This window comes from Yoonia ponticola (genome assembly GCF_014199395.1).
Classification (GTDB): Bacteria; Pseudomonadota; Alphaproteobacteria; order Rhodobacterales; family Rhodobacteraceae; genus Yoonia; species Yoonia ponticola.
Window position 1 is genome coordinate 282,032 of sequence record NZ_JACIJM010000005.1, and the last position, 55,719, is coordinate 337,750.

Below are 55,719 nucleotides of genomic sequence, written 5' to 3' on the forward strand. Positions count from 1 at the left end.
TCTGGGCGCTTGTTCCGCCGTGGTTTATTGGTGAAAAACGGCACCGCGATTGAACGCATGGCCGAAGTCGACACGGTGGTTTTCGACAAAACCGGCACCTTGACCCAAGGCGTCGCACGGATCGACACGGATGTGCTGACGCCGGACCAAATGTCAGTTTTGGCCGCCTTGTGCGCGGGATCAAGTCATCCGGTATCGCGAGCAATTGTCGCGGCGATGCCTGCCGATGTAATCGCAGCGCCTGTTGTTGATATCCGCGAAGCTGCAGGTCTAGGCGTCGAAGGCGTGTGGAACGGTAAAATCGTCCGTGTTGGCCGCGCAGAGTGGGTTGGCGCAGAACGATCACCAGCGCTGTCCATCGGTCACAATAATCCAGTGACGCTGAATTTCGTCGAGACCTTGCGCGATGGGGCGGTGGACGCGGTGACGCGGCTTAAGGCGGCTGGATATAACGTCGCGGTGTTCACCGGAGATACGGCAAATGCCGCCCAGAAACTTGCCACGCAGCTCAACATCACCGATGTGCGCTCTGATATGCGTCCCGAAGAAAAGCTGGCTGCGATCACTGACATGACGCGCGACGGCAAACACGTGTTGATGGTCGGGGACGGCTTGAACGACACGGCGGCCTTGGCGGCGGCCCATGCATCAATGTCGCCCGCGTCTGCGTTGGATGCGTCACGCGCTGCATCAGATATCGTGCTATTGGGCCGTTCTTTGGCTGAAATCCCTGATGCGGTGGCGACTGGCAAATCCGCCCGCGCCCGCGTCATCGAGAATTTTGCAATTGCTGCGGGCTACAATATGATTGCGATCCCGATTGCGGTTGCAGGCTTTGCGACCCCCTTGGCGGCGGCCGTTGCGATGTCGGTCTCGTCCATTACTGTGCTTCTCAATGCGTTAAGATTAAGGTGATCTGATGAATGTGCTTATTGTCCTCGTCCCCGTTTCGTTGGTCCTCGCAATCACGGGTTTGCTGACCTTCTTGTGGACGCTAAAGAGCGAACAATACGACGATCTGGACGGGGATGCGTGGCGGATATTGGTCGAGGACGAGACTATTTCGCCACCGGACACAACCACAACGGACCAGTCGGACGCAGCGTGATACCGGGGTCAACGGCTGGTGTTTGGCCTGTTGGGTGCAGGCGGAACTGGGCATAGACGTGTGCGATCACCTCTGACGCAATTGCACGGGCCATGTGCAGGCCAACGCAACGATGCTGACCTAATCCAAACGGGATATAAGCATGGCGATGGCGGTCGGTTTCCACCGCATGACGCGCTGGATCAAACCTGTCGGGATCGGTCCAGAAATCAGGATGGCGGTGGATAAGATACGGCGAAATCAAAACACTAGATCCACGTGGGATGTCAAATCCACCGATGGTATCCGCCGCGATTGCACGGCGTTCAACGATCCAGATCGACGGATATAGCCGGACGGCCTCTGCGAAGATATGCGCGGGATCTTGTGTCTCAATGCCTGCATCGGGGCTCTGCGCCACGGCGTGAAACGCCCACGCCAGCGCATTTGCCGTTGTTTCGTGTCCGCCAAGCAGTAATGTCACAGCCGCATCGCGCAACTCTTTGTCGTTCAACTGCGCATCGCCGTCAGCCTCGTGCGCCGCAAGCAGGCGGGACAGCAGATCGTCGGGTGCATCGATCTGTCTACGGCGCGTCGCGATTAACTCGAAAATAACGTCGCCAATGGTTTGCACCGCGTCTTTGAATGCGCGCTTGTGAAAAGCAGGCGAGATCATCGATGGGTCCAGCGGGGCTTGCAGTCTGCGCCACGTATCTTCGAGGATCACAGCAAGTGCGGCCTCGACCCGAGCGGCATCCACGCTTGACGAAAACAAAATGCGGGCAGAAATCGCGATGACGAGGTGCATCATTTCGCTCGCGACATCGATCTTGTCGGCAGTCCGCCAGCGATCCAGCATCGGTCCCATTTCGTCGCTGACGATCGCAGATATATCCGTAAACATCTTGGGCTGGAAAATCGGTTGAATAAGCCGACGGTGCCGCGCCCAAGCATCTGCATTCGCTGACAGCAGGCTATCACCGCAAGTCGCGCGGATGCGTTCAACGCTGCGGGTGTTCTTGTCGTAGCGATCCGCATGGCGCGACAGGACATGCGTTATATGATCGGGGTGGTTCACGAGGTGCGCAGTGATCGGGCCAAAGCGCAGGCGCACAACGTCGCCATGATCGCGCGTCGCTTGCCACAACAGCCCAAGCGCGTCGGACGTGAAATCGGCAAGCGATCCCCAGAAAAGGCTGCCTTTCGGGCCGGGTGCGCGCGTCATTTTGGATAACCCCACGTGTCGAAACTACGCGACCAGCGGTCTGCGACAATGGCCTTGGTTTCGGCATCAAGGGTCGAAAAGCTGTTCTTCTTATATCCGGAAATGCTGTCGACATAGGCTTGCGCTTTGGGCCGGTAGTCATCGAAACCCTCCAGCGACAACTGATCGTATACACGGGCCAGTGTGGCCATTGGGTCGGCTTCGACATCATCAAAAGCCACGTCGCAGATGCGGTCCTGCGGGATCAACGCCAAGTCATCAAAATAGGCATCGTACATGACTTCGTGCCGCGTCAGGATATCGTCGTCGATCACGCTCAGGTCGGGGCGCTGCATGTACATATGCCAGCAAGCCGTGTCGAAAAAGTGCCGTTGCGATTGAAATACCCGATACGGATCGCGGTGAATATGGACGAAACGGGCATCAGGAAACATCTCAAGGATCGTTCTGATCCGCGCGGTGTGCGGTGGTGATTTCAACAGCAAAGCACGCGGATCGCTGATCGTCAGCTTTTTGCAGAACGTCACAAAGGCCGACTTCCATGCGTTCACCTTGGCGGGGTCAACATCGTGAAACGTCAGTTCTTTTTCGTAATGCTGGCCCGTTTGCGGAAACGACATTGCCAAATACAATGACCGCTGCGCCATGATCAGCGGGGCAAATTCATCTTCTTGCGGGGATTGAAACGTTAACGGCATGTTATCCATGAACCGCTTTTTAGGGAGTATCCACGCAAAGAGTTTCGACAACAGCTTTTCAGTGGTCAAAAATGTCAGCGGACTGCTGACTTGATACGTGTTCGGGGCGTGGAATTGCGTGTCGTCTTGGGACAGTAAGTCGTGCAAGTGCGTCGTGCCGCTACGCCAATGCCCGAGAATAAACAGTGGCGGTTGCGTGATTTCGGTGGCCTCAATCGCATCGCCGAAACGGCGCTGTTCGATAAACGCATTCAGCGAATTGATCGGACTAACAAGCGTCACAGCAATGGCGCGGTGCAGATATACAGGCGAAATACGGAATTTGTTTTCGGCCAAAACCCGCATCCAATCACCGAACCTGAGCCCCATCAGAAAGTTCTGCTGCAGGCTCCATCGGTGTTTCAGTTTAGGCTTCATACGACGCACCATGTTGATTTTATCGCGGTGAGTGTGGACCAGTTAGGGGCGCTTCGCCAGCGACAAACGGGGATGGGTTCAAAAGCAAACGGCGCCTTTGTTCGGCAACACCGCAAGAATTGCACCACGCAAACTTGCAACCCTTACCCAAGGGCGCGCAGCGAAATGAACCTTGGGTTGTGCTGTGCCGCGCCGAAAAGCAGCTATTTTGCGCGCAAACAGCGTCAAGTCGATATACTTGGCCCTTATCTGGCATCTACAATTGCAAAAAAAGGCAAACTGTCGCAGCTTAGCGCCGCGACTGCGTGAGACCCTCAAATCGAGCTGGGCTTGGCCGCGTCGCACTAAATCACGGCGAATTGACTGCAACGCAGTTTGCCTTAGATGAAATCGCGATGGCCGATGTTGCGCGGGTTTTTTGCCCATGAAGCCATCACAACGGAGACGAATAAATGAAATTGAAATTGGTTAGTGCAGCGGCACTTATCGCAGCGGGCTCTTTGAGCGCGACATCTGCGGCTGCGGAATGTGGCAGCGTATCCATCACCGAAATGGACTGGGCGTCATCCGCCGTGGTGACTTCTGTTGCCACGTTCCTCATGACCGAAGGCTACGGCTGCGATGTGACGGTTGTGCCGTCCTCGACTGTGCCTGCGCTGACGTCTTTGACCGAAACCGGCGAGCCAGACATTTTGACCGAAGTTTGGGCGAATTCCACGCCAGTTTACGAACCGATGGTAGAAGCAGGCACATTGATCGAGCTGACGAATGTGCTGTCCGATGGCGGCGTCGAAGGCTGGTGGATTCCACAATATCTGGCTGACGAACACCCAGAGTTGACGACGCTCGAAGGTATCATGGCGAACCCTGAGTTGGTCGGCGGCATGTTCCACGATTGTCCAACGGGTTGGGCCTGCGACATCATCAACAACAACAACATCATCGCGTCCGGTTTGGAAGACGCTGGTGTTGAACGCTTCCAGCACGGGTCCGGCGAAACTTTGGCAACCGCCATTGCCTCTGCCTACGCGGATGAAGCGCCTTGGTTCGGCTACTACTGGGCCCCAACGTCGGTGCTCGGGAAATTCCCGATGGCGGCTGTCGATCTCGGCGTGGACTACAGCGAAGAAGCGCATCTTTGTAACGGAGACGTCGATTGTGACGCGCCTGTATTGTCGCCATACCCTGTCGCAAAAGTTGTAACTGCCGTGTCCACGACATTTGTTGATCGTGAGCCAGAAGTTGTGGAATTGATGAAGAACATCACCTTTACAAACGCTCAAATGGGCGAAGTTCTGGCGTGGCAGGATGACAATAACGCGTCTTACGAAGAAGCGGCTGTCTACTTCTTGTCCACATACCCTGACGTTTGGGGCGATTGGATCAATGAAGAAGCCACTGAAAAACTGGGCGCACTGCTTCAATAAACCGTTTATACAATGATAATGCCCCCATCTGGTTTTTCCGGGTGGGGGCTTTTGCTTAATAAAATCAACTGGATGGGGATTGATGGCATTTTATGACGGCCTATTTAACGCGCTTGGCCTGCGCGAATGGTGTGACAGAGACGCATCCGACGCGCCGATGTCGATGGCGGATTTGCTCAAGCAAAACAACGCAAACTCCGTTGACCCGAACGCCGAAGTTTTCCCATTTCCGTCTTTGGACAATCTCAATGACGCCTGTTCGTCGATCGGCCAAAGCCGTGATGTAACAGCCGCGATTGAGACTGGATTTCTCGCAGCAAAACCTGCGTTGAAAGCGGTCCTAGACCCGATCACACAGCCGTTGTCTTGGATGTTGGACGGCGCGTTGTGGCTATTTGAAACCACGCCTTGGTGGTTGATGATCTCGGCACTTCTGATCCTCGCATATTATGCGTCGCGCTCGGTTGGTGTGACGATTTTCGTCGCCCTCTCGCTGTTCGTTCTGGGCCTTGTGGACCACTACGACGTCGCCATGCAGACCTTGTCGATTATCTTTGTTTGCACGTCGATATCGGTGATGCTCGGGGTGCCAATTGGCATCCTCATGTCAAAATTTGACCGTTTTCAACGGTTCACGGTGCCTGTGCTGGATTTGCTGCAAACGCTGCCGACATTTGTATACCTGATCCCGCTGATATTCCTGTTTTCTGTCACTGAATCAAAGCTGTATGGGATTGCGATTATCCTTTACGCCATTGTGCCGGTCATCCGTTTGACCGACCTTGGTATCCGTCTTGTTGATAAGGACGTGATCGAGGCTGCGAATGCGTTTGGCATGAATGCAAAGCAACGTTTGCTAAAGGTCGAACTGCCACTTGCGCTGCCCAATATAATGGCGGGCGTTAACCAAACCATCATGATGAGCCTCGCAATGGTTGTTATCGCGTCGCTCGTATCCGCGCCGGGCCTTGGGCGGAACGTGCTGGTTGGTATTCGCCAACTTGAATTGGGCGTCGGGATCGTTGGTGGCATCGGTATTGTGCTGCTGGCCGTGATCCTTGACCGGACCTCCAAAGCTGCTTTGTCCCGCGTGGACAAAGCCAGCCATGCAAACGGGCATTAATGGTGAATGACATGAGCAAAACACCCAAAGTGAGCCTGCGTGGCCTCTACAAAATCTTCGGACCAGACGATCAGGCGATGATGGAACATGTGCGTGCTGGCATGGGCAAGCCCGAGCTATTGGACGAACACCGTCACGTTCTTGGTTTGCAAGATATTAACGTCGATATGCAGGCGGGTGAAATCACCGTTGTGATGGGGCTTTCAGGTTCTGGGAAATCGACGTTGATCCGCCATTTGAACCGTTTGATTGAACCAACCGCTGGTGAAATTCTGATCGACGGCGAAGACGTGATGCAGCTGAACCAGACTGATCTACGTCGTATGCGGCAAGAGAAAATGTCGATGGTGTTTCAAAAGTTCGCACTTTTGCCGCACAGGACGGTGTTGCAAAACGCGGCGATGGCGCTTGAAGTTCAAGACGTGCCAAAGGCAAAACGCGAGGCCGAGGCGACCAAATGGTTGGTACGTGTCGGGCTAGATGGCTACGAAAACCGTTACCCGTCAGAACTATCTGGCGGGATGCAACAACGTGTCGGGATCGCGCGAGCGCTCACGTCAAATTCCGACATTATGCTGATGGACGAAGCGTTTTCGGCCCTTGATCCGCTGATCCGAACTGACATGCAAAACCTTTTGTTGGAACTTCAGCTGGAGTTGAAAAAGACGATTGTGTTCATCACGCACGACCTCGACGAGGCGTTGAAGCTCGCGGATCATCTCGTGATCCTGAAAGACGGCGCAGTCATTCAGCAGGGGGAACCGCAAGGTATCTTACTCAACCCTGCCGACCCTTACATCGAGGATTTTGTCAGCGACATTAACCGTGCACGCGTATTGCGTGTACGTTCCGTGATGTCGCCGCTTGTGGATGGGACTATTTACGCGGGCGACGTCGAAGCCCACGACAATCTCGAAAGTCTGATCGCGTTGTCCGAAGGCGATACGCGCTTGATTTACAGGGTTCTCAAAAACGATGTTCCTATCGGGCAAATGGATATGAAGGTGTTGGTAAAGGCCTTGGTGCCACGCATATCATCAGCAGCTTAATTATTCGTGAATGTCATGCGCCGGGTTCTTGAAAAAAGTGCCCGGCGCGTTGCTTTTTTATACGCGCGTTAACTACCTGTTGTATTCTTGATGCGACTTTAGGGTGTGTGATTTTCCCGTCTGGCGAGAATCGAATCCTGCCGTTACCCATGTGAAACAGGGTGGGGGCCCTCTAATTGTCGAAGGCCATACTGATGCGCTGCCTGTTGCTAATTCTTGCTTTATTGATCCCGCTTGGGACCGCTTCAAACGCGCAATCGCGTGAATTATTGGGCGTGGGTCGATTGTTTTCAAACGATTATCTTGGCGATGGTCGCGACCGGTATCAAAGTGGCAGTTATGCGCGTAGCTATGTGCGTGGGCCGTCGGATTGGGATGGAACACCGCAAGAATTCGGCACGATTCGCGAATATCGGCTGCGCTCCGGCATCATTGCGTCTGACGGCATCGCGACAGCGCCCGGTGATCGACCTTACGTTGGTATGCTTTCTTTCGGTGTGCACAGTCATTTCGGCCACGACCTGTTCCGAGGCAGTGTTGGATTAGATGTCACGGCAATCGGACCGCAAACCGGCGTGTCCCGTTTTCAAAAACGGGCACATGATACGCTTGGTTTGGCACAAGTCCGCTATACAAACCGACAGTTGGAAGACGATTTTTTCATTGGCATGACGGGCGAAGTTGCGGAGAATGTGCCGATTGCGCCTGGTATAACTGCTCGTCCGTTCGCGGAATTGCTGGTCGGTCCAGAAGATATCGCGCGCTTTGGTGCCGATGTGGTTTTGGGCAGCAACATCACCAGCGACGTTTTGATCCGTGATGTTGTCACCGGCCACCTGTATCGCGGCACAGAAAATCCCGATTTATCCGGCTTTTCCCTTGTTTTCGGGGCGGACATGGCGGCCGTTGCCGACAGTGTTTACTTTCCCGAAGACAGCGGTGTGATACCAACTGATCGTCGCGGGCGCGTGCGGGCAGGAATGCATTGGCAAAGCGAAAGCGACACCAGCTTATTTTACGGTTTGACCTACCTCAGCCCCGAATTTGAAGGGCAGCCAGAAGGGCAAATTACCGGATCACTGAAGCTTAATTTCAACTTCTGATTAAGAACTTACACGATATACTTGACGCTCCTTGATCGCAGCGCGTCTTCAGGCCTAAGCTGAACCAAGAACGTTGCACGAAAACGATGCAACGACTTGAGGCAGAGGTAATAGGTATGAAAACGGGCTTTCGTGGCACGTTCATCATCCCGTGGGGCCAGACCGAAATTGATGGGGAAATATCCCCCGCGATTGATATGGTTAGCCCCGGCGCAGGGTGGCTATGGACAGGAGACACAACGCGGGTCGATGGCCCCAGCGATGTTTTGCTTCTCAATAACCCTATTGGTGACGCCGATCTGTATCGTCGTGCAGGGCAAAAAGTGCGCCGGATGTTCAGCGCGGAATTGAATGTGCCGTCATTTCAAGTGGACGATGATACTACTCTTTTCAGTAGCTTTTTCACTGTGACAAACGGATATAGCGTCTGGACCGTCACGGTAATTAACATGGGGTTCGGGAAAAAACCGTTGCTTATGTTCAACGGCGATATCCCGCCGCGCGACACAGACCTCTGGGTTGTAAAAGAAGAGATCCTGTCCTCGGTACGTAATTCGCTGACGGAAAATACGGGGGGCGTCATCTGTTTCACGCCCGGTACTGCGATTATGACTCCCACTGGCGCACGTGATGTTGCGACTTTGATGGAAGGCGACTTTGTACAAACACAAGATAACGGGCCCGCAGAGGTTTTGTGGATAGGGCGGCGTGTCGTGTCAGGTGCGCGTATGAAGGTTCAGCCGCACCTACGCCCGATTCGGCTACGCAAAGGCGCGCTTGATCGCGATGTGCCGGATGCAGGATTGCTGGTTTCGCCGGATCATCGGATTGTCCTGCGGGGATCAAGGGCGCGAACCTTGTTCAATGCAGACGAAGTTCTGGTGACGGCGCGTGACTTGGTGAATGACAGCACAATCAGTCGTGCCCACGGGTTAAATCAGGTCACTTACATTCACATGATGTTAGGCCAGCACGAGATCGTTTTTGCGAACAACGTTCCAACCGAGAGTTTTCACCCCGCAAGTGCAGCGCTTGGATCGCTTCAGGAAGATGAACAGGCCCGTCTGTTGAGGCGTGTGCCGGAAATTAAAGGAAATCCAATGGCTTACGGTGGCTTCGCGCGGCGAACCTTATCCGCAAGTGACGCCGCGATTCTGCAAGCGGACGCAGGTCTTCGCCGTAGAGTTTAGCGCTTTGGCAATTTTTCAACAGGTGCGTCTTTCGCAACCCAATCCGTAAAACCATCTTTCAGATGTCCTGCCTCAAATCCCATGTCTTGCAGGGTCGCAACGGTCAGGGCCGACCGCCACCCAGAGGCACAATGAAAGATGAACGTCTTTTTCTCTCCGAAGATATCTTTGAAATAAGGACTTTGCGGGTCGATCCAGAATTCCACCATACCACGAGGACATGAAAACGCACCAGGGATGACTCCCGTGCGGTCTCTTTCCCGAGAATCACGAATATCGACAATAACAACATTGGGATCGTGGAGCGTCGCAACAACCTCTTGGGTTGTGTACTCTTTGATCCGCGCACGAGCTGCAGCAACCATATCTGCCGAGGTTATTTTGAGGCTCATGGTTTCAGGTCCATTCCGCAAGTATTTCGTGGCCTATTTTCTGTATCGCCTCAACCAGCAAATCGAGATCTGCAAACGTGGTGCGGTGATTGGTTATGTTCACCCTGATCGCATTTTTGCCGTTTAACAATGTGGTCGACGGGGCAGCTATTCCGGTTTCTTGAAGCCGCATAACGATTTCGTCGTTGAGCAGGTCAAGCTGGGCGGGTGCTGCTGCGCTAGGCGCAAATCGAAAGCAACAAATTTGCATTGGAACTGGGGCGAGCCGTTCAAATTCGTCAGTGCTATCTATCAAATGAGCAAGGTGTTGCGCTTGAAGACAGTTTTGCGTGATGAGCGCGCCAAGCTTGTCAGTGCCATGCGTCGCCAATTGCGCCCAAACTTTGAGCGCACGAAAGCCGCGCGACAATTCCGGACCATATTCAGTGGGCCACGGATTGCCAGCAGCGAGACCACGATCAGCGCCCTTCAGGTAATCGGGCCGTTCAGAGAAACTGCGGCGATGCATGTCTTCAGATCGCATCATAATCATGCCAGCGTCGTAATTCACGTGCAGCCATTTGTGGAAATCAAAGGCGATAGAATCGGCGCGCGTCAGGCCCGTTAATTTGGGCCTTACGTGATCGCTTAACATACCTGTCGCACCAAACGCGCCGTCAACGTGGAACCAAAGGTTTTCTGATTCGCAGATATCCGCTATCCGATCCAGGTTGTCTATTGCGCCGATATTGACTGATCCGGCGGTCCCGATGATGACAAATGGTGTATTTCCTGCGGCGCGGTCATTTTCAATTTCGTCTAGCAAAACATCGCAATCGATTTCAAAGTCGGCGTTAACCGGAATTTTCCGAAGTGCGTCGCTGCCGATTCCTAATATGTCAAAGGTTCGCGCGACGCAGGAATGAGTTTGCGTAGACGTATAACCAACTAATTTCGCGGGGCATCCGGTCTTGCGGCTTTCGAAATCTGTGATCCTATCACGCGCGGCTTTAAGCGCGATCAATGTCGCAATCGATGTTCCTGACACGACGAGGCCACTGCTGTCGTCAGGGAAATCGAATATTTGGCGGCACCAATCCACTACCTGTTTTTCCACGTAATTTGCGCCGTGGTCGCGACCGCCAAGGTTGGCGTTCATCGCCGCAGCTGTGATGTCGGCGATGACATTTGACGGGGTGCCGGACCCGTGTACCCAACCAAAAAACCGTGGATGGGTGTTGCCGACGCCATGTGGCAAAAGCGCCTGCATCTGTGCATTGATGTCGCTGCCTTTGCGGGGCAAGGGCGCGGTCAGTGCTTCTTTTTGTGCGTCAGGTAGAGGATTCCAAACACGTCCGTCTCGCGCTGCCATCATTTGATCAAGCGATGCGTCGAGCATCTCATGTGCCGACGCGCGAAACGTATCCCAGTCGGATGGATCAAGAGTAAGATCGTTGGTCATTGCGCTGGTCCTCTCAGTTCACGCGCAATTTGCCATCAATTTATGGTGCTTGGCCAGTGCTGCATCCGTGGAATATGGGAACCCGAAAGTTCCTTTTGATTAGTTGGATGTTGGTTTGTGAGGGGGCGCGAAGCTGTGTGCATCCGCCCGCCGCCAGCGTTGACGGTATTCGATGTGATCTTCACCCTCTTCCAGCAAGAAGCGGCGTGGCAGATATGGGAATGCGTCTGAGCCTTCCTTCATCTTGCTGTCCGCTTCGCGTTGCATGAAGTGGTAGGGCAGGAAGCCGCGCGGTTCCTCTAGTCCCGCAGCACCAGCCATTTCGCCGAGTGCTTTCAATGTTTCGCGGTGATACCTTGCGACGCGGTGGCTTTTGTCTTCGACATTCAACGCTTTTTGACGCACGGGGTCTTGGGTGGTGACGCCGACGGGGCAGTGATTGGTGTGACACGCCTGCGCCTGAATGCAGCCAATCGCGAACATATATCCGCGGGCCGAATTGCACCAATCCGCACCCAACGCGAGCGCTTTAGCGATGTGGAACGCGGACGTAATTTTACCAGCGACCCCAATTTTCACTTCGTCGCGCAATCCTGCGCCGCGCAATGTGTTGTGAACAAAGGTTAAACCCTCGACCATGGGCATGCCTACATGGTTCGCGAATTCGATTGGTGCAGCACCTGTGCCGCCTTCGGTGCCATCGACGACGATAAAGTCTGGCGTGATGCCGGATTCCAGCATCGCCTTAACAATGCACATAAATTCACGGCGGTGTCCGATGCACAGCTTAAACCCAACTGGTTTCCCGCCGGACAATTCACGAAGTCGCCCGATGAATTGAACAAGCTCCATTGGCGTCGAAAAGGTGGAATGCGACGCGGGCGAGACGCAGTCGATGCCCATTGGGATGTCGCGTGCTTCAGCGATTTCAGGGGTGATTTTTGCAGCGGGTAGCATGCCGCCATGGCCGGGTTTTGCACCTTGCGACAATTTGATTTCGATCATCTTAACCTGATCTAATGCCGCACGTTCGCGAAACTTTTCCGGATTAAATGACCCGTCATGGTTCCGGCATCCAAAGTAACCAGAACCGACTTGAAAAACCAGATCACCGCCGCCGGCAAGGTGGTAGCGACTAATGCCACCTTCGCCAGTGTCGTGCATAAAGCCACCCATTTTCGCGCCTTTATTCAAGGCACTGATTGCATTAGCAGAAAGCGACCCGAAACTCATTGCAGAAATGTTAAGCAAAGATGCGGCATAGGGTTTCTTACAATTGGACCCCCCGATGTTAACGCGGAAATCGGTGTCGTCGAAATGCGTCGGCATAATCGAGTGCGTTAACCAGTTGTAGCCCGCATCATAGACGCCGCGTCTTGTCCCAAAGGGGCGTTTGTCTTCAACGCCTTTGGCACGTTGGTAAACCAGCGCACGCTGTTCTCTGGAAAACGGGACCTCTTCGAGATCGTCTTCAATCAAATATTGCTGAATTTCGGGTCTGATTTTCTCAAACAAGAACCGCATGTGCCCGATAAGGGGGTAGTTTTTCGTGATCGCATGTTTTGTCTGGTTTACGTCCCAGAGACCCAAGGCTGTTAACGCAGCGGTTACAATGACCAGAAAAAACGGCCAACTATCGACCGTCCAAAGCAGGAAACCGATCACCGTAAAGAAAGCCGAAATAACAAGCGCCAAATAACGTTGGTTCTCAAAGATAGTGCGCAACATAACATGTCCTTCTTGGGTTCACTTGCCGTATTATTAGGCAGTCTTACCCCTGAATGAGAACCTTTATTTTGGTTTCACGCACATCATCACACAAAATTGCTAACGTTAGCTTACGCTTTTGTTAAAAATCGACAGTCACCCCGGGCAACTTGAGCGCGCCGATCAGGCCGCGCAATTCGTTTCGCGCTGCGACGTTCGAAATGTTCAATCCTTTCACGCCGATGTCGCGTAGATCAAGCAAGGTCAGACCGCGCGGGAACAGCTCGCGAAAGATCACGCGTTCGTTGAAACCGGGCGCTGTCCGAAAGCCGATCCGTTTGGACAGCTTACTAATCACGCGCTCCATTTTCTCTTTGTTGACCATATGTTGCGCGCCCATCCGGTTACGCACAACGATCCAATCAATCGGTGAAAGTCCTGCACGCGCCCGCAATTGCCGGGCATTCCACACCATTTCTGAGTAGACAGAAGGCCCCGTGATTTCTTCGCCGTCGCTATCCACATGTGCCAAAAGATCAAAATCGATAAAGCTATCATTCAGCGGCGTGATCAATGTGTCGGCCAAAGAATGGGCAACTTGGCTAAGGCGCGTATGCGATCCAGGACAGTCGATCAGGATGAAATCGTTCTCGGGTTCCAAGCCAGCAACAGCCATAGATAGCCGGTGGTCGTGGATGTTTTCCCCATCAGGAACAGAGGCTTGGTCGACTTCGGGTAAGTCAATATAATCAGGCGTCGGCAAATCCAGATCGTGCTTCGCCAGATAGGCCATACGGTTTGAAATATACCGCCCCATCGTTTTTTGACGCAGGTCCAGATCAAGACACCCCACCTTGTGTCCCATCCGCGATAATGCAGTCGCGACATGCATTGATACGGTGGATTTGCCCGCTCCACCTTTTTCGTTACCAACGACGATAATATGCGCCACTTTTTAGCCCTCGTACCCTTATTTCGAGGCAACCCTATGGTGTGTTTCACATTTGTGAAAGCATCGGCGTGAGCTTGCCCGCCATTTTTACGGATGTGTGACGTGGTGCAACACTGTTGGCCGTCACGTTGGTCTTGACTTTATTTGGGTTTGCCGTCATGTGGCGGTCAACCGTCGCATCCTGCCCGCGTGAGCAGAGCTCGATCAACTGATCTAGGCAAGGCGTCGTTTACATTCCCGGTTCCCACATCACGCAGGGGGTCCAGCGCCTGATCGGCAGTTTTGGCACGTGGCCAGACCCGTCAGCATATGGGCGCAACCTGCAAGGGGTTTGATGCATTTGCGTCAGGCCCAGACGTTTTATGCGGGCGTTTGTCCGTGAAGAAAGAAGATTTATGGATTTTGATATGCTGGGCCTCGCGCCCCGTCTTGTGGCCAAATTGGCTGAACAAGGCATCACCGACCCGACCCCAATTCAAACACAGGCCATCCCACATGCGATGAATGGCCGTGACGTGATGGGCCTTGCCCAAACGGGGACTGGTAAAACGGCGGCCTTTGGTCTGCCGATGATCGACGCGCTGATGAAAGCGGGCGTGAAGCCAAATGCAAAGACCGTGCGCGGTTTGATTTTGGCGCCGACACGCGAATTGGCGAAACAGATTTCGGATAACCTGACCAACTACACCAAAGGCAGCCACCTGAAGGTTGCATTGGTTGTGGGCGGTGCTGGCATTGTTGCACAAACCAAGCGTCTCGCTGGTGGTGTTGACCTGCTCGTTGCGACACCGGGCCGTTTGATCGACCTGTTGGATCGCCGCGCTGTGCGTCTTGATGAAACCACGTACCTCGTGCTGGACGAAGCAGACCAAATGCTCGACATGGGCTTTATCCACGCGCTGCGCCGGATTGCGCCATTGTTGGCAAATGACCGTCAAACAATGATGTTTTCGGCGACGATGCCAAAACTGATGGCAGAGCTTGCGGACAGCTTCCTGTCTGATCCTGTGCGGGTCCAAGTGAACCCTCCGGGGCAGGCCGTGAAAAAGATCAATCAATCGCTGCATTACGTGGCTCAGGCTGCGAAATCTGACCTGTTGGTTGAACTGCTTGACGAACACCGTGACGAATTGGCTTTGGTCTTTGGCCGCACAAAACATGGTTGCGAAAAGTTGTACAAGTTCTTGGAAAACAAAGGCTTTGCAGCGGCGTCCATACACGGGAACAAATCCCAAGGTCAACGGACCCGTGCGATTGATGACTTCAAGGCTGGCAAAGTACGTGTGCTTGTTGCAACTGATGTTGCGGCACGTGGTATCGACATTCCGGGCGTGCGCTATGTGTACAACTTTGACTTGCCGAACGTCGCTGAAAACTATGTTCACCGGATCGGTCGGACGGCGCGTGCGGGTGCTGACGGCAGTGCTGTTGCATTCTGTGCACCGGACGAGATCGTCGATCTGAAGGACATCGAAAAGGCCATGAAAGAGGCGATCCCTGTCGCATCCGGCACGCCTTGGGAAATCCAGCCAGGTCAGAAAAAGCGCCCGAACGGTGGCGGCGGCGGTGGACGTCGCGGCGGCGGTGGTGGTGGCGGCGGTCGTCATGCTGGTGGCGGCAAGCCCGGTGGCGCGAAGCCCGGCAATAGCGGTCAGCGTCGGCGCAAGCCACCAACAGGACGCGGCCGGAATTCCGCAGCTGCTTAAGTTTTGATGTGAGATTTAGAAAGGCCCGCCAATTTGGTGGGCCTTTTTGTTTAGGGCTGATGCCTGCGCGTGACGACTGGGTGCAACGGGCATCAACGGCGACTAATCGTCGAACTAAGCCAAGCCATTCAGACACCGCTTAAAGTGCGGATTGTCACGAACCACCGCCGGTTAAGTCTTGAGCAAGCATCAAAGCGTTCCCATCAGGATCATAAAACGTCGCCGTCTTGACCATGCCGTCTACCACGTCGGTCTCGCCGTCAAACTTCACGTCGGCTTGCTCTAATTTCTGTCGTGCGCTGTCCAGATCAGCGGTCCCGAAAACAGGCACGCAGTTCCCCGGTGCAGGCTTGGTATGTTCTCCAAGGCCAATCGTTACGCCAGCGGTGTTTGTTTGAAGCTCGGACCAACCTGCTTCGTCTGCATGATAGATCGTTTCGAACCCCAGCATATCTGCATACCACTTGGCGCTGACGTGCCGATCTTTAACGGAAAAAGAGATATTGATTGTTTCATCCAATGTAACAAGTGCCATGGGCTTTCCTTTATCACTAAAATATACTAAATATACTTTATGTACATAAGATCATTTGTCAACATCACCTCAAAGGCGTGGGCTTTGCCCATCTTATCCAGCTTGCATCTGGGCGTCGCGGGACGACAGGCGACACTGCTGGCAGCGACAGGCGCGAGCAGGACTGCATTCGCGCAGAGCATGGACCACCTCATCAAGCATGGATTGTTGGAACGAAATCCGGGGTACGGCCACCCGTTGCGACCAGAGTTTCGTCTCACTCAACTTGGAAAAGAAGCGGCTGCAATTGCAGATAAAGTGCAACGTGTGGCGTCCGAGGACGATCAGAGATTGCTACGTAAATCATGGACTTTGCCGGTGCTCACGTCACTTCAAACGCCAAGCCACTTCAACGATATCAAGCGAAACCTGCAAACGATCACTGATCGCGCGTTGTCTCAATCACTGAAGTCTATGGAGGCGAGAGATTGGGTGCATCGCAGCGTTGACGAGACCGCTCGTCCGCCAAGATCAATCTATAGCGCCGTAAATACTGGTGGAATGATTAGTCAAATCACGGGGCCGGAAATTAGCTTTAGCCAATAATGGCTTGTCCCACTGGCACAGCATCGACACTTAGCATCACCAAAAACAAAAAGGGCCCGCCAAACTGGCGAGCCCTTTGATCTTGCATACAGTGGTTGGCTTAGAAGCCAAGACCAGCGTATTTGTTCTTGAACTTGGAAACGCGACCGCCGGCATCCATAAGACGCGTGCCGCCACCAGTCCATGCAGGGTGCACAGATGGGTCAACGTCCAACGACATCACGTCGCCTTCTTTGCCCCAAGTGGATTTCATCTGAACCACAGTACCATCGGTCATTTTGACGTCGATGATGTGGTAATCGGGATGGATATCTTTTTTCATGACAGGACCCCTTACGCCTTAGGCGCTTTGTAGTTGGTAACTTCTGCGATACGCGCGGATTTACCACGGCGTTCACGGAGATAGTACAATTTCGCACGACGGACTTTACCGCGGCGTACAACTGTAATCTCGTCGATGTTGGTGGAGTACAGCGGGAATACACGTTCCACGCCTTCACCAAAGGAAATCTTGCGAACTGTGAACGAGCCAGCAATGCCTTTGCCGTTCTTACGAGCGATACAAACGCCTTCGTAGTTCTGAACACGGGTACGTGTACCCTCGGTTACTTTGTAACCAACGCGGATGGTGTCACCCGCTTTAAAGTCGGGGATGGTTTTCCCCAGCGCAGCGATTTGCTCCGCTTCGATTTGTGCGATCACGTTCATGATGCGCTCCTATGATTGGCACCGGTTGTCCGGCTGCATTTTCGTCAGTCGCGAGAGCTTTGTGTCGTTATCGGGTCCGCATATGCGCCCGCCAAAGGTCACGTCGTCATTCTTGGTCGATCGTCCGGCCTGTCCGGTGAGGCCCGTTACAACGAAGCAACGCTCAAAGTCCGGATGGTTCCATAAACCACACACCAGAATCGCCTCAGGCGCCCGGTGATGGGCTCGTATAGGCGGATGCGCGTGGTGGATCAAGAACAGAACAGCGCCAATGCGTGCTGTTTTACAAACAAAAGCCCGCCGCACGGATGTTGTGCGACGGGCAATCTGTCAAAGACGTCTGCTTTATGAAGCTGCGTTAAAAATAAAGCGCAGTGTCACAGGGAGCGTGCGTGTGATGTCGGAAAGACTGGCAAGCTCCATCAACGTATCAATGCCCGCATCAATGCCTGCTTCTTCGGTCGAAACGAACAGCATAGAGTTGGACGTGACCAGCACCTGATCTTCGGCTGTACGCATAATGAACATGTCCAGATAAACGGGAATGTCATTGCCCAGAAGGGTCAGATCGCCTTCGACTTCGGTGATCATATGTTCACCAACGCCAAGCGCGTTCATCGCTTCCGTATCCACGGATGCCGTCAGCTGCGCGGATGTCTCGTCAGCCAAAACAAATTCGCCGATCCGCTCGTTGCGCACGTCGATATTGGTTTGGATGCTGGCCAGATCAAGCTGAACATTGACCGTGCCGTCATCCGCGACAGTGCCGGACGTGACGTTCAACGTATGGGCCTCACCGATGGAATTGCTTTTCACAGAACCAAATCCAACGACAGAAGCGCCGCTATCCATGGTCCAAGTTTCAGCCGCCGCAGTTGTTGCCATAAAAAGGCTTGCGATGGCTGTGTTTAATAGAATTTTTTTCATCATAACATGACTCACTTTTTGCTCGATTAACTCAAATTGACTCGTAGAAACGTACTCGAATTAGTTTGAATTAGTTGGGCATCAGGGATGATAGCTATGACTATTCGTGCTGCTGTAATTAAAACCGCGATATGTGTTTTGTTTACAATAGCTTATTGCCGCGACGTATACGTCGCGTTCCGAAATTCAAACATTTCGATATTAAAACGGCGTTAACCTTTTTTAATATGCGCGTCCCAAAGATCAGGACGGCGATCTTGCGTAATCTGTTCGGATTGCTCTTTGCGCCATGCGTTAATCTTTGCATGGTTTCCAGACAACAATACGTCCGGAATTGCATGGCCCTGCCATTCGGCGGGTTTTGTATATTGCGGATGCTCAAGCAAGCCATTGGAAAAGCTTTCTTCTTCGGTCGATGCCATGTTCCCCAAAACGCCGGGCAACAGCCGCACCGTTGCGTCAATCATCGCCTGTGCCGCTAATTCGCCGCCAGTCATCACAAAATCCCCAAGGCTGACTTCGATGATATTGTAATGCTTCAAAACACGTTCATCCACGCCTTCAAACCGACCACACAACAGCGTCACACCATCCGCTTTTGACAGGTCACGCATCAATGCTTGATCCATCTGGCGGCCACGGGGGCTGAGGTAAATCAACGGCATCACGCCTTTCGCAGACGCCCTCGCATCCGTGATCGCGGCCTCTAGCACATCCGCCCGCAGCACCATGCCAGCGCCACCGCCAGCAGGGGTATCATCAACATTGCGGTGCTTGCCGATCCCGTAATCGCGCAGGTCGTAGGTTTCGATCTGCCACAAGCCGTCCTGCAAGGCGCGGCCTGTCAGGCTTTCACCTAGCACGCCGGGAAACGCCTGCGGGAATAGCGTCAAGATCTGCGCCCGCCATGCGCCAGCCAGATCAGGCGTATCGGTCATCAATTCACGCGGCTTGAGCGTCGGGCGAATAGTTTTGCGGCCAAGCGCACGGGTGCCACTGCCACCATGAGACTTTGTCGCTTTGGATTTGGGTGCTTCTGTCATGAGCGCGGGTTTAGGCCGTTGCTGCGCGAAACGCTAGACCTTACGCCAGTGGCCCAGCTTGACCGCTTCGGCCATCTGTTCTTTTTGCGCGGCGAGCTGATCGTCAGGGGCATCGGTGCGGTTCATCGCGAGAAATTGTCCCCAAAGATGCGGCTCTGCGCCCTTTGCGCCAATCCCAACAGGCAACAAAGCGTTGTGCACATTTTCAGGCAGCGGCATTTGATCCACCAAAGCAGCACCGGGCCCAGCTGGGTTTTGCAGCGCATGATCCAACGGCAGGAACAGTAAATCCAACGGCGCGATAGCCTCGGCGATGTCTTGCAGGATCGCGTCAAAATCGGTGGCGCCGCGATAGGTCTCTGCGAATTCTTCGGGCGTCAGGATGATACGGCTGCGGCGCAAGACGTGGCGATAGGCGCTGAACAACCATTCATCCGCGTCGCGTGTCGTCATAATGACGCGGATTTGTGCCGCCGGAAAACGTTCTTGCAGGTAGCCCGCGAGATAGCTGATCAGGGTCGGGGCCGCGCTATAATCCGTCACAGGGCCATGGCCTGGAATTTCACCGCAAAACATTTCACTACTAATCAGTAAGTTGCGGCCCGTTGGTACGGGTTCTTGCGCAAAACCTGCGTCAAGTTCGCCAATCAATTCGGTCAAATCAAACGGGTTTTGCGTCATGGCATAACGGGTGCAAAGCCGTGCGACAGGTTTGAAATGACGGGTCAGGCGGATCGCCAAATGGGGCGCAAGCGCGTCTCGGTTCAGCCATAGGAAATGCTGCATCGAACTGGTGCCAGTCCGATGAAATCCAGGGTGAAGCAAAATTTGTTGCTGCTCGGCCATGCCACGATTTTCCTAAGCGCATTTTGGGAGAGTATGACCCTGAACGTGGGCTTTGGTAAAGGTGGCCTGTGCACCTTTGAGGTATTGCGCCGCTATCCGCGTCGCGCAAACGGGGGGCCAGCCCCCCGTACCCCCCGGGATTTAGAAAAAGTCAAAGAAGCAAAGATGGGCTTAGTCGGTTGTGTTGAAAAGCCCATCAGGCGGGTCAGCGACAATTTTGCGGGATTTAAGGTCTACAGTCGGCACTGCAGCTTGGGTAAATGGCAGAAAAATCGTTTCAGGCGAGGTTGGTGGCGTGATTTCCAACAGGTCGCCCGCACCATGGTCGATGACGTTTTTGACGACGCCAAGTGTGGTGCCGCCGGTGTCAATAACGGTCAGGCCGATCAGGTCAGCGTAGTAATATTCGTCGTCTTCAATCGGAGGCATCGCGCTGCGTTCAGCGTAAAGGGCCGTGTTGCGGATCGCGTCTGCGTCCTCTTTTGTCGTGATACCAGAGATTTTTGCGGAGAAACCGTTTTTCATCTGACCCGTCAGAACGACCTGCGTAAAGACACGCCCATCCTCGGTATAAAGCGGGGTGTAGTCAGCGATTGCAGCCGGATCGGCGCAAAACGATTTCAAGCGAACCTCGCCTTTGACGCCAAAAGAGCCGCCAAGCGATCCTACGATCACGCGTGTGTCTGTCATCAGATCAAACTCCTTTGCGAAAGGCCGCATCGGCCTTTGGAAAAAGAGCGTCCGGGCAGCGTAGCGCCGCCCGGACAGCGTGAGTAATTACTCTGCTGCTGCTTCTTCAGCTGGGGCTGCTGCGGCTTCGGCTGCGTCTGCAACTTTTTGTGCTTTTTCTTCAGCACGTGCCTGAGCGGCTTTGCCTGGTGTACCCTTTTTAGGGTTCGCGCGGTCTTTCTTCGGCAGTTCACCAGCAGCTTCGAGCATGCGGGATACGCGGTCAGTGACCTGAGCGCCTTCGCCCAACCAGTATTTCACGCGCTCGATGTCCATTTTCACGCGATCTTCGGAATCTTTTGGCAGCATTGGGTTATATGTGCCGAGTTTCTCGATGAAACGACCGTCGCGTGGCATGCGGCTGTCAGCTGCTACGATGGAATAGTGAGGGCGCTTTTTAGAGCCGCCACGTGCGAGACGAATTTTCATAGCCATGGTGTTAGTCCTTTGATTTCAGTCTATTAGGATTGATGTTGTTTATGGTGTTGGATGACTTCCTGAATAATAAAATTCAGGAATTTCTTGGCGAATTCCGGGTCGAGATCGGCCCGTTCTGCAAGGTTGGTCAGACGCGCGATTTGCTTTTCTTCGCGGTCCGGATCGGAGGGGGGCAGGGCGTGCTCTGCTTTGAGAACACCCACGGCCTGCGTGTGTTTGAACCGCTCGCCCAGCGTATAGACAAGGATCGCGTCAAGCCGGTCGATGCTTTCGCGGTGGCCTTTGAGGACGTCGGCGGCGCGTGTGGTTGTATCGGTCATAAGGCCCCCAAAATCGACATGTGATTTGCGTGCACAATGCGTGCACAACCCGTGCACAGCCTGTGTCGTGTTTGCTGCTGCTGTGTCATAGGCGCTGCCCTTCTGGATCAGGGTGGCGGTAGACCAAGCATGCGCCGTAGGCGGCAGGGGCGGGTGCATTGATATCGAGTTTCGCACCCAATTTCTGGGCCAACGCGATGGAGCGCACATTTTCCGGCGCGATGTAGGACACGGCCGTGCGCCAGTTCAGCGCGTCGAATGCGTGGGCAATGGCCGCTTTGGTCGCCTCGTAAGCGATTCCTGTGCCTTCGACTTTGGGGTCGAGGACCATGTAGCCGATTTCGGTTTCTGGCCAATCTTCGGGTGTCCAAGGACCAACGAGTGCGACCGCATCGTTGTCGCCACGGATCGTGACGGCCCACATGCCGTAGCCCATCATTTCCCAGTGACCGAGTTCGGCCGCAAATGCGCGCCATGCTTCACCGACGGTGAATGGCCCGTTTGTGCCGTGCGACCGATCGGACGTCATGAATGCGCGGTACGCACCGTAGTCGCCGGGTTCGGGACGGCGCAAGATCAGGCGCTCTGTCTGTAAAGTCATTTCCATCGGCTTATTTCTTTTTCCCGAAACCGGACAGACCGGGGGGCAGGCCCATGCCGCCGCCAAGACCTGGCATGCCTTTTGGCATCTGGCCTTGCAGGGCTTTGGCCGCTGCTTCCATCGCTGCAGGGTCGTTCATGTCGGGCATACCGTCTGCGCCAGCGCCGGGCATACCGCCTTTGCCGAACATGCCTTTCATGGCTTGTTTCAGCATGCCGCCTTTGCCCATTTTGCCCATCTTTTTCATCATATCAGCCATTTGACGGTGCTGTTTGATGAGTTTGTTCAACTCGGACACTTCCAGACCTGCGCCTTTTGCAATCCGCTTTTTACGGGATGCGGCGAGCAGGGCAGGGTTGGCGCGTTCTTTTTTGGTCATGGACCCGATCAGTGCGATCTGGCGCTTCAGGATGCTGTCGTCGATGCCAGCTTTGTCCATCTGGCCCTTCATTTTGCCCATGCCGGGCATCATGCCCATCATACCTTCCATGCCGCCCATTTTCATCATCTGCTCAAGCTGCATCTTGAGGTCGTTCATGTTGAACGCGCCCTTTTGGAAGCGCTTCATCATGCGTTCGGCTTGTTCGGCCTCGATGGTTTCTTGGGCCTTTTCAACAAGAGCAACAATGTCGCCCATGCCAAGGATACGGCCAGCGACGCGGGATGGTTCGAAGGTTTCAATCGCGTCCAGTTTTTCGCCAAGACCGACAAAGCGGATCGGCTTGCCGGTGATCGCGCGCATCGACAGCGCCGCACCACCGCGACCGTCGCCGTCCATCCGTGTCAGGACAACGCCAGTGACGCCGATTTTGTCGTCGAATTCTTGCGCCACGTTCACCGCGTCTTGACCTGTCAGGCCATCAACGACGAGCAGCGTTTCGCGTGGCTGTGCCACATCGCGCACGGCTGCGGCCTGTGCGATCAGTTCGGCGTCGATGTGCAAACGGCCAGCGGTATCAAGCATATAGACGTCGTAGCCGCCAAGCGATGCTTGGGTCTTTGCGCGTTTCGCAATCGCGACGGGATCTTCGCCTTTGACGATCGGCAGCGTATCCACGCCGATCTGCTTGCCCAAAATTGCAAGCTGTTCCATCGCGGCAGGACGGTTGGTGTCGAGTGACGCCATCAGCACGCGCTTGCCTTCGCGTTCTTTCAAACGCTTTGCCAATTTCGCGGTGGTTGTGGTTTTACCAGAGCCTTGCAGACCAACCATCAGAATCGGGGCAGGCGGGTTGTCGATTTTCAGCGCACCCGGATCGGTGTCGCCTGCCAGAACATGTTCCAGCTCGTCGTGGACGATTTTAACGACTTGTTGGCCCGGTGTGATGGATTTGGTGACGGCTTGGCCAGTTGCCTTTGCCTCTACCGCTTTGACGAAGTCGCGGGCGACGGGCAGGGAAACGTCGGCTTCAAGCAGGGCTATGCGGACTTCGCGGAGGGCTGTTTTTACGTCGTCTTCGGACAAAGCCCCTTGTTTGGTGAGCTTGTCGAAGACGCCGCCGAGGCGTTCTGATAGGTTCTCAAACATGGCCCAAAGCCCTTAAGTTAATTGCATGTCATCCCAATATTGGAACGAAACGCTGAATGCAGTAGCGCCCCCACGGGCGTGACACGCTGGTGGGGGGCGATCCCCAAAAAAGGGGACCGGAAGTCTGTTGCTTCCGGAGTTGCAACGCGAATTAGACGGTGTGGGGCGTTGAGTCAAGTGTCAGCTGCGTGGTGATCTGGGGGCAGGTGGACTGCCGCGTGATCGTGCTGTTTTTGCGTACATTATATATAGCCGATTTCTACGCGGTTTTCGTGGTCTGAATGCTGTGGATTTTAGTCACGTTTTGGGGGCTTTGCGTATCGGGGTGCGACCTTGCATTGACGAACTTATCTCTCCATTCTAGGCACATGCTGTTGATATACGCACAGGGTTGATCATGGACAATTGGGACGAAATCAGAACCGCTTATCAGGTGGCTCGCAAGGGCACGGTAAGTGGGGCGGCGGATGTGTTGGGCGTGCATCATGCGACTGTTATCCGCCATATTGATGCGCTTGAGCAGCGGCTCGGCGTGAAATTGTTCCAACGTCATGCGCGTGGATATGCGGCGACCGAGGCGGGCGTCGATCTGTTGCAGGTTGCCAAGGCCACGGACGACCAGTTTTCGCAGCTTGCGAGCCGGATCAAGGGGTTTGGCGAAACGGTGAGCGGGGAGCTTGTTGTGACATCGCTATTGAGCGTGTCGCAGATGCTGGCCCCGATGCTGACCGCGTTCCAGACGGTGCATCCCGATGTGCGGATTAGGTTTCTGACGGGCGAGCGGCTGTTTCGGTTGGAATATGGCGAGGCGCATGTCGCCATTCGTGCGGGTGCGGCGCCGGATCAACCCGACAATGTCGTGCAACCTTTGATGGATACGGATGTCGAACTGGTTGCGTCGGACACTTATATAGAACGCTACGGGCTGCCAGAGAATATCGCGGCGTTTAAGGATCACCGCTTTGTTGGGTATGATAACCCTGCGCATCGTGCGCCGTTTTCGCGTTGGCTGGCCGAGACGGTTCCTGATGCGAATTACGTGTATCGGGCCACGGACGAGCGGGCGTTGCTGGACGGGATTCTGGCTGGGGCTGGCATTGGCTTTGTTCTTAGCGCGACATTGAGCCGTTATCCGACGTTGACCCCCGTAATACCGTCACAGCCTGAATGGGCGTCCAAGTTGTGGCTAGTTACACATGTCGATCTGCACAGAACAACAAAGGTCCAAGCATTCCTGTCGTTCGTCAAAGACTACGCTAAAACATGGGACGCATAGCCAATCCCGGTGTTGCGGGTCATCTGGCAATGCTTGCGTTTTCGGTTCTCGTTGCAGGATCATTTGCGTTAGGCGCCTTGGTCGCGAACGAGATTTCACCGATGGCGCTAAATGCGCTGCGGTTCTGGGTCGCGTCAGGCATCGTCGGCGCGATTGCGTTTGGGACGGGCGCGATCAAGCACGGCGACTTTAGCGCGCCTTGGCGGTATCTGGTTCTAGCGGTTGTTTTCACGATCTACTTTGTCTTGATGTTCGAGGGCTTGAAAACGGCCCCGTCGGTCAGCGCTGCTGCGATATTTACCCTGACCCCGATCCTAACAGCGGTGTTCGGGTATATCCTGCTGCGCCAAGTCACGACGTCGCGCATGGTTCTGGCACTCAGCATTGGCGCGTTGGGCGCGGTTTGGGTGATTTTCAGGGCTGATGTGTCCGCCATGCTGGGGTTCGATATCGGGCGCGGCGAAGTGGTCTATTTCTCGGGCTGCGTATCCCACGCGATCTACACGCCAATGGTGCGCAAACTCAACCGAGGCGAGACGGCGTTGTCGTTCACGTTTGGCACATTGGTTGCAGGGGCAATCATCCTGACGGTGTTGGGATTGCCGGATATTATCGCGACGGACTGGACCGGCTTGCGGCCATTGGTCTGGGTGACGATCATCTACGTCGCGGTCTTTGCGTCGGCGCTGACATTCACGCTGCTGCAATTTGCGTCGCTACGCCTGCCAAGCGCCAAAGTCATGGCTTACACCTATCTGACCCCAACGTGGGTGATGGTTTGGGAGGTCGGTTTGGGCAACGGTCTGCCGCCCGCGATGGTGTTTGTCGGGATCGGGCTGACGATTGTGGCGTTGTTGTTATTGCTCAGAGAGTAGAGGCGATAGCTCTGTCGCCAAGAACCGTTCGAATGCGTCCAGATCTAACCCGCCCATTTGCCCAAAGCCCTGCATCCATGTGCTGGCTTCGCGCAGTTGGTCGGGTTCGAGTTTGCACCATTTCACCCGTCCACGTTTCTCTTGGCTAATTAGGCCAGCTGCGGTGAGCACGCCGAGGTGTTTTGATATTGACGCAAGCGAGGTCTCGAATGGCTCTGCCACGTCCGTGACGGCCATGTCGTCTTCGAGAAGCATCGACAAGATCGCCCTGCGGGTGGGGTCGGCGAGGGCTGCAAAGATGATGTCGAGCGGTTGTGTCATGTCCACCGTTTAACCTGCATTCAACGCCTGTGCCAGCAAAGATCAACCGATTGGTTGAATGTTGTAGTAGTGGTTTTCGGACGTGTCTGGCGGCACATGCACGGAAAAGGTGCCGCGTAAGTCCTTGAAACTACAGGATTACAAGGGTGTTCACATCCTGTTGACTCTTAATCGCCCCCAGCCTAGACCATCGACAACATCTGAGGGGGCAGTTCCTTGTCCAATGAACCTGATCACGCGACCCGATTGAAGGCCCTAGAGGCGAAGATTGATGCGCTGAAGTCCGGTCCAGAGATCAAGGACCACTCTGAGGAACACCACTCGCAAGCCCAGATGGCCTGGCGGATGGTGATCGAATTAGTAGCCGGTCTCGGGATCGGTTTCGGCATCGGATACGGACTGGATAGTCTGTTCGGGACACTCCCGATATTTCTGGTGATTTTTATATTCTTGGGCTTCGCTGCCGGTGTGAACACCATGCTGCGGTCCGCTAAAGAAATGCAGCGCAAGCAGCTAGATGCTGCAAACGAAGAGGATGATCAACGTGGCGACTGATGTACAATCTGAAGGCGGTCTCGCCTTTCACCCACTAGATCAGTTTATCGTTAAGCCATTGTTTGGTGACGGCCCTGTTGGCATGTTCACTGTAACAAACGCGACGCTTTGGATGGCGATTGCCATTCTGACAATCATCGCGGTGTTTGTTCTGGGTTCAAAAGGGCGGGCGATCGTTCCAACCCGTGTCCAGTCTGTCGCAGAGCTGATGTATAGCTTTGTTTACAAGATGGTCGAAGATGTGACTGGTAAAGACGGGGTGAAATATTTCCCTTATATCATGACGCTTTTCGTGTTCATCTTGTTCGCCAACTACTTGGCGCTGCTGCCGATGTCGTTTTCAACCACGTCCCATATCGGTGTGACAGCCATTCTGGGTTTTGGTGTGTTCTTTGCGATCACAGCACTTGGTTTCATCCTGCACGGCGCATCGTTCCTTGGTCTGTTTTGGATGAAAGACGCGCCATTGTTCTTGCGTCCTATCATCGCGGTTATCGAAGTCATCTCGTACTTTGTGCGCCCCGTGAGCCACTCTATTCGTTTGGCGGGTAACATCCTTGCCGGTCACGCTGTTCTGAAGGTTTTCGCAACCTTTGCTGCTGTGACCCTCGTGAGCCCGCTTTCTGTCCTAGGCGTTGTTGCCATCTACGGTCTCGAAGTGATCGTTGCTGGCATCCAAGCCTATGTTTTCACAATTCTGACCTGCGTGTATCTGAAGGATGCGTTGCACCCCGCACACTAAGGTCCGTCACCCCACGACAATCATTCAAAATTCCATCGTAAGGAGAATATCATGGAAGGCGAACTCGCACACATCGGCGCTGGCCTCGCAGCAATCGGTTCCGGCATCGCAGCTGTCGGTGTTGGTAACGTTGCAAGCAACTACCTCGCAGGCGCATTGCGCAACCCATCCGCAGCTGCATCGCAGACTGCAACACTGTTCATCGGTCTCGCATTCGCAGAAGCTCTTGGGATCTTCGCATTCCTCGTAGCATTGCTGCTGATGTTTGCTGTCTAAGACAACCGATCTATCCTTACGGCTGGCTGGCGTGATACGTCGCGCCAGCCGGTAACTTAACAGGACTTCGGGGGCCAAAATGGCAACAGAGACAGTTGAACACGCAGCAAGCGCCTGTGTTGGCCCATCGGGCAGCGCCATTGGGATGCCACAGCTTTGTGCTGACTGGATTCCGAACCAAATTTTCTGGCTGTTGGTCACACTTGCTGTGATCTTCTTTGTCTTGTCGCGCGTCGCATTGCCACGGATCGCATCCGTATTGGCAGAGCGGTCAGGGACAATCACAAACGATATCGCTGCCGCTGAAGATCTGAAGCTGAAAGCCCAAGCGGCTGAAGCTGCATATGAAAAAGCACTGGCAGACGCCCGCACTGAAGCTGCAAAGATTGTAGCCGAAGCAAAGGCTGAAATTCAGACTGAACTGGATGCTGAGTTGGCGAAAGCTGACAAGGTTATTTCGGAGAAGACTGCTGAAAGCGAAGTTGCTATTGCCGAAATCCGCGACGGTGCTGTCAAAAGCGTTTCCGACGTGGCCAAGGATACTGCTGGCGAAATCGTTGCTGCATTCGGTGGCAAGGCTGACGCGAAAACCGTCACAGCCGCTGTCACTGCACGGATGAAAGGGTAAGCTATGAAACTTCTTATGACTGCCCTTTTGGCCGTAATCGCATCACCAGCTTTGGCTGCAAGCGGTCCGTTTGTATCGCTGGCCAACACTGACTTCATCGTGCTGATCTCGTTCCTGATTTTCGTCGGTATCTTGGTTTACCTCAAGGTTCCGGGCAAAATCGGTGAAATGCTGGACGCCCGCGCTGTTGGGATCAAATCCGAGTTGGATGAAGCCCGCGCATTGCGTGAAGAAGCCAAGACGCTGTTGGCCTCTTACGAGCGTAAACAAAAAGAAGTCCAAGAGCAGGCTGACCGTATCGTCGCCTCTGCCAAGGACGAAGCTGCGAAAGCTGCTGCAACTGCTAAAGAAGATATTGTTTCCTCTGTTGCCCGCCGTCTGGCTGGTGCTGAAGAGCAAATCGCTGCGGCACAAGCGGCTGCCATCAAAGACATTCGCAACCAAGCTGTGACTGTTGCGATTGGTGCGGCAAAAGACATCATCGCCAAGCAAGCCGATGCGAAAAGCACCGATGCTTTGATCGACGATGCGATCGCACAAGTGGGTGCAAAACTGCACTAAGCTTTCGATCTACTGAATTTGGAAAACCCGATTGCTGAAAAGCAGTCGGGTTTTTTGTTTGCGTTGCGGCTTTGTGACGACGTTTAACGCTTTGCTTCGTGCTCGAACCGCTTTTTCGCGAAAATCTCGTTGCGATCCGCTTTTTGCTGATCGCTGAGTGCGGATTCGACGTAGTCCATATGCGCGGCCACGGCAGCGCGTGATCCGGCGGGGTTGCGGGCTTGAAGCGCCTCGTTGATGGCGCGGTGTTGTCCTAGCAGGTGGTCGCGGGTCATGCGTTGTTTGAACATGATGGACCTGTTGTAGAACACGCCTTCTTGCAGCAGATCATACATCGACCGCATCATATGCAGCATGATGATGTTGTGACTGGCCTCGATGATCGCAAGGTGGAAATCCGCGTCGAGTTGCGCCTCGTCTGCTGGATTTCGTTTCTGATGCGCCGTTTCCATTTTCTGAAAGATGCTGTCGATCACGGCCAAATCTGTGTCAGACCCAAGGTGAGCGGCGCGTTCGGCGGCGAGACCTTCCATGTCGCGGCGGAAACTGATGTAGTCAAACACCGCCTCGTCATGCGTCGCGAACAACGTCACGAGGGCAGGGGCGAAGGCAGAGCCAAGCACGTCAGCCACAAACACGCCTGCGCCCGCTTTGGAGATCAGCAAACCGCGATCTTGCAGTTCGGCCAATGCTTCGCGCAGGGACGGACGCGACACGCCCATCCGTTCGGACAATTCGCGCTCTGATGGTAACCGTTCGCCCGGGCGCAAGATGCCGCGCAGAATCAGCCCTTCGACTTGGCGCACGACGCCTTTGGACAGCTTTTCCTGATGGATGGGTTCAAACGGCATGATGTTCCTTAATATTGGTCAGATTATATGACCGCTGTCAGGCGATCACAAACAAAAAGGGGCCGCCCGCATGGGCAGCCCCGATCTGAAACATGTAGTGGTGTGTTTAGTTAGGTGTGATGACGATCTCAACACGACGGTTTTGCGCACGACCGTTGGCATTGAGGTTAGATGCAACTGGTGCATCTTCGCCGCGACCGATGGAGCGTAGACGTGTCGCAGAAACGCCAGCGTTGATCAGAACGGATGTTACAGCCTGCGCACGACGTTGGGACAGGTCAAAGTTGTAGGCCGCATCACCGACGTTATCGGTGTGACCGATGACGTTGATCGTGGAGGCCGGGTTGTTGTTCAAGGACCGCGCCACGGCGAACAGGTCGCCTTGGGATGCGCCTGAAACAGTTGCGCTGTCAGTTGCGAACAGGACGTTGTTCGGCAAGCTGATTGTCAGGTTACTACCGTTGTTCACGATGCCAACGTTGCTACCCAAGGACTGGCGCAGTTCTTCTTCTTGGTTATCAAGGTAAGACCCGATGCCGCCGCCTGCAGTTGCACCCAAAAGTGCGCCAACAGCTGCACGTTGACCACGTTCGCTACGGCTGTCTGCTGTCGCTGCACCAAGGATCGCGCCGCCGAGTGCGCCAATAGCTGCGCCGCTGCGTGTGTTTGCGTTGTCGTTAGGGCCGCCTGTACCGGAACAAGCCGTCACTGCAATCAGGGACGTTGCCGCGAAAATCATAGGAAGTTTGGAAAAGGTCATGTGTTCAGTCCAGTTATGAGCGCACCGAAGTGCAGTTGCTACCTAATCTATGCCGTAAAGGCTGGCGTTATCCAATAACGAACAACTTGATAGCAGATTTCCGCCTGTTTTATATGGGGCTATCCAGCGTCTTGACGGGCGGTTTCCCACGCGAGCATCGCGCGTTTGCGGTCTAAACCCCAGTGATAGCCACCTAATTCGCCGGATTTTCGCAATGCGCGGTGGCAGGGAATCAGCCACGACACCGGATTGCGACCCACGGCAGTCCCGACGGCGCGCACCGCTTTGGGCGATCCGATAGCGCCCGCGATTTCGGAATAGGTGGTGACGGTGCCTGTGGGAATTTGCAGTAAGGCCTCCCAGACTTTGATCTGGAACGGGGCGCCGATCAGGTGCAGCGGCGTTGATTGATCGGTGAGGTCGAATGCGGCTGTGACCCAAGGCCGAAGATGCGCGGGGTTCTCGACGAAAGTGGCGTTGGGCCAGCGCGATTGCAGGTCGGTGAATGTGGCCGGATCGCCAGTGGTGTCGGCAAAGGCTGCGCCGCAGATACCCTTGTCGGTGCTCATGATCAATGTCGGTCCGAATGGACTGTCGAACCAACCGTAGTTGATGTTCAGGCCTGTGCCGCCTTTGGCAAACTCACCGGGGCTCATGGCTTCCCATGTCAGGAACATGTCGTGCAAGCGGCCAGAGCCGGACAAGCCCACAGCATCTGCCGTCGCAAGCGTGGTGAAGCGGTCCCGCAAAAGGGTTTTCGCATGCCCAAGTGCCAGATACTGCTGATACCGTTTCGGCGACACACCAACCCATTGCGAGAACAGGCGTTGAAAATGCGCGGGTGACATCTGCATACGCCCCGCCAAAGCGTCCAGCGTCAACGGCGTCGCTGCCGCATCAATCAGCGCAATCGCGCGGGCCATCACGGCGTAATGATATGTGTTTTCAGTCATGCAGTGACATTACCGGATTTCACGCAGCTTAGGCGACCCGCTTGTTGCGGTTTGTGATGGGGGGCGGCATACCAGCGTTATGGCTAAACAACTTGACTACCACACCATCCGCGAGATTTTCACGCGCTTTCACGAGGCTGAGGCAGAACCGAAAGGCGAGCTGGAACATGTGAATGTCTATACGCTTGTGGTCGCGGTGGCCCTGTCGGCGCAAGCCACAGATGCTGGGGTGAACAAGGCGACGCGCGGGCTGTTTGCGATTGCAGATACGCCACAAAAGATGCTCGACCTCGGGCTGGATGCTGTCACGGACCATATCAAAACGATTGGTCTGTACCGCAACAAAGCCAAGAACGTCATGAAGATGAGCCAGATGTTGGTCGATGAATACGGTGGCGAAGTCCCCAATTCACGCGCCGCGCTGCAATCATTGCCGGGTGTGGGGCGCAAGACGGCTAACGTTGTTTTGAACATGTGGTGGGGCCAACCTGCACAGGCCGTTGATACGCATATTTTCCGCGTCGGGAACCGTTCGGGCATCGCGCCGGGCAAGGATGTGGATGCTGTTGAACGCGCCGTTGAAGATCATATTCCGGCGGATTTTCAGCTACATGCTCACCACTGGCTAATCTTGCACGGGCGCTATACATGCGTGGCCAGAAAACCTAAATGCGCGGCCTGTTTGATCCGCGATCTCTGTATGTTTGAGGATAAAAACCTATGAGTGCTTATGATGTGATCGGGATTGGTAACGCGATTGTGGATGTGATCGCCCACGCTGATGATACATTTCTGGATCACATGGGGATCGAAAAAGGCATCATGCAACTGATCGAGCGTGATCGGGCCGAAGTGCTGTATGCCGCGATGTCCGATCGCACGCAAACACCGGGCGGGTCCGTTGCGAACACGATTGCAGGCATCGGTGCCTTGGGCCTGTCCACGGCGTTCATCGGCAAGGTGAAGAACGACGCGCTGGGGCAGTTTTACGCGCAAGGCATGTCTGACGCGGGCACTGCATTTCCGAATGTACCCGTGCCTGATGCGGATGCGCCCACGTCGCGGTCAATGATCTTTGTCTCGCCTGACGGTGAACGGTCGATGAATACCTACCTTGGGGCTGGTGCTGATATCAGCAGCGCTGACGTTGACGCGACCGTATTTGAGGGGGGTAAAATCCTGTTCCTCGAAGGGTATCTGTTCGACAAAGACGAGGGCAAAACGGCTTTTGCTGAAGCTGCCGCACAGATGAAAACGGCAGGTGGGCGGACCGGGATCACCTTGTCCGATCCGTTTTGCGCGGATCGGCATCGGGATGATTTCTTGCAGCTGATCACTGAGAATATGGATTTTGCAATCGGCAACGATGCGGAGTGGTTGACACTATACGAGACCGAAGACCTCGAAGCGGCGCTTGAAAAAGCGGCAAGCGTTTGTGACATCGTGGTGTGTACCCGCTCTGGAAATCCAGTTGTGGTGCGGCAAGGGGCCACGCGATTTGAGATTCCAGTGACGGCCGTGACACCTGTCGATGCGACTGGTGCTGGCGATCAATTCGCGGCTGGTTTCTTGTTTGGCATGGCCACTGGGCGGGCCCTGGACGTTTGCGGCGCGATGGGCGTGATGGCTGCCAGCGAAGTCATCGGCCACGTTGGGCCGCGCCCAAAGGCGAACATCGGTGTGATGCTCAAGTCAGCTGGGCTGCTTTGATCCACATCTGATCTAGACGGTCTGTGACGGCGCGACCTAAATAACGTTGCAGCACGGCGCCTCTAAGCTTCTTTGACTTCTTCCAAATCCTGGGGGGAGTCGCCTTGGCGACGGGGGGCTAGCCCCCCAACCCGCTCGCAGCATGCGCAATCGCGTACCGCTTAGTCCCCAAGTTTCGCGTGAACTTCGTGCAGGTCAATTTCGCCAATGGGCATTTTGTTGGCCGGATTTGCGAAATCGTATTTGAACAACTCGAAATCTTTTTTGTAGATTTCATAGACCAAATGCATCGACAGATCGTCAAAGTAGTCTTCGACCGGATGCGCTCGTTTCGGCCCGTGTCCTTCGCTTTCGTTGAAGCGCGGGATGGCGTTGATATCGACCGGGGTTGGCGTTTGAATATGGTCGAGGACGTCTTGCATGCCCTCGTTGAACTTTTCCGTCCAGATGATTTTGTCGTATTGTCCGCCGTTCACGATGAAGGTCGACACGTGGCCGGACATGGCTGACCAGTGGATGTCAGGTTCCATCGGGCGCCGCCAGCGGATGGTGTCACGCGCAAACAGCAGGAAGCGGCGGAATGATTGGATCTGGTCGAACTGGAAACCGTCGTCAGGGCTGCCGACTTCAATGCCGTATTTCTGGATCAAGAGCGGCACAAGATTGCCGCGGTAGTATTTACCGTTGCGTTGGATGCCGCAGATTTTGTCAAAGAACGACGACAGGATGCGCGTATACGGGTTGCGTACGCAGGTGAACGCGTAGCTGCTGTGGTTTTGCACATTGTTGGTGATCGGCGCGTGGCTATGATCGAGCGCCCATTTGTGCATACCGTCTTTGGCATCGTGAATGTCGCCCTCAAAGAATTTGCCTTGATCGGAGTAATACATAATCTGACCAATGGTCGAGCAGGCGCATTTCGGCACAACCCGATACACCACACTTTCGCTTTCCGTCATCCAAACGCCGGGAAATCCCATAAAAGTACTACTCCACTTGCGGCGAAAATACCGCCTTATTACACACTGCTTAATCTCTGGACGTTAAAAAGCAAAGAAGGTCTGTAACTTCAATGTCCATTACATGTATGAAGTCTTAACTAACACTTTACTGTGGCGATATAAGATCACTAAATGGCAAAAATTGCGTTCATATTGTTATGTCACAAGGACCCGGATGCCATAATTCGGCAGGCGGCCCAGTTAACAGCGGCGGGTGATTGTCTGGCAATCCACTTTGATGCGCGCGCGCCGAAAGCAGCGTTTGATCAAATCACGGGTGCTTTGGCGTCAAATCCCTCGGTTACTTTTGCCAAAAAGCGGATCAAATGTGGCTGGGGCGCATGGAGCCTTGTGCAAGCCACGTTAAATGCGGTTGAAGCAGCGGTAGAGGCATTCCCGCAAGCGTCGCATTTCTACATGGTGTCTGGCGACTGCATGCCGGTGAAGTCTGCTGATTATCTGCATGACTTTCTAGACGGTGACGATGTCGATTATGTTGAGAGTTTTGACTATTTTGAGAGCGATTGGATCAAGACGGGTTTTCGTGAAGAACGTTTGATCTATCGCCATTGGTTCAATGAACGGACCCAAAAGTGGTTGTTCTACACAAGTTTTAACCTGCAACGTCGGTTTAACATCACCCGCGAGGTTCCTGCTGACATTCAGATGATGATCGGCAGTCAGTGGTGGTGCCTGCGTCGTCGGACGATTGAAGCGTTGCTTGATATTGTCGCCAAGCGCCGCGATGTGATGAGTTTCTTTAAGACGACGTGGATTCCTGACGAGACATTTTTCCAGACATTGGTGCGTCATTTGGTGCCAAGCACCGAGATTAAATCGCGGACGCTGACGTTTTTGATGTTCACCGATTATGGCATGCCTGTGACGTTTTATAACGACCACTATGATCTGTTGCTGGGGCAGGATGCGTTGTTTGCGCGTAAAATCAGCCCCGAGGCGTTTGAGCTGAAAGAGCGGCTGGGCGAGTTGTTTGTCTCTGGGCGACGGGATTTTGTGATCTCGGACGAGGGGCGTAATCTGTTTGGCTTTTTGACAGGTCGCGGCCGTGTCGGGCGCAGATTTGGAACACGATTCTGGGAGCGCGAAGCATCGTTGGGCCGTGACCATGAACTGATGATCATTGCCTGCAAGAAGTGGCATGTCGCGAAACGGCTGGTGGCTGCGATCAAGGAAAAGACCGATATTCCGGCTATGGAATTCCTGTTTAACGAGGAAAGCAGTGAAATGCCCGACCTTGGTGGATTGGAAAATTCGGTGGTCAAAAGGGCACGGCACAGACGCGCGTTGATCCGGATGTTGTTTGATCATCACGAAAAAGACCGTTTGGTGATTTGTCTTGATCCCACAAACTTTGATTTGATCGAAGATTTTGTTGGTGATCGGGCGAAGGTGCGTGTGCTTGAGATTAACTGTGAATTCTCGGATGAATATCTTGAAGGACACGCGAAACGGGTCGGGCTTGCGTCGGATCACAGCCCTGCGGATACCATTGCGCGGCTGATCCCCACGATCCGGAACGACGTGAATTATGAGAGCGAACGCCTGCGCGACGCCGACTTTTCCCATTTTTATCGATTGCGCGAACGTGGCGATGTGGCGGAACAAACGGCGGTGTTGGCGCGGTTCTTGGGCATTGACGATGACACGGCCAAGGCGCTGGCAGAAACCCCATACTTATTTGTTGATTGAGGTGTCCCATGGACTTTGACTACGACGATCAGAACATTTTCGCGAAGATTTTGCGCGGGGAAATTCCGAACAAGACGGTGTTTGAGAATGATCATGCATTGGCGTTTGATGATCTATATCCGCAAGCACCCGTTCATGTGCTAGTGATCCCAAAGGGCCCGTATATGAGCCTAGATCATTTCGCCCGTGATGCCTCTGCCGAAGAACAAGTTGGTTTTATGGCCGCGATTTCAGAGGTTTGCGCGATGACTGGTGTTGATGCGGGGTTCCGCGCCGTTGCCAATACGCGCGAACACGGCGTTCAAGATGTGCCGCATTTTCATATGCACATCATCGGCGGCAAGGCTCTTGGGCGGATGTTGCCAGAATGAGTGCTACCGCACATTTTTGATTTGAGCAGGGGGCACGGTGACGTGTCCCTTTTGCGTTTGTGCGAAGCGAGATGTGCCTCCGGCGGGAGTTGTTTTGGCGAAATGAAGCGATTAGCGCCCAGATGTGAGCGCGAGAAAGACGTCTTCGAGATCGGATTGTTCGGTGCTGATGTCAGCGATTTTGATGTCGGCGTTGCGCAGAATGTCGAGGATCTGGTCTGCGCTGGTTTGCGCCGTGTGGTAGCTGAACGCGAGGGTGCCGTCGGTGCGGATTTGACCTGTGATCGTGTCGGGGAGCGCTGGAAGTGTGGCGTCGGTCGCGGGGCGCACGACCAAGGTTTTACTGTCGAGGCGGCCAAGAAGGTTCGCGGTGGTATCGCGCACGATCAGGTCGCCGTGGTTGATAATCGCGATTTCGTCACACATTTCTTGCGCTTCTTCCAAGTAGTGTGTGGTGAGGATGATTGTGGTGCCTTGCTCGTTCAGTTTACGCACGTTGGCCCAGAGCATGTTGCGCAATTCAATATCGACGCCTGCGGTTGGTTCATCCAGCACGAGGATATGCGGCGTATGCACCAGTGCTTTGCCCATCAGTAAGCGGCGGCGCATCCCGCCTGACAGCGAGCGTGCGTAGGCGTCTGCTTTGTCCGTCAGGCCGATGAAGTCGAGGATTTCGTCGGTTTTGCGTTTGGATTTTGGCACGCCGTAGAGACCTGCTTGGACGTCCAATGATCCGCGGGGCGTGAAGAACGCATCAAGGTGGGGTTCTTGTGGCATTATCCCGATGGATGCCCGCGATTGGCGCGGGTTTTCGTCTTGGTCAAAGCCCCAGATTTTCACGGTGCCCTCGGTTTTTGTCACGAGGCCAGCGAGGATGTTAATCAATGTTGATTTGCCTGCACCGTTCGGCCCAAGCAATCCAAAGACCGACCCGCGTTTGATGTTCAGATCAACGCCTTTCAGCGCGTCTTTTGCGGCGGATTTACCCGTTGCTGCATAGGTTTTGCGGAGCCCTGTGATTTCGATGGCGTTCTGGGTCATGCTGAATCTTTCATCTTGCGGAGGGCTCTGGCCATAGGCGTAACGCTGGGCTATCAAGACCCTTAGATAGTCGCAACCCACCAGCAATCAAGCAGGCCCTTTATGACCACACCCGCACCTGAGACCCGTATCGTATCTGACTGGCGTGTGTCCTGTGACGGTGGTGAAGCCGCATTGGGTCATCCGCGCGTTTGGCTGTCGATCCCGCACGACAAAGGTTTTGTCGAATGCGGGTATTGTGACGCGAAAATCGTCCATGAGGATTTTAAAGATATCGTAAAGTGAGGTGGCTGGTCCGGCTGATTGCTGGGCTGTGTTGCATTGTTATGCTTTACCTGTCCGCTGCGTTTATCGGTGCGTTTGTGCCGGGGCGCACGGCGTCGGTTGTGGTTGGCGATGATGTCACGATTAAACTCATTGCAGGCCCGATCCACTATGATCTTTTGTTGCCTGCGACGCCTGAAACACGGCAGGCATTCGGGTTTCTGAACGAGTTTGGCGTGCCCGTTGAGACGTCTGATTGGATCGTTGTCGGGTGGGGCAGTCAGGCGTTTTATACCGCGACTGGGGGATATCAGGACCTAGATATCGGTCCCATCTTTCGCGCGGTGACGGGTGATTCTGCGGTCTTTCGGTTTGATGCGATTTCTGCCGATTTGACGGGGTTCGGTGACGCGGTTCCGATGAGTAACGCCCAATATGCCCAGCTACGCGGTCAAATTCTGCAAGGCGTGATGCGCGATGAGACTGCTGGTGTGATGCCCGTTGCGGGGGCCGGATTTACCGCGACGGATGTTTTCCTAGAGGCGAGGGGACGGTTTTCGATCCTGCGGACTTGCAACGTGTGGATTGGTGAAGTCTTGCGCGGTGCTGGCGTGAAGATGGGTGCATGGACGCCGACGCCTTATGCCGTGACGCTTTCGCGCTGGTGGTTTGGTTAACGCGCAAACCCGCTGGCGAGTTGGGACAGAACATGGCAAAACCAACGCGAACACCTTGGGAGATATTCACATGAGCCAGCAATTCGGCAAAGGCTGCCATCTGCATTTGATCGACGGATCGGCGTTTATTTTCCGTGCCTACCATGCGCTGCCGCCGCTGACGCGCAAGTCAGACGGGCTGCCGATTGGGGCGGTGTCCGGTTTTGTGAATATGTTGCAACGCTATATTGAGGGTAATACTGGCCCCGATGCGGCCACCCATGTCGCTGTTATCTTTGATAAAGGTAGCCACACATTCCGCAACGACATGTATGACCAGTACAAAGCGAACCGCGATGCGATGCCCGAGGATTTGCGCCCGCAGATGCCGCTAACCCGCGAGGCGACACGGGCGTTTAATATTGCTTGCGAAGAGATCGAAGGGTTCGAGGCGGACGATATTATTGCGACGCTGTCCCATCAGGCCCGTGATGCGGGTGGGCGCGTGACGATTGTTTCGTCGGATAAGGATTTGATGCAGTTGGTTGGCGGCGGCGTGGAAATGCTTGACCCGATGAAGAACAAGCGGATTGACGATGAAGGCGTGCACGAGAAATTCGGTGTTGGTCCGAACCGTGTGGTTGATGTGCAGGCGCTCGCTGGTGATAGCGTGGATAACGTGCCGGGTGCGCCGGGAATCGGGATCAAAACGGCGGCTCTGTTGATTAACGAATATGGTGATCTAGAAAGCTTGTTGGACCGTGCAAGCGAGATCAAACAGCCCAAACGCCGTCAGACTTTGATCGATCATCGGGCGCAGATTGAGTTGTCAAAACGGCTCGTGCAGCTTGATTGTGAAATGGAGTTACCGTTTGATCTGGATTCGCTGGAAATCAAAGATCCGGATTCAGAAACCTTGCTCGCGTTCTTGGGCGAAATGGAATTCCGCACGGTTTTGAAACGCATCGCGGACCGGATGGGCGTTGAAGCGCCAGTGATCGCAGACGCTGCCCCTGTTGAAATCGACACGCCCGATGCGGTGCCTTTTGACGCTGAAAAATACGAATGCGTGTCGGATATCACAGCATTGCAGACGTGGATCGACCGGATTTATGCGCGAGGGTACGTGGCCGTGGACACGGAAACCACGTCGCTGAACGAAATGCGTGCGCAATTGGTCGGCATTTCGCTCTGCGTCACACCCGGCGAGGCGTGTTACATTCCGCTGACCCATAAGGGCGGCAAAGCGGATGACTTGTTCGGCAATGACGATCTGGCCGACGGGCAAATGGGTTTTGAGGATTGTCTGAACCTGCTGACCCCGATGTTGCAGGACCCGTCGATTGTCAAAATCGGCCAGAATATGAAATACGACACCAAGATTTTCGCGAACCTTGGGATCACTGTGGCGCCCATCGACGACACGATGCTGATGTCCTACGCGATGCACGGCGGCATGCATAACCACGGCATGGATTTGCTGTCCGAGAAATACCTAAGCCATACGCCGATCCCGATTAAGCCATTGTTGGGTACAGGGAAATCCGCGATTACATTCGACCGCGTGCCTGTCGCGGACGCCGTGCCTTATGCGGCTGAGGACGCGGATATCACGCTGCGTCTGTGGCAAATGTTCAAACCAAAGCTTCACACAGTTGGGGTGACCACGGTCTATGAAACGTTAGAGCGGCCATTGGTGCCGGTTTTGGCGCAGATGGAACGCAACGGTATCAAAGTGGACCGCGATACGCTGTCGCGGATGTCGAATGCGTTTAGCCAAAAGATGGCATCGCTAGAGGCTGACATTCACGAAAAAGCGGGGCGTTCGTTTAATGTCGGCTCGCCGAAGCAGCTGGGCGAAATCCTGTTTGATGAGATGTCGCTGCCAGGTGGCAAAAAGGGGAAAACAGGGGCCTATTCTACGGGCGCTGATATCCTCGAAGACCTCGCGACAGAGCATGAAATGCCGGGGTTGGTTTTGGATTGGCGGCAGTTGTCGAAACTGAAATCGACATACACGGATGCGTTGCAGGACCATATCAATGCAGACACAGGTCGCGTGCACACGTCCTATTCCATCGCTGGCGCAAACACTGGACGTTTGGCGTCGACCGACCCTAACCTGCAAAACATCCCGATCCGCTCTGAAGAAGGGCGTCGCATTCGCGAAGCCTTTGTCGCGGGTGAAGGCAAGGTTTTGGTTTCGCTCGACTATTCTCAGATCGAGCTGCGTATCTTGGCGCATATCGCAGGCATTGATGCGCTGAAACAAGCGTTCAAAGACGGCCAAGACATCCACGCGATGACGGCCTCTGAAATGTTCGATGTGCCGATGGACGAGATGACGCCGGACATCCGCAGGCAGGCCAAGGCGATCAACTTTGGCGTGATTTATGGGATCTCCGGCTTTGGCCTTGCACGGAATTTGCGCATTCCACGCGGCGAAGCGCAGGGCTTTATCGACCGTTATTTCGAACGCTTTCCGGGCATTCGCGCTTATATGGACGAAACCGTGCAATTCGCAAAGGACCACGGCTATGTCCAAACGCTGTTCGGGCGTAAAATCCACACGCCGGAAATCAACGCCAAAGGCCCCGGCGCTGGCTTTGCAAAACGTGGTGCGATCAACGCGCCGATCCAAGGAACCGCAGCTGACGTGATCCGCCGCGCGATGGTGCGGATGCCGGAAGCGATTGCGGACCTGCCTGCGAAAATGCTGCTACAGGTCCACGATGAATTAATCTTTGAGGTCGACGAAGCCGCAGCTGACGACTTGATCACCATTGCACGTGACATCATGGAAAATGCCAGCGACCCTGCGGTGAAGCTGGACGTCAAACTGGCTGTGGACGCTGGGCGCGGCAAGAATTGGGCGGAAGCACACTAGCCACACACCGCCTTCTTTGACTTCTTCTAAATCCCGGGGGAGGTCTGGAGGGGGCTGGCCCCCTCCAGTGTCGCGGCGGGCAGGGCCCGTCGCAATCTGTCTTAGTTTACCGAATTGGCCTCGACTAAGTTCGCATCGCTTTTCGGCGCTTTGCTAATCTCGATCCGGCGCGGTTTCAGCGCCTCAGGCACTTCGCGTGTCAGGTCGATATGCAGCATCCCATCCGCGTGGGACGCGCCCGTGACGCGCACATGGTCGGCCAGCGTATAGCGGCGTTCAAACGCACGTGTGGCAATCCCGCGATGCAGGTAGGTTTTCTCGGCCTCATCGTCCGCTTTGCGCGCGGTCACGATCAACGCACGGTCGCGCACTTCGATAGACAGGTCGTTATCCGAGAACCCAGCAACGGCGATAGAAATCCGCCAGCTGTCGTCTTCGGTCTTTTCAATATTGTAAGGGGGGTAGCTGTTTTGGCTCACGTCATTGGCAAGTGCGCGATCCATCAGATCAGCAATTTGGTCAAAGCCAACAGTGGCACGGTAGAGTGGTGTTAAATCAAGTCGACGCATTTCGGTCATCCTTTATCAAGCGATAACAATGTGATGCCTTCCCATTGGGACAGGCGTTTCGTTTAGGGCCCCAATATTGGCGACCCCGTATCATAGATTTGGGAAGTCCGATTTCCGGTTTCAAGTGCGCGTCTGAAAAAGCCGTCTCGGGCGGGTTAGCGGCTGTCAGTTAGAGCTGATGAATTTTGCGCCCGTGTCGTTGCGTTCGCCGATTTGGATGAGACGTTGCTCGCCGCCGGGTTTTGCAGGGCCACGTGCTGCGAATTCTGCCAAAAGGACTTGCAGTGGTTCTTGCAGCGATGTGCCGAGCGAGATCTTGTTCCCGCTCGATTCGGCGACGGCAGAGACGACGGAAACGATCTGGGCGCGCCCGTTTTGGATGCGGAATACTGGTGATCCGGACGAGCCGGATTCGACGTCGCAATCCATGACAAGCGCCCCGCTTTGGCGTCCCAGAATTGTGCAGGATTCTTGCAGGCTTGGTGCCTCGGCTCGGTTTTTACCGTAAGACACGATCGCAACTTCGTCGCCCGCAAACGGGCGTGCCGCGATGGGGAACGGTTGAATGCCGCTGTATCTGATCGGTTGTGACAGCTCTAGAACGGCGATGTCATGTCTTACGCCATCGACCCGCGCGGTGGGGCCATCGGGCACGTAATCGGGGTGGGCGACGATCCGTATGATGTTGCGCGTGGCGGCGGCCCGTCCGTTGCGCAAGCCTGCTTGAAAGACCAATTTATCTGCTGAAATGAGTTCGTTATTCGAATCGTACACGCAATGCGCCGCCGTCAGCAGCAAGCGGTCGCGGATCAATGCCGCCGTGCAAAACCCGCTATTGTCGATGTTCAATCGACCGACCGCTTCCCAGCCTTGGCTGTCTTGCCGCGAGTCCAGCGTCACAAGCTCTGTCGCGTTTTGCGCGGACGCCGTGACGGCCGCCAAAGCGATTGCAGTTGCGAGGAATATCCTACGGATCATGATGCGGCCTTCAACTAAAGTTCACCACATCGTCAGCGATCTGTGCGGCGAGATTAAGGCATCATCGCAGGATTGGCACGGCAGGTGTAGCGTTTTTGTCAGCACGCAGGGCAGGGGGCTGAGGCCCGCCTGTGGCCCAATCGAGCAATTCAACCGTATGTACAATCGGCACATCGGTGGCGCTGCCGATCTGCATCATGCAGCCGATGTTACCTGCCGCGATAATGTCGGGTGTCAGGGCCTCTAGCGTTTGAACTTTGCGGGTCTTTAGCTGGCCAGAGATTTCCGGCTGCATCAGGTTGTAAGTCCCTGCGGACCCACAGCAAAGATGGCTGTCTTTGGGTTCCAGCACGGTGAAACCGGCGTTTTTCAGCAGGTCTTTGGGGAAGGTTTTGATTTGCTGGCCATGTTGTAGTGAGCAGGCGGCGTGATAGGCGACTTTGGTGTTTTTCGGCTCGCCTTTTGGTAGGTCGAGCTTCATCAAAACTTCGGAGACATCCATGGCAATCGCGGACACCCGTGCGGCATCAGCGGCCAGCGGGTCATTGCGGAACATATGCCCGTAATCCTTAACGGTTGTGCCGCAGCCGGAGGTGTTAATCACGATTGCATCCAACCCACCTGCATCCATCTGCTTGGTCCACGCTTTGATATTGCGGGCAGCGGTGGCATGGCTTTCGCGTTCTTTGCCCATATGATGGGTCAGCGCACCGCAACAGCCTTGGCCTTCAGGGATTACAACTTCGGCGCCGTGCCGCGTCAGCAGTCGGATCGTCGCATCGTTGATGTCGGTGTTCAGTGCCCGTTGCGCACAGCCAGTCATCAAGGCGACGCGCATTTTCGGCTTCTCAGCGGTAAACGTCTGAGGATCATCATTTTTACTGACAGGCGGGACTTGTTTCGGGGCCATGGCAATCATCGCCCGCAGACGTGGATCAGGCAGGAATCGACCAATGGGCCGTGCGATTTTTGCGCCCAATAGTGCGATGCGGAACCGTGTCGGATAGGGTAAAATCTGCGCCAGCGCCCACCGCAAAGCACGTTCCGACAAGGGGCGTTTGTAGTTTTCTTCGATATAGGCGCGGGCGTGATCGACCAGATGCATATAATGGACGCCAGACGGGCAGGTCGTCATGCAAGCCAAACACGACAGACAGCGGTCGATATGTTTCACCGTCTTTTCATCCGGCACACGTTGGTTTTCGAGCATGTCCTTGATCAGGTAAATGCGACCACGGGGGCTGTCCAGCTCGTCGCCAAGCACTTGATATGTCGGACAAGTTGCCGTGCAAAACCCGCAATGCACACAAGCCCGCAGGATTTCATTTGCGCGTTTTGTACCCGGATCGGTCAGTTGCTCTGGCGTGAAGGTTGTTTGCATTAGGACATCATCCCGCTGTTAAGGATACCGCGTGGGTCAAATTTTGCGCGCAATCCTGCGGTGATCGCGGCCAATGGGGCGGGTTCTGGATGGAAAGTCGGCACATCGGCTGTGCCACGGATCAGTGTCGCGTGACCTTTGAAAGCGGCTAGGTTTGCCCGTAAATCAGTGCCTTGCGGCGCGGTGGCCCAGATCAATCCGCCGCCCCAGTCCAGCATTGTTCGGCTGGTGGCAGGCAGGGCTGCGACAGCCGCAGGGGCAGCACTCGGGCGCACGGAAATCCGCCAGATGTCGTCGGTGACGCCTGCAAACCCTGTCACATTGGCGATGTCGGGCCATGGATTTTGTTCGGTCACAACGTCAACTGCACCAAACGCTTTCAACAGATTTTGCAATTGTTCGGTGCGGTAAGCGATTGATTTCGCGAACCCTTCGATCCGCAAAAGCGTCTTGCGCGCGTCGGTGACATGCGCCGCACCCGTAATTTCAAACGGTGACCCAAGGGCGGCTGACATCGCTGCCACGGCTTGGGCGACGCTTTGGTCGTGGATGCATAACGTGGCGGTTGTTTCAGGTTTTGGCAGCACTTTTAACGAGACCTCGGTCAAAACGCCAAGCGTGCCAAACGATCCGCTGAGCAACTTGACCAGATCGTAGCCGGTGACATTTTTCATCACCCGACCACCGTTTTTGATGATCTGACCAGCCCCATCGACGAACCGCACGCCGAGCATGAAATCACGACAAGCGCCCACAGCAATCCGGCGCGGGCCGGAAACATTCGCCGCGACGACCCCACCTATCGTGGAGGCCCCTGTTGTACCTAGCAACCCGCGATGGTCCATCGGTTCAAACGCAAGCCGTTGATTTTCAACGTCCAAGGTCGCCTCAATCTCAGCAAGCGGGGTTCCTGCTTGTGCCACAAGTGTCAACGCGCCGGGCTCGTAAAGGCTAATCCCTGATAAGCCTGCCGTTGATAATGCCTCGCCGACAATCGGTTTCCCAATTGGTCGCGTGCCACCGCCCAGAATGCGTAGCGGGCCTTTGGCGCTTACAATCGCCTCTGAAATTTCGGTCTCGTTTTTCGGTGTCATGGCTTCTTTGGCTCTCTTTAAATCCCGGGGGCTTGGGGGCTGGCCCCCAAATCGAATTTTCGCGAAAATTCGTCTAGGCCGCCCGTCGGCTTTCACTGCTGGCCAGCGGGAAAACCTTGGCAGGGTTCAGCAGCCACTTTGGATCAAACACATCTTTGATGGCCATTTGTGCGTCAAGATCAACGGGATCAAATTGCACAAGCATCAGATCACGTTTTTCAATGCCCACGCCGTGTTCGCCTGTTAGACAACCACCCACCTCGACGCAGACCTTCAAAATCTCGGCGCCCATCGCCTCGCACAGTTCTAACTGACCGGGTTCGTTGGCATTATACAGGATCAGCGGGTGCATATTGCCGTCGCCCGCATGGAACACGTTGCCCACATCGAGGCCGAATTCTTTGGATAGCTCTTGGATGCGGCGCAGTACCTCGGGCAGCGCAGAGACAGGGATCGTGCCGTCTAAGCACATGTAATCGTTGACCTGTCCCATCGCCCCAAAGGCGGATTTTCTGCCAAGCCAGATGCGACCCGCCTCGTCCGCGGTCTTTGCTTCGCGCAATTCGACGGGGTTGTGCGTCTTGGCGATTGTCATGATTTTCGCAAGTTGTTCGTCGATTTCGGCGTCTGATCCTTCGACCTCGACGATCAACAGCGCCTCGCACATCGGGTAGCCCGCTTTGGCGAAAGCTTCGCACACCTCGATGCAGGGGCGGTCCATAAATTCGATCGCGACTGGCAAAACGCCTGCTTTGATGATGTCGGACACGCAGGCGCCTGCTACTTCCGAGCTGTTAAAGCCCATCAAAACGGGCCGCGCCCCCTCGGGTTTGTGTAAAATGCGCAAAGTCGCTTCGGTCACAACGCCAAGCTGGCCTTCGGACCCGCAAATCACACCCAGCAGATCTAGTCCACCTGCGTCCAGATGCGCGCCGCCGATTTCCAGAATAGTGCCGTCCATCATGACCATCGTGACGCCCAGCAGGTTGTTCGTCGTCACGCCATATTTCAGGCAATGCGCCCCGCCGGAATTCATCGCGATGTTGCCTGCAATCGCACAGGCAAGCTGGCTCGACGGGTCGGGGGCGTAGAAGAAACCGCCTTCCTCCACAGCGCCAGTCACCGACAGGTTTGTCCGTCCGGTTTGCACGCGAATGATCCGGTCATTGTAGTCGGTTTCCAGCACGTCGTTTAGTTTTGCGACGCCCAAAATCACCGAGTCCGCCGTTGGCATTGCGCCACCGGCAAGTGACGTACCTGATCCACGTGGCACAACGGGCACGTTCATGTCGTGGCAAATCTTTAGCACGGCTGCGACTTCTTCGGTCGACGCAGGCAAGACCGCGCATAATGGCGGACACCTATAGGCCGACAGTCCGTCGCATTCATAGGCCCGCGTTTCGACAACATCGTCAATCACGGCATGCGCTGGCAAAACCTGCCGCAAACGCGCGACAATCTGCGATTTGCGGCTGATAACATCGGCGTTGGGGATCGGCATTTGCATGGGGTGGCTCCTGATCGCGGTCAGATGGCTGTGCTATTGGTAAGGAAATATAACCAATTTTACAGCATGGCAAGTAAAACCGGTTCGGCGTAGTGTCACTTTATGAAACTGATCGAACATCTCGCCCTGCTCACGTACTGGGACGCCGCCGCTGCCATCTTTCTTGGTTTGTCGTATTTTATCTTGGGTTGGGTGATCGAACATCCACCGAAAAACCGCCCGTCTGTGACGAAAATTATGTCCGAAAATCGTCGCGAATGGTTGCGGGTTTTTGTCTTTCGCGACCCGCGCATTTTCGACAGCCAAATCATGGGTAGCCTACGTCAAAGCACGGCGTTCTTTGCGTCGACATGCGTTTTTGCTATCGGTGGTGTGTTCGCATTGATCGCAAACACGGACCCGTTGCGGGGCGTTGCCGCTGAAATCACCACCGATGACGTGCCGATTGTCGTTTGGCAGGTCAAATTGGCCCTTGTCGCGTTGATGTTGGTGAATGGATTTTTGAAATTTGTCTGGTCGAACCGGATTTTCGGCTATTGTTCGGTGATGATGGCCGCCGTGCCAAACGACGCGAACCACCCAGACGCGATGGGCCGCGCGATGCAAGCGGCCGAGTTGAACATTCGCGCGGCCGTTAACTTTAACCGCGGATTGCGGTCGATGTATTTCGCGTTGGGCGGGCTGGCGTGGTTGGTCAACTCTACGACCTTCTTTGTCGCGACATTTGCGGTGATCGTCTTGATTTGGTCACGCGAATTTGCGTCCATCCCCCGCGATATTCTGCTAGGGAAGTACCCATGAAAAAACTGTATACTTATGCAATCGCTCTGATGCTCACTGCAGGGCCTACGATGGCCGATGAACCCGAAGTCGTGGATGTCACAGCTACGCAAACTGGCGACACTTGGCGTTTTGACGTGTCGATTTTGCATCCTGATTCTGGCTGGGATCATTACGCGGACGGGTGGGAAGTCATTGATGCAGAGGGCAATCAGCTAGGCCTGCGCCCGCTCGCGCATCCGCATGAAAATGAACAGCCTTTTACGCGTTCGCAAGGCGGCATCGTGATCCCCGACGGCACAACGGAAGTCTACATTCGCACGCGTGATAACGTGGATGGTTGGTTTACAACGCGGACGGCTGTGACCTTAGACTAGGCGTAGCACTTTGTTGGTCGTGCGGAAGCCTCCGGCGGGGATTTGAAGAGAGCCAAAGAAGCGGGGCGGCGGGTTAACGCCGTCCTTCGCGCACCCACGCACCGATGATCAGAAGTGATGCCAGCAGCAAAAACGCCCATGCGGGGAGCAGTGGCGCGATGCTGATGTCTGCCGTTTGGTAGGCGTCACGTGGGGTGATGCCGAGCCAGCCGCGACCTGCTGCAGGGCGGCCAGCGCGGACGTTGCGCAGGTCGATTGCGCCGTCGGATACGGGGATGATGCCGCCGCGTGTACTGTCAACGATTGGGTCTAGCAGGTCGCCTGTTGCGATGGTTTGTTCAAATTCGCGCGGCGCTGCGGGGCCGAGTGCGATGACCGCATGCAATACGCCGTCTGAAAGGCGGTACAATCCGACTTCTGGTGCGTCCCACAGGGTTTCAAACCGACCGGGGGAGACTTCGGTTAAGGTTAACACGTTTTCGGTGCCGTCGGGGTGGGTGACTGTTACGTCGCCTGTTTCCAATTCCAAAGTCCGGCGAATGATCCGCATGGTTTGACCTGTTGGATCGGCCCACAGTGCTTCTTCTTCGAGTTCGGGTTCTTGCATCATCCAATGCGCGAGGCGGCGTAGCAGTTCGAGCTGCGGTCCGCCACCTTCGTATCCGCGATCCCAGAGCCACGATTGGTCCGATGCGATCAGCGACACGCGGCCTAAGCCGACACGTTCCAGCATCAACAACGGGCGGTCGTCGAGGCCGCTCATCACTGTGGTCGCATTGGGGGCTGTGATTACGTCGACTTGGCGGAACCAACGGCCCCAACCCGGCCCATCGCCCTCGTCAGCAGGCGGGGACAACGCGGCGAGCCCTTCGGTTACGGGGTGCCGATCGCCGATGTCGGTGATTTGTGGCGTGTAGCCTTCCTCAAAAACGCGGGCAGTCGGTGCGCCGGGCAAAACGGCCCCAAGCGGCGAGCGATAGATGCTTTCCGCAGAGCCATATTCAGGGCCGGATGACACCAGCACAGCGCCGCCATTTTCCACATATTGCCGCACATTATCTAGATATTCGTTCGGCAAGATGCCGCGTCGCGAGTAGCGGTCAAAGATGATCAGATCGAATTCGTCAATCTTTTCAAGGAACAACTCGCGTGTGGGGAAGGCGATCAAGGACAATTCGTTGACAGGCACGCCGTCTTGTTTTGCGGGGGGACGCAGAATGGTGAAGTGGACCAGATCAACCGAAGCGTCTGATTTCAGCAGGTTGCGCCACGTCCGTTCGCCGGGGTGTGGTTCGCCTGATACGAGCAAGACGCGTAGGCGGTCGCGGACGCCGTTGATCTGCACAACGGCGCTGTTATTGCGCGGCGTGAGTTCGCCTTCCGCCGTGGGGATTTCGAATTGCAGCACGTTCATGCCGCCGTGTGGCAGGTTGATCGGTAGTTCGACGTCCTGTCCGATGGGGATCTCAAACGGCAGCGGTTCGGCACCATCAATGGCGATGGTCAGCGGGACAAACGCGGTGTCGGCGGGGGCCATGCCTTGATCTTCGACGCGCAATGTCAGGGTCACAGGTTCGCCCAGAATTGCAAAGGCGGGGGCGTTGGACACCACAAGACGGCGGTCCCAGTCGTCGGGTTGTCCGGTTAACAATGTGTGTAGCGGCGCAGGCAGCGCAGGTGCGCGGGCCACGTCATGCAGGCGGCCATCGGTCAAAAGGATCACGCCAGCGATGCGTCCTTGCGGTTCCTCGGCCAATGCCTCGGACAGGCCAGTCATCAACAACGTGCCGCTATCGCCTTCGATTTCGCTGTCACCGACGGATACGATCCGCAATTCGGTATTGTCGAGGCGCGCGACTTCTTGGGTGACGTTGGCGATTGCGGTGGCGGCTTGTTCGGGGCGGTCCGCGATGCGTTGGCTGGCACTCTCATCAACGACAAGAACGACGATGTCGGACAGTGGCGTGCGGTCTTCGCTTTGCAGTGACGGGTTCGCGAGCGCCGCGAGCAAAGCCAGACCGGCCAACCCGCGCAACCACCATCCCGACAAACGCCGCCAAATCGCGAGCGCTACGGCAAGCACGCCAAGTGCGGCGGCGGCCCACAGGACCAGCATCGGCACGAGTGGATCAAGCACGACAGTTGCAGTCATTGGGGCTGGCCTCGATTTAGTTTAGGTTTCGTGCGATCCATCTTTATTGCCCCAAGCGATCTAGCAGGGCAGGGACGTGAACTTGGTCCGATTTATAGTTTCCTGTCAGAACATGCATGATCAGATTGACGCCAAAGCGGTAGGCAATTTCGCGTTGCCGTTCGCCTGCTTGGCCGCGCCCGACAGGGAACATCCGATTGCCATTGTCATCAACCGCCCATGCCCGCGCCCAGTCGTTGCCGCCAATCACGATAGGCGTCACACCGTCGTTGAGATTACGGAACGGCACGCCTTCGGCTTGCTCTGAGACAAGCGGTGCTGCTTCGACCCAGATGTCGCGGGATGCATAGCGACCGGGGAAATCTTGCAGCAGGTAGAATGTGCGGGTCAAGACGTGATCGTCGGGGATGGGTTCAATAGACGGGATATCCAGAGAACGGGCGATTGCCTGCAATTTGCGGCCCTCGGGTGAACCAGTGCCAAACGCGGAGGTGTCTGCGTCGCGTGTATCGAACATGATCATGCCACCACCGCGCAGGTAGCGGTTCAGTTTGGCATAGGCGTCACGGGATGGCAGGGCCTGATCCGCGGTGATGGGCCAGTACAGGAACGGGAAAAACGCGAGTTCGTCCGTTTCGATATTCACGCCCATCGGGGCTGCGGGTTCGATTGACGTGCGGCGGTAGAGCGTTTGCGAGAGGCCCAAAAGACCAGCCTGTGCGACTGCATCCAAATCGTCGTCACCAGTCAAAACGTGGCCGAGTACGACTTCGGATGTGGCGCGTAGAGCAAAGTCATCATCTTGCGCGTCGGCAGGTTGCCCAATCAGCAGCAGGGCGATGCAGAGGGTGGCGGCGACATCCGCGCGGGGGCCACGCAGGCGCCCGCCAATGGCAAGCGACGCTATGACGTCGATGAACAGCATGCCAATCGCGAGTGTGAGCAACCAGCCTTTCAGTGCGGTTTCGCGGGCGACGGTCATGCCTTCGATTGCGATACGTGCAGGCCATGTCGCAGGGCCAAGCGTGCTATCGGCACCCATCACGTTCACCGCGATTTGACGGTCGTCGCCAGTATAAAGACCGGGCTGCATGTCGGGACCGAGGACGGCATCGACGAGCATTTCGCCAGCAACACCGGGCAGGGTGCTGCCGTCTTCGAGGCGACCCGTCGCGTCCATCACCTTGTTCGGCAGCCATGTGCTACCTGCGAGATCGTCGATGGTCGGGGCTTGGGTGCTGGTGGAGACGGCCAAGCGTTCCAGCATTTGCACAAACAGGCCGGACAGGGGCAGCGTGGACCATTCCGCGTTGGCAGTCACGTGAACCAGCACGATCTGACCTTCGCCGGAGGTTGCGCGGGTGACAAGCGGCGTGCCGTCTGCAAGCTGGGCAATCACGCGATCAGCAAGCGTGGGGTCCGGTTGGGCCATGACTTGTGCGGTGACGGTGACATCGTCGGGGATGGGCAGGCCAAAGAACGGCGAGTCTTCGGTGAATGGGGCTAGCGATTTGGGCTCGCCCCACGACATCGCACCACCCACGCTGCGACCGCCAGAACGTAGGCGGACAGGCAACAGCGGGTCCTGTTCCAAGCGGCCTGTTTCTGATGCGGCTAGGCGTGGCCCTGCGAAACGCAGCAACAAGCCGCCGTTTGCGACCCAATCCAGCACGTCGTCCGCCTCTGATCCGGCCAAGGTTGCCACGTCGGCCAGCACGATCACGTCCGGGTTCGCCAGAAGAATGTCATCCAGCGAACCGTCGATCAGGTCGGCTGTGGGCGCTAAGGCTTCGCGCAGGTAGAACAGCGGGGACAGCAATTCCAATCCCTCGCGGTCGTCGCGGCCAGCGATTAGCGCCACTTCGCGGCGTTTCAATGTATCGTCGGTCAGGCTGACGGCAGCGGCGGAAAGTGCGCCCGTGATCTCGAACCGTGTGATCCGGTTGCGCAGTTCGGGCGGCAAAACCAACGCCGTCTCGGCCACGGCGTCGCCTGCTTTGAAATTGAGCGAAACTGTCGCCAACTGCCGTTCCACACCTGCCGGATCAAGTCCGATTGCGGTCAATGCGGGGCTGGCTGCTTGGCCTGTTGGCGTGCGTGTGGCTGATACGATGATTTCACCGTCTTCAAAACGCGGCGGGCGGAGGCCGTAGGTTTGGCGAGGCGATTGGAATACGGTGACTGTGCCTTGGGCTTCAAGTGCGGCCAACAAATCAGCGCGGCTGTCGCGGGCCAAGCCGTCGGAAAGCCAATAGGTGTCAAATCCGGTGTCAAAGGTCGCCGCGAAATCGCTTAGCTCTTTGGCTAAGGGTTCCCAAGCGTGTGGTGTGATGTTGGGCAATGTCTGGGCCACGACGTCTGCTGCTTGGAAGATCAAACCATCGCTTGGCAGATCCGTTAGTGTGGTCACGGCGGCGGTGCGTCCCTGACGCGCTGCTTCGGCTAAAAGGTCGTCCATGCGGTCTTGGCGGGCGGGCCAGTCGCGGGCGTCGGCCCATGTGCCGTCAGCGATGATGAGCAACGGGCCCGAACCAGTCGCTTGGGTTTGCGGGTTTAATACCGGTCCTGCAAAGCCCGCGATAATGGCGGCGACTGCGATCAGGCGCAAAAGCAAAAGCCACCACGGCGTGCGGTCAGATTGGCTTTCGCTGTCTTGCAGGCCGAGCAAAAGCGCAACACCGGGGAAGCGGCGTTTGATCGGCGCAGGTGGGACGGCACGCAGCAAGAGCCACAAGAGAGGCAGGGCGGCGAGGCCGAGCAGAAGCCACGGAGAGGTGAAGGCAAGAGGGCCGATGGACCACATTAGAGGGGATTCCTTGTGGTTGGCCGCTGGGGTTTCACCCCAGACCCCAGAGTTGTTCTGGCGAAATGAAGGGGCGCGCAGGTCATGCGTGGCGTTCCAATGCGCCGTAGATCCACATCAATGCGGTGTTTGCGGCCGCGTTCGTGTGGTGCGTTTGGAACTGCCATCCGGTGACGCGGGCGAGGGTTTGCAGCTCGTCTTTGCGCTGGGCAAGGCGGTCGAGGTAGCGGGCTTTGAGGTCGCCTGCCTTGAGGGTTTCGTGCTGCATCGCACCGGTCATGGATTGGAAAATGGTGCGGCCGTCGAAGGGGAATGCTTCTTCTTGCGGGTCAAGAATTTGCAGTAATGCGCCGCGCACGCCGCGATCTGCTGCTTTGTGCAAGGCATCGTGGGTTGGTTGCAGGTCGCCTAGAAAATCACTGATGAAAAGGGCGCGGGAATGGGGCAGCATGCCTTGGGACTCTGGTGTGCCGTAGTCTTGATCGGTGTTTTCGGCAAGGACGGCGGCCATTTGCACAAGCTGCTGTTCGCCGCGTTTGGGTGGCAGGCGTAGACCGGTAAGGCCAACACGTTCACCGCCACGGATCAGCAGGATTGCTGTGGCAAGTGCGACAGTGCGGGCGCGGTGGCCTTTGCTGGATAGGTTTTGGTTGGATGTGAACGACATGGCTGCTGCTTGATCGACCCAAAGCAGGATGGATTGCGCGATTTGCCATTCTTTGTCTTGCACGAAATTGGTGTCGGATCGGGCTGATCTGCGCCAATCGATGCTACGCGCCTCATCCGTTACCTGAGCGGGTCGGTACTGCCAGAACGTGTCGCCAGTGCCCGCCCTACGCCGTCCGTGATCGCCCAAAAGAACGGTCGCGGCCAAATGCTCTGCTTCCGCCAGAAGCGGGGGCAGCGCGGATGCGAGGTGTTCGGCGTCAGAGCGCAGGGAAAGCGGTGTTGTCACGCCGCCGCCTCTACCTTTGTGATCTGGCTGGCTGTTGTGTTGATCACGTTCTGGATCGTTTCACCACGCGCACGGGCCGCGAAAGTCAGCGCCATGCGGTGTTCCAACACGGGGATCGCCATGCGCATCACGTCTTCGGCGGACGGGGCGAGACGCCCTTCGAGCAAGGCTTGCGCACGCACGGTCAACATCAAGGCTTGGGCCGCACGCGGGCCCGGCCCCCAGCCGACGTTTTGACGCACGATATCAGGGGCATCCGCATCAGGGCGGCAAGCGCGAACCAGATCAAGGATCATCTCGACGATGTTCTCACCAACCGGCATCCGGCGCAGCAAGGTCTGTGCGTCTAGCAGTTCGGCAGCCGAGAAAATCGCGGTTGCGTCTTCTTCGGCAACCCCAGTTGTGGCCAGCAAAATGTCACGTTCGGCATCGCGATCAGGGTAGGGGACGTCGATCTGTACGAGAAAGCGGTCGAGCTGGGCTTCGGGCAGCGGATAGGTGCCTTCTTGTTCAATCGGGTTTTGCGTCGCAAGCACATGGAACGGCGTGCCAAGCGGGCGGTGTTCGCCTGCGATTGTGACTTCTTTTTCCTGCATCGCTTGCAACAGCGCGGATTGGGTGCGCGGCGAGGCGCGGTTGATTTCGTCGGCCATCAAAAGCTGGCAGAACACAGGCCCTTCGATGAACCGGAACGCACGCGATCCATCAGCGGCTTGATCGAGAATTTCTGAGCCAAGGATATCGGCGGGCATCAGGTCAGGGGTGAACTGAATGCGGTTGCCATGCAGGCCCATCACGGTGGACAATGTATCAACAAGGCGGGTTTTCCCCAATCCGGGCAGGCCGATCAAAACCGCATGACCACCGCAGATCAGAGCAGTCAAAGTTAGGTCCACGACACGCTCTTGCCCGATAAAGCGTTTGGCAATCGAGGCCCGCGCAAGGGCGAGCTTGCCGCCAAGGGCTTCGATATCTGCAACGAGGTCGGTGGCATTGGTCATGACTTTTCCTTAGGCAATCTATATAAGATCATAACATCAGATAACCCAAAGAACCCCAATGGCAAAAAGCACACCAGACCCAATGCCTGCACAAAAAAACGTGACCGCTTCGGCGGAAAGTCTCGCATCAGCGGCAAGAACGGCGTCAAAAGGCACAAAAAAAGGGCCAGCGCCCGTGCATTTGTGGAATCCGCCGTTCTGCGGTGACATCGATATGCGGATCGCGCGGGATGGGACGTGGTTTTATCTGGGCACGCCGATTGGCCGTAAAGAGTTGGTTAAGCTGTTTGCGACGATCATGCGCCGCGATGGGGATGATTATTTTCTCGTCACGCCTGTCGAAAAGGTGGGGATCACGGTTGATGACGCGCCTTTTGTGGCGATTGATTTTGATCGCGTGGGCGATGATTTGCGATTTGTTACGAACGTCGATGACGAAGTGACAGCCGGACCAGATCACCCTATTCGCGTTGAGCGTGATGCAGAGACGGGCGAGCCGTCGCCATATGTGTTGATCCGTGCGAACCTAGAAGCCCTGATTGACCGCAAGTCGTTTTACCGATTGGTTGATCTGGGCGAAGAAGACATGGTCGATGGGGTGGCTTGGTTTGGTGTCCGTTCTGGCGGTGTGTTTTTTCCGATAATTCCGGCGGCTGACCTCGTTTAATCGCGCAAAGTTGTTGAAATTACGCGAATATCACCCATAAATACGTCTTATAGTTGCATCTGATCTATGGACCCCAATGATAAAATATTGCGCGAACCTATCGACCTTGTTCCCTGAACTGCCGTTCCTAGAAAGGTTCGGCGCAGCGCGGTCTGCGGGGTTCGGCGCGGTTGAAGTGTTGTTTCCCTACGATCATCCGGTGCCGGACATGCTGGATATGTTGGGCCGCAACGAGCAGTC

General features: G+C 55.5%; 59 protein-coding genes (2 of these 59 only partly in view). 27 read left to right on the plus strand and 32 right to left on the minus strand.

The genetic code is table 11. The annotated features are described in order from the left end of the window. Both FHS72_RS10805 and ccoS read left to right on the plus strand, forming a co-directional pair. Window positions 1–915, plus strand: partial view of a heavy metal translocating P-type ATPase gene (locus tag FHS72_RS10805; protein ID WP_183528933.1) — the 3' portion only. Its footprint begins 1,230 nt before the window's first position; only the last 915 of its 2,145 coding nucleotides appear in the window; its start codon lies beyond the left edge, outside the window; its stop codon occupies window positions 913–915. 4 nt (window positions 916–919) lie between these two features. Next, window positions 920–1,108 carry a cbb3-type cytochrome oxidase assembly protein CcoS gene (ccoS, locus tag FHS72_RS10810; protein ID WP_183528935.1) on the plus strand — a complete coding sequence of 63 codons (189 nt, stop codon included), beginning with the start codon at window positions 920–922 and terminating at the stop codon, window positions 1,106–1,108. Here ccoS and FHS72_RS10815 read toward each other — a convergent pair. Together FHS72_RS10815 and FHS72_RS10820 are read right to left on the minus strand one after the other, a co-directional pair. Beyond that, a complete protein-coding gene (locus FHS72_RS10815) occupies window positions 1,059–2,312 on the minus strand; it encodes a cytochrome P450 (protein ID WP_183528937.1) in 1,254 nt (417 codons plus the stop codon). The genes ccoS and FHS72_RS10815 overlap by 50 nt on opposite strands. Beyond that, a complete protein-coding gene (locus tag FHS72_RS10820; RefSeq protein WP_183528938.1) occupies window positions 2,309–3,427 on the minus strand; it encodes a sulfotransferase family protein in 1,119 nt (372 codons plus the stop codon). The genes FHS72_RS10815 and FHS72_RS10820 overlap by 4 nt, the downstream gene beginning before the upstream one ends. A gap of 452 nt (window positions 3,428–3,879) precedes the next feature. On the opposite strand from FHS72_RS10820, the gene FHS72_RS10825 reads away from it, so the two are divergent. The 5 genes from FHS72_RS10825 to FHS72_RS10845 all read left to right on the plus strand — a co-directional run bounded on the left by FHS72_RS10825 (window position 3,880) and on the right by FHS72_RS10845 (window position 9,319). Continuing rightward, window positions 3,880–4,854, plus strand: coding sequence for a glycine betaine ABC transporter substrate-binding protein (locus FHS72_RS10825; protein ID WP_183528940.1), 975 nt, complete (start codon window positions 3,880–3,882; stop codon window positions 4,852–4,854). A gap of 82 nt (window positions 4,855–4,936) precedes the next feature. Next, window positions 4,937–5,977, plus strand: coding sequence for an ABC transporter permease (locus tag FHS72_RS10830; RefSeq protein WP_183528942.1), 1,041 nt, complete (start codon window positions 4,937–4,939; stop codon window positions 5,975–5,977). 11 nt (window positions 5,978–5,988) lie between these two features. Continuing rightward, window positions 5,989–7,026, plus strand: a complete 1,038-nt coding sequence (locus FHS72_RS10835; protein ID WP_183528944.1) for a quaternary amine ABC transporter ATP-binding protein — start codon at window positions 5,989–5,991, stop codon at window positions 7,024–7,026. A gap of 194 nt (window positions 7,027–7,220) precedes the next feature. Then, on the plus strand, window positions 7,221–8,129 hold the full coding sequence (locus FHS72_RS10840; protein WP_183528946.1) for a lipid A-modifier LpxR family protein: 909 nt from the start codon (window positions 7,221–7,223) through the stop codon (window positions 8,127–8,129). A gap of 116 nt (window positions 8,130–8,245) precedes the next feature. Next, window positions 8,246–9,319: a Hint domain-containing protein gene (locus tag FHS72_RS10845; protein ID WP_183528948.1), complete on the plus strand. Its 1,074-nt coding sequence runs from the start codon at window positions 8,246–8,248 to the stop codon at window positions 9,317–9,319. Here the strand turns inward: FHS72_RS10845 and FHS72_RS10850 are convergent. The 4 genes from FHS72_RS10850 to FHS72_RS10865 form a co-directional block, all read right to left on the minus strand. Then, complete coding sequence (locus FHS72_RS10850; RefSeq protein WP_183528950.1) at window positions 9,316–9,711, minus strand: rhodanese-like domain-containing protein; 396 nt, start codon at window positions 9,709–9,711, stop codon at window positions 9,316–9,318. The genes FHS72_RS10845 and FHS72_RS10850 overlap by 4 nt on opposite strands. Before the next feature lie 4 nt (window positions 9,712–9,715). Beyond that, complete coding sequence (locus tag FHS72_RS10855; RefSeq protein WP_183528952.1) at window positions 9,716–11,152, minus strand: pyridoxal phosphate-dependent decarboxylase family protein; 1,437 nt, start codon at window positions 11,150–11,152, stop codon at window positions 9,716–9,718. Window positions 11,153–11,251: 99 nt separating this feature from the next. After that, window positions 11,252–12,880 (minus strand): FMN-binding glutamate synthase family protein, encoded by a 1,629-nt coding sequence (locus FHS72_RS10860; RefSeq protein WP_183528954.1) that lies wholly within the window; start codon window positions 12,878–12,880, stop codon window positions 11,252–11,254. Window positions 12,881–13,001: 121 nt separating this feature from the next. Further along, window positions 13,002–13,811: a division plane positioning ATPase MipZ gene (locus tag FHS72_RS10865; RefSeq protein ID WP_183528957.1), complete on the minus strand. Its 810-nt coding sequence runs from the start codon at window positions 13,809–13,811 to the stop codon at window positions 13,002–13,004. A gap of 395 nt (window positions 13,812–14,206) precedes the next feature. Here FHS72_RS10865 and FHS72_RS10870 point away from each other — a divergent pair, with 395 nt between their 5' ends. Next, entirely contained in the window at window positions 14,207–15,517 is a 1,311-nt protein-coding gene (locus tag FHS72_RS10870; protein ID WP_183528958.1) for a DEAD/DEAH box helicase, read from the plus strand. Window positions 15,518–15,671: 154 nt separating this feature from the next. Here FHS72_RS10870 and FHS72_RS10875 read toward each other — a convergent pair whose 3' ends face one another. Then, window positions 15,672–16,052: a VOC family protein gene (locus tag FHS72_RS10875; RefSeq protein WP_183528961.1), complete on the minus strand. Its 381-nt coding sequence runs from the start codon at window positions 16,050–16,052 to the stop codon at window positions 15,672–15,674. A 39-nt stretch (window positions 16,053–16,091) separates the two neighbouring features. On the opposite strand from FHS72_RS10875, the gene FHS72_RS10880 reads away from it, so the two are divergent. Beyond that, window positions 16,092–16,637 (plus strand): winged helix-turn-helix transcriptional regulator, encoded by a 546-nt coding sequence (locus FHS72_RS10880; protein WP_183528963.1) that lies wholly within the window; start codon window positions 16,092–16,094, stop codon window positions 16,635–16,637. Window positions 16,638–16,737: 100 nt separating this feature from the next. Here the strand turns inward: FHS72_RS10880 and rpmE are convergent, their stop codons facing one another. The 10 genes from rpmE to ffh form a co-directional block, all read right to left on the minus strand. Next, window positions 16,738–16,959: a 50S ribosomal protein L31 gene (gene rpmE, locus FHS72_RS10885; RefSeq protein ID WP_183528965.1), complete on the minus strand. Its 222-nt coding sequence runs from the start codon at window positions 16,957–16,959 to the stop codon at window positions 16,738–16,740. Between the two features lie 11 nt (window positions 16,960–16,970). Then, window positions 16,971–17,345 (minus strand): 50S ribosomal protein L19, encoded by a 375-nt coding sequence (rplS, locus tag FHS72_RS10890; RefSeq protein ID WP_183528967.1) that lies wholly within the window; start codon window positions 17,343–17,345, stop codon window positions 16,971–16,973. Between the two features lie 345 nt (window positions 17,346–17,690). Then, window positions 17,691–18,275 (minus strand): YceI family protein, encoded by a 585-nt coding sequence (locus tag FHS72_RS10895; protein ID WP_183528969.1) that lies wholly within the window; start codon window positions 18,273–18,275, stop codon window positions 17,691–17,693. A gap of 209 nt (window positions 18,276–18,484) precedes the next feature. Beyond that, window positions 18,485–19,315 carry a tRNA (guanosine(37)-N1)-methyltransferase TrmD gene (trmD, locus tag FHS72_RS10900; RefSeq protein ID WP_183528971.1) on the minus strand — a complete coding sequence of 277 codons (831 nt, stop codon included), beginning with the start codon at window positions 19,313–19,315 and terminating at the stop codon, window positions 18,485–18,487. Between the two features lie 33 nt (window positions 19,316–19,348). Beyond that, the gene (locus FHS72_RS10905; RefSeq protein ID WP_183528973.1) at window positions 19,349–20,161 is read right to left on the minus strand and encodes a hypothetical protein; all 813 of its coding nucleotides are present in this window, start codon (window positions 20,159–20,161) and stop codon (window positions 19,349–19,351) included. 171 nt (window positions 20,162–20,332) lie between these two features. Further along, the gene (rimM, locus tag FHS72_RS10910; RefSeq protein WP_183528975.1) at window positions 20,333–20,851 is read right to left on the minus strand and encodes a ribosome maturation factor RimM; all 519 of its coding nucleotides are present in this window, start codon (window positions 20,849–20,851) and stop codon (window positions 20,333–20,335) included. Window positions 20,852–20,938: 87 nt separating this feature from the next. Beyond that, window positions 20,939–21,325, minus strand: coding sequence for a 30S ribosomal protein S16 (gene rpsP, locus FHS72_RS10915; protein WP_183528977.1), 387 nt, complete (start codon window positions 21,323–21,325; stop codon window positions 20,939–20,941). A gap of 26 nt (window positions 21,326–21,351) precedes the next feature. Continuing rightward, window positions 21,352–21,648, minus strand: a complete 297-nt coding sequence (locus tag FHS72_RS10920; protein ID WP_183528979.1) for a chorismate mutase — start codon at window positions 21,646–21,648, stop codon at window positions 21,352–21,354. 85 nt (window positions 21,649–21,733) lie between these two features. Next, window positions 21,734–22,255: a GNAT family N-acetyltransferase gene (locus FHS72_RS10925; RefSeq protein WP_183528981.1), complete on the minus strand. Its 522-nt coding sequence runs from the start codon at window positions 22,253–22,255 to the stop codon at window positions 21,734–21,736. 4 nt (window positions 22,256–22,259) lie between these two features. After that, window positions 22,260–23,777 carry a signal recognition particle protein gene (gene ffh, locus FHS72_RS10930; RefSeq protein WP_183528983.1) on the minus strand — a complete coding sequence of 506 codons (1,518 nt, stop codon included), beginning with the start codon at window positions 23,775–23,777 and terminating at the stop codon, window positions 22,260–22,262. Window positions 23,778–24,174: 397 nt separating this feature from the next. Here ffh and FHS72_RS10935 point away from each other — a divergent pair, with 397 nt between their 5' ends. Then, window positions 24,175–25,053 (plus strand): LysR family transcriptional regulator, encoded by an 879-nt coding sequence (locus FHS72_RS10935; protein ID WP_183528985.1) that lies wholly within the window; start codon window positions 24,175–24,177, stop codon window positions 25,051–25,053. Then, entirely contained in the window at window positions 25,041–25,928 is an 888-nt protein-coding gene (locus tag FHS72_RS10940) for a DMT family transporter (protein ID WP_183528987.1), read from the plus strand. The genes FHS72_RS10935 and FHS72_RS10940 overlap by 13 nt, the downstream gene beginning before the upstream one ends. Here the strand turns inward: FHS72_RS10940 and FHS72_RS10945 are convergent. Then, window positions 25,911–26,249, minus strand: coding sequence for an ArsR/SmtB family transcription factor (locus tag FHS72_RS10945; protein WP_183528989.1), 339 nt, complete (start codon window positions 26,247–26,249; stop codon window positions 25,911–25,913). The two genes, FHS72_RS10940 and FHS72_RS10945, sit on opposite strands and share 18 nt — an antisense overlap. A 216-nt stretch (window positions 26,250–26,465) precedes the next feature. Here FHS72_RS10945 and FHS72_RS10950 point away from each other — a divergent pair, with 216 nt between their 5' ends. The 5 genes from FHS72_RS10950 to FHS72_RS10970 all read left to right on the plus strand — a co-directional run bounded on the left by FHS72_RS10950 (window position 26,466) and on the right by FHS72_RS10970 (window position 29,011). Then, window positions 26,466–26,804: an AtpZ/AtpI family protein gene (locus tag FHS72_RS10950; protein ID WP_183528991.1), complete on the plus strand. Its 339-nt coding sequence runs from the start codon at window positions 26,466–26,468 to the stop codon at window positions 26,802–26,804. Beyond that, window positions 26,785–27,546 carry a F0F1 ATP synthase subunit A gene (locus FHS72_RS10955; RefSeq protein WP_183529133.1) on the plus strand — a complete coding sequence of 254 codons (762 nt, stop codon included), beginning with the start codon at window positions 26,785–26,787 and terminating at the stop codon, window positions 27,544–27,546. Before FHS72_RS10950 ends, FHS72_RS10955 begins: the two co-directional genes overlap by 20 nt. A 51-nt stretch (window positions 27,547–27,597) precedes the next feature. Further along, complete coding sequence (locus tag FHS72_RS10960) at window positions 27,598–27,822, plus strand: F0F1 ATP synthase subunit C (RefSeq protein ID WP_183528993.1); 225 nt, start codon at window positions 27,598–27,600, stop codon at window positions 27,820–27,822. 79 nt (window positions 27,823–27,901) lie between these two features. Continuing rightward, window positions 27,902–28,450, plus strand: a complete 549-nt coding sequence (locus FHS72_RS10965) for a F0F1 ATP synthase subunit B' (RefSeq protein ID WP_183528995.1) — start codon at window positions 27,902–27,904, stop codon at window positions 28,448–28,450. A gap of 3 nt (window positions 28,451–28,453) precedes the next feature. Further along, window positions 28,454–29,011: a F0F1 ATP synthase subunit B gene (locus FHS72_RS10970; protein ID WP_183528997.1), complete on the plus strand. Its 558-nt coding sequence runs from the start codon at window positions 28,454–28,456 to the stop codon at window positions 29,009–29,011. Window positions 29,012–29,094: 83 nt separating this feature from the next. Here FHS72_RS10970 and FHS72_RS10975 read toward each other — a convergent pair whose 3' ends face one another. The 3 genes from FHS72_RS10975 to FHS72_RS10985 all read right to left on the minus strand — a co-directional run bounded on the left by FHS72_RS10975 (window position 29,095) and on the right by FHS72_RS10985 (window position 31,575). Then, window positions 29,095–29,862 (minus strand): FadR/GntR family transcriptional regulator, encoded by a 768-nt coding sequence (locus tag FHS72_RS10975; RefSeq protein WP_183528999.1) that lies wholly within the window; start codon window positions 29,860–29,862, stop codon window positions 29,095–29,097. Window positions 29,863–29,968: 106 nt separating this feature from the next. Further along, window positions 29,969–30,622 (minus strand): YiaD family glycine zipper/OmpA-like lipoprotein, encoded by a 654-nt coding sequence (locus FHS72_RS10980; protein WP_183529001.1) that lies wholly within the window; start codon window positions 30,620–30,622, stop codon window positions 29,969–29,971. Window positions 30,623–30,741: 119 nt separating this feature from the next. Continuing rightward, window positions 30,742–31,575 (minus strand): bifunctional helix-turn-helix domain-containing protein/methylated-DNA--[protein]-cysteine S-methyltransferase, encoded by an 834-nt coding sequence (locus FHS72_RS10985; RefSeq protein WP_183529003.1) that lies wholly within the window; start codon window positions 31,573–31,575, stop codon window positions 30,742–30,744. A 79-nt stretch (window positions 31,576–31,654) separates the two neighbouring features. Here FHS72_RS10985 and nth point away from each other — a divergent pair, with 79 nt between their 5' ends. Together nth and FHS72_RS10995 are read left to right on the plus strand one after the other, a co-directional pair. Further along, window positions 31,655–32,299: an endonuclease III gene (gene nth, locus FHS72_RS10990; RefSeq protein ID WP_183529005.1), complete on the plus strand. Its 645-nt coding sequence runs from the start codon at window positions 31,655–31,657 to the stop codon at window positions 32,297–32,299. Next, window positions 32,296–33,285: an adenosine kinase gene (locus tag FHS72_RS10995; RefSeq protein ID WP_183529007.1), complete on the plus strand. Its 990-nt coding sequence runs from the start codon at window positions 32,296–32,298 to the stop codon at window positions 33,283–33,285. Before nth ends, FHS72_RS10995 begins: the two co-directional genes overlap by 4 nt. A gap of 161 nt (window positions 33,286–33,446) precedes the next feature. Here the strand turns inward: FHS72_RS10995 and FHS72_RS11000 are convergent, their stop codons facing one another. Then, window positions 33,447–34,265 carry a sulfotransferase family protein gene (locus FHS72_RS11000; protein ID WP_183529009.1) on the minus strand — a complete coding sequence of 273 codons (819 nt, stop codon included), beginning with the start codon at window positions 34,263–34,265 and terminating at the stop codon, window positions 33,447–33,449. Between the two features lie 153 nt (window positions 34,266–34,418). On the opposite strand from FHS72_RS11000, the gene FHS72_RS11005 reads away from it, so the two are divergent. After that, complete coding sequence (locus FHS72_RS11005; RefSeq protein ID WP_183529011.1) at window positions 34,419–35,996, plus strand: DUF5928 domain-containing protein; 1,578 nt, start codon at window positions 34,419–34,421, stop codon at window positions 35,994–35,996. Window positions 35,997–36,004: 8 nt separating this feature from the next. Further along, window positions 36,005–36,367, plus strand: a complete 363-nt coding sequence (locus FHS72_RS11010; protein ID WP_183529013.1) for an HIT domain-containing protein — start codon at window positions 36,005–36,007, stop codon at window positions 36,365–36,367. A gap of 111 nt (window positions 36,368–36,478) precedes the next feature. Here the strand turns inward: FHS72_RS11010 and FHS72_RS11015 are convergent, their stop codons facing one another. Continuing rightward, window positions 36,479–37,408, minus strand: a complete 930-nt coding sequence (locus FHS72_RS11015) for an ABC transporter ATP-binding protein (protein WP_183529015.1) — start codon at window positions 37,406–37,408, stop codon at window positions 36,479–36,481. Between the two features lie 102 nt (window positions 37,409–37,510). Here FHS72_RS11015 and FHS72_RS11020 point away from each other — a divergent pair, with 102 nt between their 5' ends. The 3 genes from FHS72_RS11020 (at window position 37,511) to polA (ending at window position 41,215) form a co-directional block, all read left to right on the plus strand. Continuing rightward, entirely contained in the window at window positions 37,511–37,693 is a 183-nt protein-coding gene (locus FHS72_RS11020; protein ID WP_183529017.1) for a zinc-finger domain-containing protein, read from the plus strand. After that, on the plus strand, window positions 37,690–38,349 hold the full coding sequence (locus FHS72_RS11025; protein WP_183529019.1) for a DUF2459 domain-containing protein: 660 nt from the start codon (window positions 37,690–37,692) through the stop codon (window positions 38,347–38,349). Before FHS72_RS11020 ends, FHS72_RS11025 begins: the two co-directional genes overlap by 4 nt. A gap of 70 nt (window positions 38,350–38,419) precedes the next feature. Next, window positions 38,420–41,215: a DNA polymerase I gene (polA, locus tag FHS72_RS11030; protein WP_183529021.1), complete on the plus strand. Its 2,796-nt coding sequence runs from the start codon at window positions 38,420–38,422 to the stop codon at window positions 41,213–41,215. Between the two features lie 101 nt (window positions 41,216–41,316). Here the strand turns inward: polA and FHS72_RS11035 are convergent, their stop codons facing one another. From FHS72_RS11035 to FHS72_RS11055, 5 genes are all read right to left on the minus strand, one after another. Then, window positions 41,317–41,784, minus strand: coding sequence for an Hsp20 family protein (locus FHS72_RS11035; protein ID WP_183529023.1), 468 nt, complete (start codon window positions 41,782–41,784; stop codon window positions 41,317–41,319). Window positions 41,785–41,949: 165 nt separating this feature from the next. After that, complete coding sequence (locus FHS72_RS11040; RefSeq protein ID WP_183529025.1) at window positions 41,950–42,762, minus strand: trypsin-like serine peptidase; 813 nt, start codon at window positions 42,760–42,762, stop codon at window positions 41,950–41,952. Window positions 42,763–42,823: 61 nt separating this feature from the next. After that, complete coding sequence (gene glcF / locus FHS72_RS11045) at window positions 42,824–44,143, minus strand: glycolate oxidase subunit GlcF (protein ID WP_183529027.1); 1,320 nt, start codon at window positions 44,141–44,143, stop codon at window positions 42,824–42,826. Beyond that, complete coding sequence (gene glcE, locus FHS72_RS11050; RefSeq protein ID WP_183529029.1) at window positions 44,143–45,237, minus strand: glycolate oxidase subunit GlcE; 1,095 nt, start codon at window positions 45,235–45,237, stop codon at window positions 44,143–44,145. Before glcE ends, glcF begins: the two co-directional genes overlap by 1 nt. A 73-nt stretch (window positions 45,238–45,310) precedes the next feature. Next, window positions 45,311–46,744: an FAD-linked oxidase C-terminal domain-containing protein gene (locus tag FHS72_RS11055; protein ID WP_183529031.1), complete on the minus strand. Its 1,434-nt coding sequence runs from the start codon at window positions 46,742–46,744 to the stop codon at window positions 45,311–45,313. Between the two features lie 102 nt (window positions 46,745–46,846). Here FHS72_RS11055 and FHS72_RS11060 point away from each other — a divergent pair, with 102 nt between their 5' ends. Both FHS72_RS11060 and FHS72_RS11065 read left to right on the plus strand, forming a co-directional pair. Further along, complete coding sequence (locus FHS72_RS11060; RefSeq protein ID WP_183529033.1) at window positions 46,847–47,545, plus strand: DUF599 domain-containing protein; 699 nt, start codon at window positions 46,847–46,849, stop codon at window positions 47,543–47,545. Further along, complete coding sequence (locus FHS72_RS11065; protein ID WP_183529035.1) at window positions 47,542–47,901, plus strand: hypothetical protein; 360 nt, start codon at window positions 47,542–47,544, stop codon at window positions 47,899–47,901. The genes FHS72_RS11060 and FHS72_RS11065 overlap by 4 nt, the downstream gene beginning before the upstream one ends. A gap of 73 nt (window positions 47,902–47,974) precedes the next feature. On the opposite strand, the gene FHS72_RS11070 is transcribed toward FHS72_RS11065, so the two are convergent. From FHS72_RS11070 to FHS72_RS11085, 4 genes are all read right to left on the minus strand, one after another. Beyond that, window positions 47,975–50,053 (minus strand): hypothetical protein, encoded by a 2,079-nt coding sequence (locus FHS72_RS11070; RefSeq protein ID WP_183529036.1) that lies wholly within the window; start codon window positions 50,051–50,053, stop codon window positions 47,975–47,977. A gap of 43 nt (window positions 50,054–50,096) precedes the next feature. Then, the gene (locus FHS72_RS11075; RefSeq protein ID WP_183529038.1) at window positions 50,097–52,856 is read right to left on the minus strand and encodes a DUF4159 domain-containing protein; all 2,760 of its coding nucleotides are present in this window, start codon (window positions 52,854–52,856) and stop codon (window positions 50,097–50,099) included. Window positions 52,857–52,938: 82 nt separating this feature from the next. Beyond that, window positions 52,939–53,811 (minus strand): DUF58 domain-containing protein, encoded by an 873-nt coding sequence (locus tag FHS72_RS11080; protein ID WP_183529040.1) that lies wholly within the window; start codon window positions 53,809–53,811, stop codon window positions 52,939–52,941. Next, the gene (locus FHS72_RS11085) at window positions 53,808–54,812 is read right to left on the minus strand and encodes an AAA family ATPase (RefSeq protein WP_183529042.1); all 1,005 of its coding nucleotides are present in this window, start codon (window positions 54,810–54,812) and stop codon (window positions 53,808–53,810) included. The genes FHS72_RS11080 and FHS72_RS11085 overlap by 4 nt, the downstream gene beginning before the upstream one ends. A gap of 82 nt (window positions 54,813–54,894) precedes the next feature. Between FHS72_RS11085 and FHS72_RS11090 the strand changes: the two genes are divergently transcribed. Together FHS72_RS11090 and FHS72_RS11095 are read left to right on the plus strand one after the other, a co-directional pair. Continuing rightward, the gene (locus FHS72_RS11090) at window positions 54,895–55,479 is read left to right on the plus strand and encodes a DUF1285 domain-containing protein (RefSeq protein WP_183529135.1); all 585 of its coding nucleotides are present in this window, start codon (window positions 54,895–54,897) and stop codon (window positions 55,477–55,479) included. Window positions 55,480–55,555: 76 nt separating this feature from the next. After that, on the plus strand, window positions 55,556–55,719 hold the beginning of the coding sequence (locus FHS72_RS11095) for a hydroxypyruvate isomerase family protein (RefSeq protein WP_183529044.1). Its footprint extends 589 nt past the window's final position; 164 of the gene's 753 nt are visible here — the first part of the coding sequence; its start codon is at window positions 55,556–55,558; its stop codon lies beyond the right edge, outside the window.

Bases quoted from the DNA above. Each gene is read 5' to 3' on its own strand.
- rplS (WP_183528967.1), bottom strand. From the start codon at position 17,345: ATGAACGTGATCGCACAAATCGAAGCGGAGCAAATCGCTGCGCTGGGG.
- FHS72_RS10905 (WP_183528973.1), bottom strand. From the start codon at position 20,161: ATGGCCGAGCAGCAACAAATTTTGCTTCACCCTGGATTTCATCGGACT.
- FHS72_RS10920 (WP_183528979.1), bottom strand. From the start codon at position 21,648: ATGACCGATACAACCACACGCGCCGCCGACGTCCTCAAAGGCCACCGC.
- FHS72_RS11065 (WP_183529035.1), top strand. From the start codon at position 47,542: ATGAAAAAACTGTATACTTATGCAATCGCTCTGATGCTCACTGCAGGG.
- trmD (WP_183528971.1), bottom strand. From the start codon at position 19,315: ATGACAGAAGCACCCAAATCCAAAGCGACAAAGTCTCATGGTGGCAGT.
- FHS72_RS11000 (WP_183529009.1), bottom strand. From the start codon at position 34,265: ATGGGATTTCCCGGCGTTTGGATGACGGAAAGCGAAAGTGTGGTGTAT.
- FHS72_RS11075 (WP_183529038.1), bottom strand. From the start codon at position 52,856: ATGTGGTCCATCGGCCCTCTTGCCTTCACCTCTCCGTGGCTTCTGCTC.
- FHS72_RS11060 (WP_183529033.1), top strand. From the start codon at position 46,847: ATGAAACTGATCGAACATCTCGCCCTGCTCACGTACTGGGACGCCGCC.
- FHS72_RS10875 (WP_183528961.1), bottom strand. From the start codon at position 16,052: ATGGCACTTGTTACATTGGATGAAACAATCAATATCTCTTTTTCCGTT.
- polA (WP_183529021.1), top strand. From the start codon at position 38,420: ATGAGCCAGCAATTCGGCAAAGGCTGCCATCTGCATTTGATCGACGGA.
- FHS72_RS10895 (WP_183528969.1), bottom strand. From the start codon at position 18,275: ATGATGAAAAAAATTCTATTAAACACAGCCATCGCAAGCCTTTTTATG.
- FHS72_RS10960 (WP_183528993.1), top strand. From the start codon at position 27,598: ATGGAAGGCGAACTCGCACACATCGGCGCTGGCCTCGCAGCAATCGGT.
- FHS72_RS11055 (WP_183529031.1), bottom strand. From the start codon at position 46,744: ATGCAAATGCCGATCCCCAACGCCGATGTTATCAGCCGCAAATCGCAG.
- FHS72_RS10850 (WP_183528950.1), bottom strand. From the start codon at position 9,711: ATGAGCCTCAAAATAACCTCGGCAGATATGGTTGCTGCAGCTCGTGCG.
- FHS72_RS11090 (WP_183529135.1), top strand. From the start codon at position 54,895: ATGCCTGCACAAAAAAACGTGACCGCTTCGGCGGAAAGTCTCGCATCA.
- FHS72_RS11040 (WP_183529025.1), bottom strand. From the start codon at position 42,762: ATGATCCGTAGGATATTCCTCGCAACTGCAATCGCTTTGGCGGCCGTC.
- FHS72_RS10955 (WP_183529133.1), top strand. From the start codon at position 26,785: ATGATCAACGTGGCGACTGATGTACAATCTGAAGGCGGTCTCGCCTTT.
- FHS72_RS10845 (WP_183528948.1), top strand. From the start codon at position 8,246: ATGAAAACGGGCTTTCGTGGCACGTTCATCATCCCGTGGGGCCAGACC.
- FHS72_RS10840 (WP_183528946.1), top strand. From the start codon at position 7,221: ATGCGCTGCCTGTTGCTAATTCTTGCTTTATTGATCCCGCTTGGGACC.
- FHS72_RS10935 (WP_183528985.1), top strand. From the start codon at position 24,175: ATGGACAATTGGGACGAAATCAGAACCGCTTATCAGGTGGCTCGCAAG.
- ccoS (WP_183528935.1), top strand. From the start codon at position 920: ATGAATGTGCTTATTGTCCTCGTCCCCGTTTCGTTGGTCCTCGCAATC.
- FHS72_RS10860 (WP_183528954.1), bottom strand. From the start codon at position 12,880: ATGTTGCGCACTATCTTTGAGAACCAACGTTATTTGGCGCTTGTTATT.
- FHS72_RS10985 (WP_183529003.1), bottom strand. From the start codon at position 31,575: ATGACTGAAAACACATATCATTACGCCGTGATGGCCCGCGCGATTGCG.
- ffh (WP_183528983.1), bottom strand. From the start codon at position 23,777: ATGTTTGAGAACCTATCAGAACGCCTCGGCGGCGTCTTCGACAAGCTC.
- FHS72_RS10830 (WP_183528942.1), top strand. From the start codon at position 4,937: ATGGCATTTTATGACGGCCTATTTAACGCGCTTGGCCTGCGCGAATGG.
- FHS72_RS10975 (WP_183528999.1), bottom strand. From the start codon at position 29,862: ATGCCGTTTGAACCCATCCATCAGGAAAAGCTGTCCAAAGGCGTCGTG.
- FHS72_RS10820 (WP_183528938.1), bottom strand. From the start codon at position 3,427: ATGAAGCCTAAACTGAAACACCGATGGAGCCTGCAGCAGAACTTTCTG.
- FHS72_RS11005 (WP_183529011.1), top strand. From the start codon at position 34,419: ATGGCAAAAATTGCGTTCATATTGTTATGTCACAAGGACCCGGATGCC.
- FHS72_RS10995 (WP_183529007.1), top strand. From the start codon at position 32,296: ATGAGTGCTTATGATGTGATCGGGATTGGTAACGCGATTGTGGATGTG.
- glcF (WP_183529027.1), bottom strand. From the start codon at position 44,143: ATGCAAACAACCTTCACGCCAGAGCAACTGACCGATCCGGGTACAAAA.
- FHS72_RS11010 (WP_183529013.1), top strand. From the start codon at position 36,005: ATGGACTTTGACTACGACGATCAGAACATTTTCGCGAAGATTTTGCGC.
- glcE (WP_183529029.1), bottom strand. From the start codon at position 45,237: ATGACACCGAAAAACGAGACCGAAATTTCAGAGGCGATTGTAAGCGCC.
- rpmE (WP_183528965.1), bottom strand. From the start codon at position 16,959: ATGAAAAAAGATATCCATCCCGATTACCACATCATCGACGTCAAAATG.
- FHS72_RS11035 (WP_183529023.1), bottom strand. From the start codon at position 41,784: ATGCGTCGACTTGATTTAACACCACTCTACCGTGCCACTGTTGGCTTT.
- FHS72_RS10925 (WP_183528981.1), bottom strand. From the start codon at position 22,255: ATGGAAATGACTTTACAGACAGAGCGCCTGATCTTGCGCCGTCCCGAA.
- rpsP (WP_183528977.1), bottom strand. From the start codon at position 21,325: ATGGCTATGAAAATTCGTCTCGCACGTGGCGGCTCTAAAAAGCGCCCT.
- FHS72_RS10880 (WP_183528963.1), top strand. From the start codon at position 16,092: ATGTACATAAGATCATTTGTCAACATCACCTCAAAGGCGTGGGCTTTG.
- nth (WP_183529005.1), top strand. From the start codon at position 31,655: ATGGCTAAACAACTTGACTACCACACCATCCGCGAGATTTTCACGCGC.
- FHS72_RS10970 (WP_183528997.1), top strand. From the start codon at position 28,454: ATGAAACTTCTTATGACTGCCCTTTTGGCCGTAATCGCATCACCAGCT.
- FHS72_RS10965 (WP_183528995.1), top strand. From the start codon at position 27,902: ATGGCAACAGAGACAGTTGAACACGCAGCAAGCGCCTGTGTTGGCCCA.
- rimM (WP_183528975.1), bottom strand. From the start codon at position 20,851: ATGACAGACACACGCGTGATCGTAGGATCGCTTGGCGGCTCTTTTGGC.
- FHS72_RS11085 (WP_183529042.1), bottom strand. From the start codon at position 54,812: ATGACCAATGCCACCGACCTCGTTGCAGATATCGAAGCCCTTGGCGGC.
- FHS72_RS10980 (WP_183529001.1), bottom strand. From the start codon at position 30,622: ATGACCTTTTCCAAACTTCCTATGATTTTCGCGGCAACGTCCCTGATT.
- FHS72_RS10825 (WP_183528940.1), top strand. From the start codon at position 3,880: ATGAAATTGAAATTGGTTAGTGCAGCGGCACTTATCGCAGCGGGCTCT.
- FHS72_RS11015 (WP_183529015.1), bottom strand. From the start codon at position 37,408: ATGACCCAGAACGCCATCGAAATCACAGGGCTCCGCAAAACCTATGCA.
- FHS72_RS10835 (WP_183528944.1), top strand. From the start codon at position 5,989: ATGAGCAAAACACCCAAAGTGAGCCTGCGTGGCCTCTACAAAATCTTC.
- FHS72_RS11020 (WP_183529017.1), top strand. From the start codon at position 37,511: ATGACCACACCCGCACCTGAGACCCGTATCGTATCTGACTGGCGTGTG.
- FHS72_RS10870 (WP_183528958.1), top strand. From the start codon at position 14,207: ATGGATTTTGATATGCTGGGCCTCGCGCCCCGTCTTGTGGCCAAATTG.
- FHS72_RS10940 (WP_183528987.1), top strand. From the start codon at position 25,041: ATGGGACGCATAGCCAATCCCGGTGTTGCGGGTCATCTGGCAATGCTT.
- FHS72_RS11070 (WP_183529036.1), bottom strand. From the start codon at position 50,053: ATGACTGCAACTGTCGTGCTTGATCCACTCGTGCCGATGCTGGTCCTG.
- FHS72_RS10855 (WP_183528952.1), bottom strand. From the start codon at position 11,152: ATGACCAACGATCTTACTCTTGATCCATCCGACTGGGATACGTTTCGC.
- FHS72_RS10815 (WP_183528937.1), bottom strand. From the start codon at position 2,312: ATGACGCGCGCACCCGGCCCGAAAGGCAGCCTTTTCTGGGGATCGCTT.
- FHS72_RS10945 (WP_183528989.1), bottom strand. From the start codon at position 26,249: ATGACACAACCGCTCGACATCATCTTTGCAGCCCTCGCCGACCCCACC.